Here is a 57671-nt window from a genome sequence, read left to right as displayed (position 1 = left end):
GAACGGGCACCAGCGGAAATTCATGCTTGATGATTTCAGCGATCCGCACCGCCGCCTGCTTGTCATCCACGCAGATCAGAACCGCGCGCGCAGTCCCTGCCCCAGCGGCATGCAGAATTTCGGAACGCGAGCCATCGCCATAATAAACCTTGAAACCGAAGTCGGCGGCATCGCGAACAAAATCCGCGTCCTTGTCGATCAGCGACAGCGTATAGCCACGCGCCAGCAGCGGCTGGCTGACGATCTGGCCGAAGCGCCCGAAGCCGATGATGAGAATGCTGCCCTCCACATTTTCAGGAAGGTCGAGATCGTCCGTATTCGGTTTCGCGGCGGGCATGATGCGGTCATGGGCAATCACCATCAGCGGCGTCAGCACCATGGATATGATGATGGTGGCGGTGAGAATGGCATTGGCTTCAGCGTTCAGAATACCTGCGGCGGCAGCGGCGGAATAAAGAACGAAAGCAAATTCACCGCCCTGCGCCATCAGCACCGCGCGCTCTATAGCCTCGCGCTGGCACGTACCGACAATCCGCGCGACACCATAAATCAGCAGCGCCTTGATCAGCATATAAGCGATGACGCCGCAGACCACGATCTGCCAATTGGCCGCGATGACCGAAAGGTCGATTGCCATGCCGACGCCAAGGAAAAACAGGCCGAGCAGGATGCCGCGAAACGGCTCGATATCCGCTTCCAACTGGTGGCGGAAGGCGGATTCCGACAGAAGCACGCCTGCCAGAAACGCGCCCATTGCCATGGAAAGCCCGCTGACTTGCATGAGCAGCGCCGAACCCAGAACCACCAGCAGCGCCGCCGCCGTCATCACTTCGCGTGCGCCGGAAGATGCGAGCAGCCGGAACAGCGGGTTGAGCAGATAACGTCCCGCAATGATGAGCGCGGCAATTGCCGCAAGCGCAATGCCGATGGATGTGAGCCGCTCGGGTATGGTCACCTCTTCGCCGCCGCTTCCGAGGAACGTTACCAGCACCAGCAGCGGCACGATTGCGAGGTCTTCGAACAGAAGAATCGCAATGATGCGCTGCCCCTTCAGCGTCGACATGCTGTTGCGCTCCTGCAGCATCTGCATGACGATAGCGGTCGAGGTCAACACGAAACCGGTGCCAGCGACAAAGGACGGGATAAGCGGATAGCCGAAGGAAACGCCGATCAACGTCAGGCCCGCCATGCAGGTCAAAACCTGAAAGGCACCGAGACCGAAAATATCCTTGCGCATGGACCACAGCCGGGAGGGCTGCATCTCTAGGCCTATGATGAAGAGGAACATCACCACGCCAAGCTCGGCAATGTGGAGAATGGCCTGCGGATCCGAGAAAGCGCCGATGCCGAAGGGGCCGATCACCAGACCGGCTGCGAGATACCCCAGAACGGAACCCAGCCCGATGCGCTTGAAGATGGGCGCGGCAACGACACCAGCCGCCAGAAGCACGACCACCTGGGCCAGATCATTTGCATTTCCCTCGACGGCCAAGTGTCACCTCTACGCTTCCAGTTTTATTGCCATCCACTAACGCAGTCGCGGCTCCCTGCTCAAGCCTTTTTCCGCCAGTTCCCGCTCATAAGCATTGAACAGTGCGTCACCCTGTTCACCCAGTTCGTGGAGGTAGCGCCAAGTAAAGATGCCGCTATCGTGCCCGTCGTCGAAAGCGATCCGGATGGCATAGTTTCCGGTGGCGACGACCGAGCGGATCGCGACATTGCGCTTGCCCGGCACGGTGGTCTTCTGGCCCGGCCCATGCCCCTGCACTTCCGCCGATGGTGACAGAACCCGCAAAGTTTCGGCGGGCAGATCATAGGTGAGATTTGTGTCGAATGTTACAGAGAGCATTCTGCGGTCTTTCGAGACACGAATCTCCGTTGGCCAGGGATCATTCATCGTTCATTTCCGTTAGCAGATTATATGCCGCGTGCCCGCAGCCTTGTGCCTGAGGGCGCGACATATTAGATATCGTTATCTAAGCCCCAAAGACAGCATAGAATGCAAACGGAGATTTCAGGTTGAACAGCTTCCTCGGACCACTCGCGCAAGCGGAGACCCTGACGGAGAGCACCGCGCCCATGGTTGACCCCTTTGGTCGCGCCATAACCTATCTGCGTGTTTCGGTAACGGACCGCTGCGATTTCCGCTGCACCTATTGCATGTCCGAGCATATGACCTTCCTTCCTAAGAAGGATTTGCTGACGCTGGAAGAGCTTAACCGTCTCTGTTCCGTCTTCATTGCCAAGGGCGTGCGCAAGCTGAGGCTGACAGGCGGCGAGCCGCTGGTTCGCAAGAACATCATGCATCTGGTGCGTGATCTCGGACGTCATGTCTATGCCGGTACGCTGGATGAACTGACGCTGACGACGAACGGCTCACAGCTGGCGGGCCATGCCGCCGAGCTTTACGATTGCGGCGTGCGCCGCATCAATGTGTCGCTAGATACACTGGACTCGGATAAGTTCCGCCAGATCACCCGCTGGGGCGATTTCTCCAAGGTGATGGCAGGCATTGATGCAGCGCTTGCCGCTGGCATCAAGATCAAGATCAACGCGGTTGCGCTGAAGGATTTCAACGAGCATGAAATTCCCAATCTGATGCGCTTCGCGCATGATCGCGGCATGGACCTCACCGTCATCGAGACCATGCCGATGGGCGAGATCGAGGAAGACCGCACCGACCGCTATCTGCCGTTGTCTCAGCTTCGCGCGTCGCTGGAAGAACAGTTCACACTCAGCGATATTCCTTTCAAGACCGGCGGTCCGGCTCGCTATGTGGACGTGAAGGAAACCGGCGGTCGGCTGGGCTTCATCACGCCCATGACGCATAATTTCTGCGAAAGCTGCAATCGCGTCCGCCTCACTTGCACGGGCACGCTTTATATGTGCCTTGGACAGGACGATGCGGCGGATTTGAGAACGGCTCTGCGCGCATCCGAAGACAACGCGCTTCTTTCGCAAGCCATTGAAGATGCCATTCTGCGCAAGCCCAAGGGCCATGACTTCGTCATAGACCGTACACACAAGCGCCCCGCCGTCGCCCGCCACATGAGCGTAACAGGCGGTTAATATCACGCTGCGCTAATTATTCGGTTCCCTTACATTATTTCGATTGAAATCGCACTCCTGCCGTGCAACGGATTTGATGTAGGAGGAGTGAACGGAGTCGTCCTATGTGCGGATTTTCCGCATGGTGACGCCGTTTCTTGAGGTCGGATCATGGCATTGACGGAAAATACGCGCGGCGCGTTGCTGATGACGCTCGCGATGGCGAGCTTTACGGTAAACGACGCTTTCACCAAATCCGTCACGCCCTACATCAATGTCGGCCAGATTCTCTTCGTGCGCGGCCTCATGACCTGCGTGCTGGTCTATTTCATTGCCCGGCATATGGGTGCGTTGCGGCCGCTGAAAACCATGCTGCGCCCCATCATCCTGATGCGTTGCCTGTGTGAAGTCGCGGCATCCATTCTCTATCTCAAAGCCTTGAGCCTTATGGCATTTGCCAATGTCTCGGCCATCATGCAGTCGCTGCCGCTTGCGGTTACGCTGGGTGCCGCACTGTTTCTGCGCGAGCCCGTGGGCTGGCGGCGCTGGACGGCAATTTCCGTCGGCTTTCTCGGTGTCGTCGTCATACTCAGGCCCGGCCCGGATGGCTTCACCATCGCAGCCCTGCTGGCGCTCTGCGCAATGTTCGTAACCGCCGGGCGCGACCTGCTGACCCGCCGCATGTATCCCGACGTTCCCTCCATGGCCGTGACGATGACGACGACGGTGGTGAACACGGTGTTCGGCGCAGCGCTGATCGTACCCTTCGGCGGCTGGCAGCCCATGGACGGCTACGTCTGGTCGCACCTTGCCGCTTCCGCCTTTCTGGTCGTCATCGGGTATCAGGCCGTCATCACCGCCATGCGCAGCGGCGATATCTCCTTCGTTGCGCCGTTCCGCTACACCAGCATGATCTGGGCCTTCTCCATCGGCGTGTTCTTCTTCAATGAGCATCTGGATTACTGGACGCTGGTGGGCACGGCGATCATCGTCGCATCCGGCCTCTACACCTTCTACCGCGAAAGCAGGCGCCACCGCCCGCCCATTGCCAAGCGCGCCACGAGGATACAATGACACGCGCCCGCTTTCTCGATCGTTCCACGCCGCCACATGTGGTGACGCTGGTTCTCGTCGCAGGCGTTGCGGCGCTGTGCATGAACGTGTTTCTGCCATCGCTCGCGGCAATGGCAGTGCATTTCGAAACCGATTATGCGGTCATGCAATTCGCCGTTTCCGGCTATCTTGCCGCAACCGCCATTATCCAGCTCATCATCGGGCCGCTCTCCGATCTTTTCGGACGCAGGCCAGTCATGCTTGGCAGCTTGCTCCTGATGATCGTCGCCACGCTGATCTGCACCTTTGCACCAAACATCACCGTCTTCATGATTGGCCGTGTCTTGCAGGCCGCAATCGCGTCAGGCTTCGTGCTGGCGCGCGCCATCGTTCGGGATATGGTGCCTGCCGAACAGGCCGCCTCCATGATCGGTTACGTCACCATGGGCATGTCGGTCGTTCCCATGGTCGGCCCCACAGTCGGCGGCTTTCTCAACGATCTTGCGGGCTGGCAGGCAAGCTTCACCTTCGTCGGGCTTGCCGGTGCGGGCGTGCTCTTGCTGGCATTCTTCGATCTTGGCGAAACCAACACCCAGAAATCGGCAAGTTTTTCCGAGCAGTTTCGCGCATGGCCGCAACTGCTGCGCTCCACCCGCTTCTGGGGATATGCGTTGACCTGCACCTTCTCGTCTGGCCTGTTCTTCTCCTTCCTCGGGGGCGCGCCCTTTGTCGGCAGCGTGCTTTACGGGCTGACACCCGCCGTTCTCGGCATGCAATTCTTCTTCATGGCCAGCGGTTATATGCTCGGCAATTTCGTGTCCGGTCGCTATTCCAGCCGTATCGGCATTCCAACCATGATGCTTGCTGGAAACCTCATCGCCTTTGCAGGCATCGTCATAGCATTCGTGCTGCCGCATTTCGATCTGAATAGCCATTATGAGTTTTTCGTGCCGCTGGCACTCATCGGCGTTGGAAACGGCGTAACGCTTCCCAGCGCCAATGCAGGCATGGTCAGCGTGCAGCCGCATCTTGCGGGTTCCGCCTCCGGCCTTGGCGGCGCGCTGACGATTGGTGGCGGCGCCATGCTTTCCGTTCTTGCCTCCTCTCTGCTATCGAAGGATGCCGGGACGACATTCCTGCTGCTCGTCATGCTCGCCAATGGCGTGCTGGCAATCGCAACCGCCGCTTTCGCCGGAGCGCAGGAGAAACGCCACGGCGAGCGTCTGCAACGGGGTGAACTGTAAATGACACGCGCGACTGTACTTCCAGGCCTCATATTGGCTGGCGGCCTTTCGCGGCGCATGGGCTCCAACAAGGCGCTGAGCCCGCTCGGTGGCAGGCATCTGCTTTATCATGTCATCGAAAGGCTGGAGCCGCAGGTCTCCACGCTCGCGCTCAACGCGCCGCCCGGCTGGGCCGAGGAATTCGGACTGCCGCTGGTGCCGGATACCAAGAGCGGCCATGCCGGTCCGCTCGCAGGCGTTCTGGCTGGCATGCGCCACGTTGCCACCACCCTGCCCGAGGCCACGCATCTTTTGACCGTTCCCGCCGACAGCCCATTCTTTCCAAATGATCTGGCGTCAAAGCTGCTGGACCACACGGCGGATGATGAAACCATCGTCATCGCGGCCTCCAGAGGGCAGGTTCATCCCGTCTTCGGGCTTTGGCCGATTGCGATTGCCGATGACCTGGAGCACTGGCTGGCGGATGACAACAATCGCCGCATTCGCAGCTTTCTGGCACGCCACCCCACCATCGGTGTTTCCTTCCCGCCGGTGGAGAGCGACACGGCCTCCATCGATCCGTTCTTCAACATCAACACACCGGAAGAGCTTTTCGAAGCGGAAGCCTTCCATAAGAGCCTGACCGCATGACATCCCAAAAAGTATTCGGCATTTCCGGCTGGAAGAACTCCGGCAAAACCGGCCTTGCCGTTCGCATCGTCACTGAACTGACCGCGCGCGGCTACCGGGTCTCCACCATCAAGCATGCCCATCATGATTTCGATATCGACAAGGTGGGCGCCGATAGCTGGCGGCACAGGCAGGCGGGCGCACATGAGGTGACAATCGTTTCAGGCACGCGCTTTGCCATCATGCATGAGCTGCGTGGCGCGCCGGAGCCATCCTTCGAGGAAATTCTGGCCCGCATCGCCCCTTGCGACCTCGTTCTCATCGAGGGCTATAAATACGAGCCGGTTCCGAAGATCGAAGCGAGACGGCTGGAAGCGGCCAAGACGGAGCCGCTGGCACCGAAGGATCCGCACATCGTCGCAATCGCCGCCGATCATGCAATTCCGGATGCCACCCTGCCCGTCTTCGATCTGGATGATACGGCAAGCATCGCCGATTTCATCGAGACGACTGTCGGCCTGACGCGACCAGCAAAATGAAAAAGCCGGGTCCTTCGACCCGGCTTTTCCAACCCTTGATACGCAATACACTATTCAAGGAAAGAGGATGGGTTCACAGGCGTCGCATCCTTGCGGACTTCGAAGTGAACCTGCGGACGCTTGGCGCTGCCGGTCATGCCCGAGGTTGCGATGGTCTGACCGCGCTGCACCTTCTGGCCGCGCTGGACATCCAGATTTGCGGCGTTGCCGTAAACCGTGACCTTGCCGTCGTCGTGACGAACGAGAACCGTGTTGCCAAGCTGCTTCAAACCATTGCCGGCATAGATGACGACACCGTTTTCGGCGGCCTTGATCGGCGTGCCTTCCGGCACGGAGATGTTGATGCCGTCATTGCGGTTGCCGTCGACATTTTCACCGAAGCCGGAGATGACCGCACCGCGGACTGGCCAGCGATATTTGCCGATACCGGTGGATTCTGGCGCAATCGAAGCCACGTCGGACTTCTTCTCGACATCGCTGACGCTTGCTTCCGCAGCAGGAGCCTTCGGCACTTCGGCCTTTGCAACGGCTGGCGTTTCCACCGGCTTTGCAGCGGCAGGCTGTGCCGTCACTTCACGCGGCTTGACCGAAGCCGTCTTGATACCGTCCGTTCCGGCACCCGGAATGGTCAGCGTCTGGCCGATGCGGATGTTACCGTCGGTGATGTTGTTTGCAGCCTTCAGGTCTGCAACCGAAACACCGTTGTCACGCGCGATCTTGGCAAGGCTGTCACCGGACTGCACTTTGTAACCACCGCTCGGAGGCAGCGGCTTTCCGCCGGGAGGCGTCAGCTTGCCGTTTTCAGCCGAAACCTTGTCACGCGCTGCCGTCTGCGTTGGCAGAACGGCGACATTCTGTTCAGGACCACGAGCCGGAGCAGGACCGTTGTTGTTCTTGCTCAGATCGATATTGCCAGACGCTGCACGGGCAGCGTTACGCGACTGGCCAAAGCGTGGAATGACGATGGACTGGCCGGGGCGAGCAGCGGATGCGCTGGAGAGGCCGTTCGCCTCCAGAAGCGCCTTTTCCGGCACGCCGTAACGACGGGAAAGCGTCGCGATGGTTTCGCCCGAATTCAGCGTAACGGAGGAAGCACCTTCCGTGTGCCAGCCATTATTGTCACGCTTTACCGTGCCGGTAGAAAGATTGTCCGCAGCCGCATTGTTCTGGACGCGGGCAGATGCCATGGACGGCGCCTGATTGCTGCTTGCCGCTGGCATTGGCTGCGCCATAGCCTCACGGCGGGTGGCGGGATCACGCGGCGCCGATGGCGACGGAGCCGAAAGCTCGGCCCGCTGAACCGGAGCGGAAGACGATGCCGCACGTGCCGTGGAAGGCTGAACGGAGCCATAACCGCCATTGGACGCGGGGTACGGCTGGTTCATAGCCTGGTTCTGGTTCGCATAGCCGCCCTGCGGAGCCGATGCATAACCGCCACCATTCATATCCCCTTGCGGGACGGGTGCCTGGCCATAAGCGCCTGCACCGTTTCGAGCTGGAATGGATGCGGTTGTCATCTGATCCGGACCACTGGAGAAGAGGCCGCTGAAGCGCGTTGCGTCCGAGCTACATCCCGTCGCGACGCTTGCCAGCATTGCCGCTGCGAACATCTTTGCGATTGATTTTCCGATTTTAGGCGAATGACTCATACGCATGACTCGATCTACACTGACGCAAACGCCGCATCGGAACCGATCCGGCTGAACAACTTTCGCAAGGCCCTCTTCTGATCAGAAACACCATGCGTCGATGGAGATGATTAAAGCGCGTTAGTGTTACCACGCCGTTAAAACGTTAAGCCCTTCGAATGTTTTTTGACGATTCAATAACCATGAGCAGCCCGCAAAAAGCCGCAAATGCTGCGCGGCGCGCAGCAAAAACAATTAAAATCAACAACTTGAAGATGATGAATTGAAATCCGAAAAAGTTGATCGGATTTTCATTTTGCTACAGGTAGCTCGCAATATGCGGTTCCAGCGGCAAATAGGGGGTCTCGAACATCTCTTCCCGTTCGAAACGGCTGCCGGTCTTTGAAAAGCGTGTCATCACGCAACGCCCGTCTTCCAGAATGATCGGCGCAATCATCATTCCACCCGATACGATCTGCTCGGTAAAGAAACGCGGCATGGCCGTGAAAGCGGCAGTAGAAAGAATGCGGTCGAAGGTTCCCTCGCCCACCAGACCGTTCGATCCATCCGCCTGGCGAATCACCACATTGCGAATACTCAGATCGTCCATGCGGTTCTGCGCAGCCTGAACCAGCGTTTTATACCGGTCTACGGAAACCACGCGCTCTGCGCGACGTCCCAGTACAGCCGTCATGAAGCCGCTGCCAGTGCCGATTTCCAGCACGCGCTGGCCGGGCTTCACCTGAAGGCGGGCGATGATCTTCACCGCCATGGCAGCACCTTCCATGAAGGCACCGCATTCGATGGGAATGGTGCGGCTGGAATAGGCATCGGCGGCAAATTGCGCTGGCGCAAAAAGCGAGCGCGGCGTCTGCTCGACCGCCGTCAGAAGGTCGAGATCGGAAATACCTTCGGCCCGCAGCCTCAGCACAAGGGCAGCAAAACCCTCTTTCTCCACCATCGCAGATTTCAATCGTTCACTCCTGCCCCAAGCGCCTTGGCGATGCGATCCTTCACCGAGTGATCCGTCAGGTCAAGCTTCAGCGGCGTCACCGAAATCCTGTTATGCTTTACGGCGTGGATATCCGTGCCTTCCATGAAGGTGCCGAGCCGTTCACCGAAGCGCAGCCAATAATAGGGAAGCCCGCGTCCATCCTGACGCTCTTCCACCGTAAGGCCGAAATCCAGCTTGCCCTGCCCCGTAACGCTCACGCCCTGCACATCCTTAGGTGCGCAGTTGGGGAAGTTCAGATTAAGGAATGTGCCATCCGGCAAATCGATATCGCTGAGCTTGCGGATGAGGTCCGGCGCATAAGCCTCGGCAACCTCCCACGGAATGACGCGCTCGGCATGGCCGGTATAGGCAAAGGCCTGGCTGAGCGCAAAGGAGCGAACACCCTGCAGCGTGCCTTCGATAGCGCCTGCAATCGTGCCCGAATAGGTGACGTCATCGGCCATATTGGCACCAGCATTGACACCCGAAAGCACCAGATCCGGCTTGCCGGGCAGCACTTCGCGAATGCCCATGATAACGCAATCGGTCGGCGTGCCGCGCAGGGCATAATGCTTGTCGGAAATCTTTCGCAGGCGCAGGGGCTCGGAAAGCGTCAGCGAATGGGCGAGCCCACTCTGGTCCGTCTCGGGCGCGACAATCCACACATCGTCGGACAGGGTGCGCGCGATACGCTCCAGCGCCGCCAGCCCCTCGGCATGAATGCCATCGTCATTGGTCAGCAATATGCGCATGGACATCTCCCGATTAAGCTCTTCGTCGCTCGGTCTGGCACTCTGGAAGGCCTAACCCTCTCCACCGTCATCCCGCACCTGATGCGGGATCCAGCGCCTTGCGTCTGCAAGGTCAAAGACTTTTTCGCCGCGCAGACGCGCGGCGACTGGACCCAGGATCAAGTCCGGGGTGACGGCGATTGGATCAAGCCTTCTCGATCCTTTTCAAACCACCCATGTATGGCAGCAACACGTCAGGGACAGTAACCGAGCCGTCCTCGTTCAGATAGTTCTCCAGAACCGCGATCAGGCAGCGCCCGACAGCCGTGCCGGAACCGTTGAGAGTGTGGACGAACTTCGTCGCCTTCTCGCCCTTGCCGCGGTAGCGGGCGTCCATACGGCGTGCCTGGAAATCACCGCAGACGGAGCAGGACGAGATTTCGCGGAAGGTGTTCTGGCCCGGTAGCCATACTTCAAGGTCATAGGTCTTGCGCGCACCAAAGCCCATATCGCCAGTGCAGAGCGTCATGGTGCGGAAGTGCAGGCCAAGGCGCTTCAGCACTTCTTCGGCACAGGCCGTCATCCGCTCATGTTCCTCGATGGAGCTTTCCGCATCCGTGATCGACACCAGTTCGCATTTCCAGAACTGATGCTGGCGCAGCATGCCGCGCGTATCGCGACCGGCAGAGCCCGCCTCCGAACGGAAGGATGGCGTCAGCGCGGTGAAGCGCAGCGGCAGCTTTTCCTGATCGAGAATTTCACCCGATACGAGGTTCGTCAGCGTCACTTCCGCAGTCGGGATCAGCCAGCGGCCATCCGTCGTCTTGAACAGATCTTCCGAAAACTTCGGCAACTGGCCCGTGCCGAACATCGCCTCATCACGCACCATCAGCGGCGAAGAGACTTCAGTGTAACCATGCTCGCTGGTGTGCAGGTCGATCATGAACTGGCCAAGCGCACGCTCGAGACGTGCGAGCTGGCTGGTCAAAACGGTAAAGCGCGAGCCGGAGAGCTTTGCCGCACGGTCGAAATCCATGTAGCCAAGCGCTTCGCCAATTTCGAAGTGCTCCTTGGCTTCATGGTTCCAGCCGGGCTTCTGGCCGACGATGCGGGCAACCACATTGTCCTTCTCATCCTCACCCAGCGGCACATCGTCCAGCGGAATGTTGGGAATACGCGACAGCGCGTCGTTGAGTTCGCTCGTAACCTGGCGATCCTCTTCTTCCAGCTTCGGCATGCTGTCCTTGATGTCGGCAACCTCGGCCTTCAGCTTTTCAGCCAGCTCCGCGTTCTTCTGCGCCATCGCCGCGCCAATTTCCTTGGAGGCAGCGTTGCGGCGGGACTGCATGTCCTGCAGGGTCTGGATGACGGAACGGCGCCTTTCGTCAAGCGCAATCAGGCTTGCGGACTGAGGCTCGACATTGCGCCGTGCAAGGCCTGCGTCGAAAGCTTCAGGGTTTTCGCGTATCCATTTAATATCGTGCATCGTGGTTCCAGACCGAGTTTTAGCGTTTTTGCCTGTTGAAAAACAAAACGCCGGGACGAATGGCCCGGCGTCTGGAGAAATGGCTGGCGGAAACCGTCAGACCTCTTCGGGACCATCAAGCTCCCGGCCTGCGTTTTCGGCAGCGCGCTTCTTCTCCACGAGTCGAGCCATATATATCGAAACCTCGTAGAGAAGGATCGCCGGCAAGGCAAGACCGATCTGGGACATGGGATCGGGCGGCGTGAGAACGGCGGCCACGATGAAGGCAGCAACGATCGCAAATTTCCGCTTCTCGCGCAGCCAGTCGCTGGTCAGCAGACCGACGCGCGCCAGAAGCGTGGTGACGACCGGCAGCTGAAACACTAGACCGAAGGAAAGAACCAGCGTCATGATGAGGCTGAGATATTCCGACACTTTCGGCATCAGCGAAATCGCAACTTCTCCATCCTCGGGCAGCTGCTGCATAGCCAGAAAGAACCACATGACCATGGGCGTGAAGAAGAAATAGACCAGCGCCCCGCCAAGCAGAAACAGCAGCGGAGACGCGATCAGAAACGGCAGAAACGCCGCACGCTCGTTCTTGTAGAGGCCGGGCGCCACGAACTTGTAAAGCTGCGACGCCACCACTGGAAAGGAGATGACCATGGCGCCGAACATCGCGACCTTGATCTGCGTGAAGAAGAATTCCTGCGGCGCGGTGTAGATGAGCGAGGACTTCGCAACATCGAGCCCGGCCCACATCACGGCCCACTTATAGGGAATGACCAGCAGATTGAAGAGATGCTTTGCGACGGCAAAGCAACCCAGAAAGGCCACAAAAAACGCACCGAGCGACCAGATCAGCCGTGTGCGCAGCTCCATGAGGTGTTCGATAAGCGGCTGCGGCTTATCCTCGGTTTCCCCACTCATGCGTCATCCTTCTTGGCCTTGGCCGTCTTTGCTTTTTTCACCGGCGCGGGCGCGGAAGCGACCTCGGTCGCGACATTCACGGCCTTCTTTGCCGGGGTCTTTTTTACCGGAGCGCTGGCCGTTACGGCCACCTTTTCGGAACCGGCAGCCTTCACAGTCCGCGAGCGTGCCGCCCTGGCCGCCACTTCAGTCAGCGCTGGCGTTATCGCAGGCTCCGCCGCCATCTCCGCAATCGATGTCGGCTTCGGCGTCTTTGCATCCGGCTTTGCAGCAATGGTGCGAGGCGCGCGCTTAGGCTTGGCGGCAACCGTTTCGGCTTCCACTTCCTGCGCGGTCTTGGCGACTTTAGGGGCACGCTTCGGCTTTTCCGCAGGCGCAGCCTCAGCAACGACAGCAGATGCTGACGCTGGCGCGGAGGTGGCGGGTGCGGGAGAAACGCCGGGGGGTGGCGTATCCGGCAGCTTCATTTCCGGATCGGAAAGGCTGACGGCAGGTGCATCAACCGGGACGCTGGTGGCCGGGCCTGAAGGCAGGGTTGCCGCCTTTTGCAAATCTGTGCGGATGTCGTTGCCAAGCTGGCGCAATGGATTCATCGCATCGCGCAGCGAATTGGTGGGGTTGAGATTGCGCACGTCCGAAATCGTCTGGCGCACATCGTCCATGTCAGCCTCTTTCAAGGCTTCATCGAACTGAGCGCGGAAATCCCCGGCCATCTTGCGGAAACCGGCCATCGTCTTACCGAAGGCACGGATCATTGGCGGCAAGTCCTTCGGGCCAACGACCACGATCAACACGATCGCGATCACCAGCAACTCGCTCCAGCCGATATCAAACATCACAAAGCTCCCGACACGCGCAAAAACGCGCCCTGATCCTCAAGCCGCGAGGCGAAATCAATTACTTGATCTCGTCAGCCTTATGGTCGACCGTCTTTGCATTGACGGTGGTGTCTGCCGGAGGCGGCGTGTTGTCTTCGTCGGCCATGCCCTTCTTGAAGCTCTTGATGCCCTTCGCAACGTCGCCCATCAATTCCGGAATCTTGCCGCGACCGAAGAGGACGAGCACGATCACCAGAACGATCAGCCAGTGCCACACACTAAAAGAACCCATAACGCAAACTCCCTGAATTTTGCTTTGAATCGATGTAAGACGTTTGCCGGGCTTTTTCAAACAACAAAATGGCTATTCAACAAAGGAAGCGAAGGACAGGCGTCCTGTCGCAACTGTATTGCCACACAACTGCGTGATCATCCCGCCGTCATAATAAAATCAATCATCTGCATCGCCACCACTTGGCGCGAGAAGTCCCAGTTCTTCAAGATCGAGCTGGGTGATCGGGTCTTCATCCTCGGTCAGGTCATCGCTCATGGAAGGGATAGGGATACCGAAATTGGGCGGAATGCGCCCAGAGAGCAAACCGGCCCCCTTCAATTCATCGAGACCCGGCAGATCACGAAGCTCCTCAAGGCCGAAATGGTCGAGAAACTCCACCGTCGTTCCAAGCGTGACGGGCCGCCCCGGCGTCCGGCGGCGTCCGCGAAAGCGCACCCAGCCTGCTTCCATCAGCACATCCAGCGTGCCGCGCGAGGTCTGCACGCCGCGAATATCCTCGATTTCGGCACGCGTGACTGGCTGGTGGTAGGCGATGATAGCAAGCACTTCCAGAGCCGCGCGCGAAAGCTTTCTCGGCTCCTTCTCCTCAGTATGGATGACGAAAGAAAGATCGCCCGCTGTGCGGAACGCCCAGTTCCCGCCCACTTGCACGAGATTGACGCCACGCGTGTTGTAGGCAAGCTTCAGCTTCCACATCAGCGCCGCAACGTCGATGCCCTTCGGGATACGCTCGGCGATAAAGGCCTCGGAAACCGGCTGCGCAGAGGCAAAGACCAGAGCCTCAGCAATGCGTTCGGCCTCTTTCGCAAGGCGCTGCGCAACCGTGCCCTCACCCTCCTGCTCAGTCATTCCGGCGACTTCGCTTTCCATATCCGCATCACTCGGCATCATCGGTCCTTTCGGAAGCGCGGGGCACCCTGCCCGCACCCTTCCGCATGAAAATGGGTTGAAACGCGCCGTCCTGGCGGATTTCCAGCGAGCCTTCGCGCACCAACTCCAGCGAGGCGGCAAAGGCGCTGGCAATGGCCGTGGCGCGCATGGAAGGCTCCGGCACATATTGCAGCAGATAGCTGTCGAGTTCGGTCCACTCACCAATATCGCCCAGCATCGAACTCAGCAACTCGCGCGCCTCGACAAGCGACCAGACCTGCCGTTTCTCGATCGTGACCTGGGTAATCGCCTGTCTTTGGCGAAGGGTCGCGTAGGCGCTCAGGAGATCATAAAGGCTGGCATCGAAAGCGGAGCGGCTGCGGTGGGGAATATGCTCCGGCGCACCGCGGGCGAAGACATCGCGCCCAAGCTGGTTGCGGCCCATCAGCTTCTCGGCAGCATCGCGCATCGCTTCCAGCCGCTTTAGCCGGAAGGCCAGCGTTGCGGCCATTTCCTCGCCGCTCGGCCCCTCATCCTTGCTTTGCTGCGGAATGAGGAGCTTGGATTTGAGAAAGGCAAGCCAGGCCGCCATCACCAGATAATCGGCAGCGAGCTCTATGCGCACACGGCGCGCGCTTTCCACGAATTGCAAATATTGCTCGGCCAGCGCCAGCACTGAAATGCGGGAAAGATCGACCTTCTGGACGCGGGCCAGATGCAGCAAAAGATCGAGCGGGCCTTCGAAGCCCGCCACGTCGATCATCAATGCCGCCTCTCCGGTGGCCCGCTCCGGCGTCACATCCTGCCAGAGTTTGTCCATCGGCGCGCTGCCGCGCGATTTATCTGCTGCCATATCCTCGTCCGCCGGGGCTGCTCTAAAAAGCCCTGCCCGGCTGCGCGTCAGGCAACCGCCAGCATGGCGTTGAATTCTTCTCTCAGAGCCACCTCATCGGCACCATCGGCAGATGGAAAACCTGCCTCGACTGCCTTCGCACGCTCCAGAGACCTGCCGGAAAGAACAGGAACTTCCTTCACGACCTCCAGCATTTCACTCATCACGCCATTGCAATGCAAGACTATATCGCAACCACCAGCAACAATATTGGCCGCGCGTTCACCAAGCGTGCCCTTCAGCGCATTCATGGAGCTATCGTCCGACATCAAAAGCCCGTCGAAACCGATGCGCCCGCGAATGATCTCATCGATGACCTTCGTGGAAGTCGTCGCTGGCCGTTGGGGATCGACCGCGTTGAACACGAGATGCGCGCTCATCGCCATCAGCTCTTTGTTCAGGGCGCGGAAGGGCACGAAATCATGCGCATCGAGTTCATCCAGCGGCACATCCACCACCGGCAGTTCATGATGCGAATCCACCATGCCTCGGCCATGGCCCGGCATATGCTTCATCACCGGCAGCATGCCGCCAGCCTTCAGGCCATCCGCCGCCGCCTGCCCCATTTCGGAAACCAGCTCTGGATCGAAACCATAGGCCCGGTTGCCGATTACATTGCTCGCGCCTTCCACCGGCACATCGAGCACAGGCAGGCAATCGACATTGATACCGAATTTCATCAGGTCGAAGGCGTGAAGGCGCGACATCAACCACGCAGCCCGCAGCCCCTGCTCCCGGTCCCTCAGATAGATTTCCCCAAGCGCCTGCGCATTGGGGTAGGATTGAAGCAGCGGCGGGCGAATACGCTGAACGCGCCCACCCTCCTGATCGATCAGCACCGGCGCATCAGGCCGCCCCACCACGTCCCGCATGGCAGCGACCAGATCCGTAATCTGCTGCGCATCACCGATGTTGCGCCCGAACAGGATGAAGCCCCAGGGACGCTCGGCTTTGTACAGTGCAATCTCGTCCCCGGTCAGTGTCAGGCCGCTACAGCCAAGGATCATAGCTTTCGATTCGGTCATGTTGTGGGTCCTGTGGAAATACTTCGAGGGGAGTACCCCTCATAAAAAAAGCCGGGACGGCAAAACCATCCCGGCTTTTAAAATCACACATCGCAATCAGCGGGCGATGAGGCAGCTGCCGCCAGCGGAGCGGAAGCGTTCGCAGAGTGCTGCGGCTTCGTTCTTGTCGCCAGCCGGGATGCGAACGCGGTAGAATGTGCCCTTGCCAGCAATTTCCGCAGCCTTGATGTCCACGCCACGACCGCCGATGACGGAGGCGAACTTGTTGGACATGTTCTGGTAGGAACGCTGGGCATCCGCCTGGCTCGGCAGAGATGCGATCTGGATGTAGTAACCACCGGCGGAAGACGCGTTGGTCGTCGCTGTCGGAGCAGCAGCCGTTTCCTGTGCTGGCTGAGATGGCGGCGCCGGACGGACATTGCCCTGATTGGTAACGGTCGCAACCACATTGGCAGGCTGGGCCGATGGGCGGGCAGCCGGAAGCGGAGCAGCAGTCTGGTTCTGGGCCTGCGCAGGCGCTGCATGGGCGGCTGGCGGGGGCGTCTGCTGGGCAGGCGCGACCGGAACACGGGACGCGGAGATCACGGCAGGCGCGGCCTCAGCAGGACGACCCGCTGCGGGTGCTGCCAGTTCCTCGACCTTGTCCTGATGTGGAGCCTGTTGTGCGGCAGGAGCCGGAACTTCCTGCGCAACCAGCGTACCATCCGGCTTCACGATCATGGTGCGCACCTTGCGGGGCGAAACATTCGAACCGGAATTGTTGCTGTTGTTTTCCGCCGTCTGCGTCTCGCCATTGCGCGAAAGCAGGCGTGGGTCTTCCGTCTCGCCAACAGGGGTGGACGCAGCACCCTGCATCTGATCGCCCTCGTCTTCCATCGGCAACTGCTCTGGAATGAGCGTGCGCTGGACGACATCGACAGGCTCTTCATTGGTGGAAATCAGCGAAGGCTGCTTCGGATCGGAAGGAGCGCCGCCTGCAACACGGTCGTAGACCGCCTTGTCCTGGTTCGGAACCACGCGTCCACCCGGATTTTCCGGAACGACCTTCGTAGGCTCGTTATCGGCGGAGATGATGACCGGCGCACCGTTGGAACCGGCGCCCGAAGAGCCACCGAACATCAGCGCGTAAGTACCGCCACCGATGAGAACGAGACCGACGGCAGCAGCCATCGGCACGAACCAGCGGCGCGCACCGTTGCCGCGCTCTTCATCCGAATAACGAACCTGTTCGATATCGGTTGGCGCGATGCGGGTCTGCGTGCTGGTGCGGTTTTCAGCCGCTTCCTGCATGCTGCGACGGAAGTCCTGCTCGAGCGCGCGCTCGAATTCATCGACTTCATCCTGCGTCGGCTGCGGCTGGCGGGCAGCGGCTGCACGGGCTTCCGCATTCTTATTGCGATCCAGACCGCCGGACATGGCAGGCGAAAACAGGGTCGCAAGTTCGGTGTCGATATCGAGATCTTCCTCGTGGCGACGCGGCACTGGCTTCGGCTCGAATACGCCGACCGGCAGTTCAGGCACATCCATCTCGGTGATGGCTTCAGGCGCATCTTCGGTCTCACCGATCTGCGACGGATCGAAGGGCAGGCTTTCCAGCGAGGCGACCGGCGCGGCAGGAACAGGAGCCGCTGGACGGCGCTCTTCCTGACGGGGACGCTCGGCAACGGGCTGGGGAACCGGCTGCACTGGCGGCTGAGGACGCGGCGCAATTGGTGCCGCAGCAACGGGCATCGGGTTCGCAACAGTCGGCGTTACGACCGGGCGTGGCTGAACCGGTGCCTGAGCAACGATGGGGGCTTGCGCAACCGGGGCAGGCTTAGCGGCAACCGGGGCCGGCGCAACATCGATATTGGCGATTTCGGAAAGATCGATATCGAAGTCGATATCGTCCAGCGCCAGCTCGAAATCCTCATCCTTGAAGGCGTCGAAATCATCGACGGCAGGCTCGACCTTGGCGGCGGGCGCTTCGAACGCAGGCTCTGCACGAACCGGTGCTGGCATCGGTGCCGGAGCCGCCTTGGCCACGGGCTCGACAACCGGCAGAACCGGAGCGGCAGTCGCCACAGGTTCCATATGCGCGACAGGTGCCGCAGCGCTCACATTCTTGTTGCTGATCTCGTAACGTGCCACGTCATAGATAAGCTCATCCATGACGGACATTTTCTGACCGGCAGGCAGCACAGGCTCGACATGATCGACCGACGCTTCAACCGGCTGAACAGGCGCGGCCACGACTGGTGCGGCAACCGCTTCCGCCTGAACCGGCTTTGGCGCCACAGGCGTTGCACGCGTGGTGCCGAAATTGGCGAGAGGCAGTCGAAGGCTGGAGAATTCCAGCGAAGACCGGCGGATGGATGGCGGCTGCGGCTGGGCGGCCACCGGCGCTTCTTCCGCAACGGACAGTTCCAGTTCGCTGGCAAGATCGATAGCCGCCTCACCGGAGGTCTCCGCCATGCGCTCCCAATCGGGCTGCTGCACATGGGCAACCGGGGCTGGCTCGACGTAATCCTGATATTGAAGGTCGTGATACTGAGGTTCTTGATACTGGGGAGCAGCAGGCTCCTCGTAAGCATGGTGAACAGCCTGCGGCGCAATCGGTTCTGCGGCAACAGGTGCTGGCTCGACCGGCTCCGGCGCAACGTGATGCGCTGGCTCATGAACGTCCGGCACGGCATTGCGATGGTTCACATCGAAAACGGCGGCAACGGAATCCGGGTCATCGCTGAAATCATCGCGCAGATCGGAATATTCGACTGGGGCAGCATGCTCCGGGATCAGGTACTCTTCCCGCTCTACAGGGGCATTATGCTGTTGGGCAACTGGCTCAAGCTCCGGCTCGCGGCGCGAAAAGACCGATTCGACACGCTGCATGAACTCGTTTGCGGGCACCGGCGAGCGCACGTCATTGGCCGCATCCAGCTGGATCGGCTCATGACGAGGCGAATCGTAGATCGCGAATTCGCGAAGAAGCTCATCTTCCAGATTGAATTCGGGTTCCCGGCGCATTCCCGGCGAAGCAGCTTGCTGCGCAGCGGGAGGTGCGACGTGGGAAGGACGATCCTCTTCGGCAACGAGACGTGCCAATTGCGCCAAAGGATCGTTGTCGGCGAATTCTTCTCCCCGGTTATCCCGGTTATACGCGACATTTTTTTCGACCATTACGTGTTCCACCATCTACGCATCACAGCTCTTGCCAGCGTATTGTGAGCAAATAATGGTGAGTATGTCATCGCATCTCGTCAGGCGCATCCGCTCCCAAAAGCGTCAGTCCCGACTTGAGTACATTTGCGACAGCACTCACCAGCCCTAGTCTGGCAACGCTCAATTCTCGGTTTTTATCGTTAACAAAACGTAATTCCGGCTGATCTTTACCTTTGTTCCAGTGTCCGTGGAAGGAACTGGCCAAATCATAAAGATAAAATGCCAAGCGATGCGGCTCGTGATTCTGTGCCGCAGACTCGATCAGACGCGGATATTCCGCCAGTTTAGCAATCAACTGCAACTCATTGACATCACTGATCAAAGCAGACTTCGAAGCGAGGTCGAAAACGGGAGTTTCCAAGCCCGGAAACGCCTCTTTTGCCTGCCGGAATACTGATTTGCAGCGTGCATGCGCATATTGCACATAAAATACCGGATTGTCTTTCGATTGCTCCGTTACTTTTGCAAAATCGAAGTCCAGCGGCTCGGAATTCTTCCGATACAGCATCATGAATCGCACCGGATCGCGCCCGACTTCGTCCACGACGTCCCGCAATGTGACAAAGTCACCGGAGCGCTTGGACATCTTGACCGGCTCACCATCCCGGAACAGCTTGACCAGCTGGCACAGCAAAACCGTGAGTTTAGACTTACCCTCGGAAACGGCGCGTGCAACCGCCTCAAGCCGCTTCACATAGCCGCCGTGGTCGGCACCCAGAACGTAGATCATCTCGCCAAAGCCGCGATCATACTTGTCCTTGAAGTAGGCAACGTCCGCAGCAAAGTAAGTATAGGTGCCGTCCGATTTCATCAGCGGACGGTCCATGTCGTCGCCTACCTCGGTGGAGCGGAATAGCGTCTGCTCGCGGTCTTCCCAATCCTCGGAAACCTCACCCTTCGGCGGCGGCAGCGTGCCCTTATAGACGTGGCCCTTGAAGGTCAGGTCGTTGATAGCCGATAGGATTGGACCCGCATTGCCCGCATGCAGCGTGCGCTCGGAATAGAACACGTCGTGCTTGACGTTCAGCGCTTCGAGATCCTGACGGATCATCGCCATCATCGCGTCGATGGCCTTATCCTTGATGATCGGCAGCCACTGCTCTTCCGGCATGGCGCGCAGCTTGATGCCGAACTCATCTGCCAGCGCCTGGCCGACAGGTACCAGATAATCGCCCGGATAGAGACCCGGCGGAATGGTGCCGACGTCTTCGCCCAAGGCTTCGCGGTAGCGCAGGAAGACGGACTTCGCCAGGACATCGATCTGCGAACCGGCGTCATTGATGTAATATTCCTTGGTCACGTCATAGCCGGCAAAGCCCAGAAGGTTTGCCAGCGTATCGCCAACGACCGCGCCGCGGCAGTGACCGACATGCATGGGGCCCGTCGGGTTTGCCGAGACATATTCGACGTTGATCTTCTTGCCATCGCCCATTTTGGAGCGGCCGAAATCCGTGCCCTCGCTGATCATGCCAGCCAGCAGGCGCTGCCAGTAACCGACGGAGACGCGGATATTGATGAAGCCGGGACCGGCAACATTGACGCTATCCACATCCGCATCCTGCTCAAGCGCTGGAACGATGAGTTCCGCCAGCGCGCGTGGATTGGTGCCAAGTGGCTTTGCCAGCACCATTGCAGCATTGGTGGCAACGTCGCCATGGCTCGGGTCGCGGGGAGATTCCACGGTAATTCGGCCAAAATCGACGGCATCGCGATTGGCTTTCACGAGATCGATGGTCTCGAGAGCGTTTTTGATTCGTGCGTCGAAATCGGCAAAAAGGTTCATCATCATCTACCTGCGCGAAGGGCTTTGGTTCATATCCGGGCTTTGTCCGTGCATGTCCTTGTTCCGAAACCGGCGACCACTTTCGGGAGACATGCTTTGGGCTCCGCGGTTGCCCGCTGCCTATCTCAAATCCGGTGTATGGTCAAACAGCCGCTGGTGCGCCTTCAGTGCATAACTATCTGTCATTCCCGCAAGATAATCGCCCACATGGCGCGCTCTTGCCGCTTCGCTCATGCCCGGAATGCTGTCCACCCAGTAGTGGCTCTGCATCTCCGCTGGCGTTTCCATGTAACGGTGGAAAAGGTCGGTCACGATCTGCGTGGCACCTGCGCGAATGCGCATGATTTCCGGGTGGCGATAAATGTGGCCGAACAGCAGCTTCTTGATCTGCTTGTCGGTTTCAGCCATCTCCGGCGAGAAAGTAGCGACCGTCCGGTCTGCGGCACGAACATCCGCTGCGCTCTTAGGTTTGAGCAGATCGAGATTGTGCTGCGCAACGCCGATAACGTCTTCCACCATGCGTGTAATCTGGCGGCGCATGATCTCATGGGCGAAACGGTCGTCATCGAGATTGGGATATTTTGCCCGCACTTCCGCCATCAGCCCAGAAAGAAAAGGCACCTCCTCCAGCATCTCGAAGGTCAGATAGCCCGCGCGCAGACCGTCATCGATGTCATGCGTATTATAGGCAATGTCGTCCGCAATCGCCGCCACCTGCGCCTCGAGGCTTGCGAAGGTGTCGATTTCAAGGTCCTGAAGCTGACAATAATCCGTGATCGGCAGCGGCACCGGGCCGTGCGTGCCCTGCCCGGCCTTGTCCAGCAGCGGCCCGTTATGCTTCACCAGCCCTTCCAGCGTTTCCCATGTCAGGTTGATACCGTCATATTCCGCGTAACGACGCTCCAGCTTGGTGACGATGCGCAGAGACTGGGCATTGTGATCGAACCCGCCATAGGGCTTCAGAACAGCGTCCAGCGCGTCCTCTCCCGTATGGCCGAATGGAGTGTGGCCGAAATCGTGAACCAGCGCCACGCCTTCCGCCAGATCCTCATCCAGCTTCAGGGCACGCGCCAGCGCCCGCGCAATCTGCGCCACTTCGACTGTATGGGTCAGCCGGGTGCGGTAATGGTCGCCATCCGGGCTGATGAAGACCTGCGTCTTGTGCTTCAGACGGCGAAAGGCGGTGGTGTGGACGATGCGGTCGCGATCACGCTGAAAATCGGATCGCGTAAGGCTGGACGCTTCAGGAAACAGACGCCCGCGCGTCGTCCATGGATCGGCGGCGTACACCGCTCTTTCTCCGCTGCCAAAACCCAATGCACGCTGATCGATAATCATTACTTGTCCTGCCATATGGCCATTGACCTTTTCACTTACCCTTCATACCTATCGCGAAGGTTGCCGCAAAGCTGTTTGGCTCGAGGTAATGCTATAGACGCCTAATTTGACTGGTTTATAATCGGTCTTGCACAGAGCTTTGCTCTCCGGTTCTTGACCCCGGTTGGAGAAACGACATGACCACAGACATCACACTCTCAGAATCCGCCGCAAAACGAATCGCCCAGATCGTGGCATCCGACGCAGGCAAACAGGCTTTGCGCGTGTCCGTCGAAGGCGGCGGCTGTTCCGGCTTTTCCTACAAGTTCGATCTGGACGGCGCCGCAACCGATGACGACACCGTCATCTCGCGCGGCGAAGCGAAGGTGCTGATTGACAGCATGTCGCTGGTCTATATGGCAGGTTCCGAAATCGACTTCGTCGATAACCTGCTCGGCCAGTCCTTCCAGATTAAGAACCCCAACGCCGTGGCAAGCTGCGGCTGCGGAACGAGTTTCTCGATCTAATCCCCACCGCCCATCATTCCTGTGCTTGTCACAGGAATGAGAGAGACGTCTGGCAAGCCCGAAATCTGTAGCTTTCCTCCTCGCATCGGGTAAAAGGTACCTCGATAGAAGGAACCTGCGATGAAGATTGCCACCTGGAACATCAACGGCGTCAAGGCGCGCATCGAGAATCTCTGCGAGTGGCTGAAGGATTCCGATCCCGATATTGCCTGCCTTCAGGAAATCAAATCCGTTGACGAGAATTTCCCGCGGCTGGAAATCGAGGCGCTCGGCTATCATGTGGAAACACACGGCCAGAAGGGCTTCAACGGCGTGGCCCTGCTCTCAAAAATCCGTCCCGACGAGGTCAATCGCGGCCTGCCGGGGGATGAGAGCGATGAGCAGGCCCGCTTCATAGAAGGCGTCTTTTCCGTCGCAGGAGGCGTCATCCGCGTCTGCTCGCTGTATCTGCCAAACGGCAACCCGCCGGACGATCCGGTGAAATATCCCTACAAGCTGGCATGGATGGAGCGGCTCAGCCGTTTCGCGCAGGATCGCCTGTTGCTGGAGGAACCTCTCATTCTTGCCGGTGACTACAACGTCATTCCCGAGCCCTTCGATTGCTACGATCCGCGCGTCTGGGCCGGAGATGCCCTCTTCCTGCCCCAGACCCGCGCCGCCTTCCGCAGGCTGGAAAATCTCGGCCTTACCGATGCCGCCCGCGCGACGACGGATGCTGCCGGTCTCTACACATTCTGGGATTATCAGGCCGGTGCCTGGCAGAAAAACAACGGCATCCGCATCGACCACCTGATGCTGTCCTCGCAGGCCGCAGACAAGCTGCACTCGGTTTCCATAGAGAAACACGTCCGCGCCTGGGAAAAGCCTTCCGACCATGTGCCGGTCTGCGGCTATTTCGATTTTCAGGCAGTTGCCTGAGATAGAACGGATGATAAGGCGGGTCGTGCGACCCGCCTTACCCAACGCTCACGGTGAAGTTCGTCAGAACTCCTCCCACTCCTTCTTCAGCGCGACAGCCGCATTGCCATGATAGCCGCCACCGGCAGCCACTGGCCGTGGATGAGCGGCGGGCGCCGGTCGGTTCGGACCTCTCGCTTTCACGGCAACCACATCTGCCGCCCCAGTCTTGAACCGGGCAACCAGATTGCCGAGGTTGACGGCCTCATCTGCCAGCTTGCTGGTTGCCGCGGTGGATTGTTCCACCATCGCCGCATTTTGCTGGGTGGTCTGGTCCATCTGGTTCACAGCGCCGTTGACCTCACTCAGGCCGGTCGACTGTTCGCGCGAGGCGGTCGCAATCGAATGGACGTGATCGTTGATCTTTCCGACATGGCCTCTGATCGTCTCCAGCGCATCACCCGTTTCCGTAACCAGAGACACGCCGGAACTGACCTCCGTGCGTGAACGGACGATCAAAGTCTTGATGTCCTTCGCTGCGGTGGCGGAGCGTTGCGCCAGCTCCCGCACTTCCTGTGCTACCACCGCGAAGCCCTTGCCGGCCTCGCCCGCACGCGCGGCCTCCACACCAGCATTCAGCGCCAGAAGATTGGTCTGAAATGCAATTTCATCGATGACGTTGATGATGTTGCCGATTTCGTCCGATGCCTGTTCGATGCGCCCCATGGCCGCAATCGCATTCTTCACCACTTGGCTGGATTGCTCCGTGCTGGTTCTGGCCTGCCCCACCATGGCCGAAGCCTCGGCGGAACGATCGGTGGAGCTTTTGACGGCGGAGGTGATTTCTTCGAGTGCCGCCGCAGTCTCTTCCAGTGAAGCAGCCTGCTGTTCCGTGCGCTTGGAAAGATCGTCAGAGGCGATGCGCAATTCTCCCGCTCCGCTCTTGATCATGTCCACCGCGGCACGAACTTCCTTCATCACAGCGCGCAGGCTTTCCATCGTCGCATTCATGTTCTTCTGCAAATCAAGGAACACGCCACGGAATTCGCCATGCATGGACTCGGTCAGATCACCCTCGGCCAGTGCGGCAACCACCCTGTTCGTTTCGGCAATACCGCGATCCACCGAAATGACGAGTTCGTTGACGCCAGCGCAAAGCGGTTGAGATCGGGATTGTCATACTGCTTGCTGATACGCGCGGAGAAATCGCCCGCCGCTGCCGAAGAAACGACATGGGCTATGTTGCTCTGCAAATCCGCATTCTGCTCCTGAAGAGCCGCTTCCTGCGCGTTGAGATCGCGCACCTTGAGCGCGTTCTGCTTGAATACCAGCACGGCCTGCGCCATCTCGCCAATCTCGTCCTTCTGGTCCGCATGCGGCACAGCCGTTGAAAGATCGCCACCGGCGAGCGTCTTCATACAGTCGGTAATGCGGGAAATTGGTGTGGCAATTGCCCTGCGGCCAAAAAAGGCGGACACAATCATCAGAATAACCAGCAGCGTCGAAAGGACTACCGTTATCGTGGAGGCCAACGTTTGAAGCTCACGACGTTCTTTATCCGCAGTATCCGATCTTTCCTTGGTGACGGTTATAATCTCATCGACAAGCGTTGCCAGTTCGCCGCTAATCGCCTTTAAGGCAGGCAAGCCCGCCGATACATCCCCGTTCGATGAACGACCGGCGGCAAGCTTATCGACGCCTGCCAGATACTGCGAGATGAGTTCGGACAGCTTTTGCGCCCGCTCCCGATTTGCAGCGCTCAGCATCTGCGACCTGCCGAGTTCGAGATATTTTACAGCCGATTCATGCCGCTTGTTCACATAATCCTTGGCCTCCGCTATCTCTGAAGGCGAAGTCGCCAGTCGCAATTCGCCGACACCGATTTCGATGCCCCTGAGGGATGCTTTCATGTCCACCATGTTGCGAGCAATTTCAGACTGGACCCGCCCGGCAGATACCGCGCCGTCAACAGCGTGAGAAAGAAACCAGCTCGTGACGGAGGTCGCGACAGCAAGCAGGATGCCCGCTCCAGACATCAAAGCGAGCTTGGTACTAATGCGTGAGATTCGAAGTGCCATTTGGCTAGGCCCTAGCTGACGAGAAAACGACATGCTTGGTGGCGCTACGTCGGCACAATTCATTCGGCCGAAGATGATTACCGGAGACACGAAAGCGATTTAGAATGAAAGCTTATACTTAAAATGTTATTACTAAATAATATGATTATAAAATATTACTTTCCAGCAGTCCTCTTCCAAAAGAACTGCCGGTATAAATTACTCGGACCACAGTGTCCGGCTGTCATTACATCTTGAAAATCAGTCGCCGCCGTCACTTGCAGAAATATTCTGCGCCAGCGAAATCGCAACGCGGCGATCGTCTTCAGCGGCAACGGAGAAGGCCTGTTCCTGAAGATTCTGGATCCAGATGCAGTTGGCGGGAGCGCATTTATCGAGTGCTGCCGTCATGAACGCCAGACCGCGTACCGTCTGGCCTTCCTGAAACAGCAGGTTGCCGAAAATCGACATTGCACCGGCATGACCATGCTTGCGCGCCTGATTCAGCCACTTCTTGGCCTGCTGTGCATCCGCACGCCCACCCTCACCTGCGAGAATCATCTGCGCAAGCTGGAACTGCGCCTCAGCCACACCGAAGGTGGAGGCCACCTGGAAATAGAGCTGGCGCGCCTGGCTGAGATCCATCTTCACCGGGCTGCCGGGAATGCCATGGCGGTAATAATCAGCCAGCGAGAGCAGTGCGTTGACGAAAAAGCCGGTATCTTCGGAGCCGGGCTCCACGCCCTGACTGGCGATTTCGCTGTAAATCTTGAAAGCTTCGAAGTCGTTCTTGGCGACGCCATCGCCATAGGCATACATATTGGCAAGCGCCCAGCGAGAGCCGGTATGGCCCTTTTCGGCGGCGTAACGATAGGCCTCTACGGCGTCTTCCTTCTTGCCATCCTTGTAGGACTTGAAGCCGAACTTGAACAGGTCGAAGGGGCCGGATTCCTTGGTGACACCGGACTTGATATCGAACGCCAATGCCGGCACTGAAAGCGATGCCAACATGAGCCCCAGACACAGCGGTTTCAAAACGTTGATGTCACATTTCAGCATTTCAACGAACTTCTCTCACTCTTCCCGGCGTATCGCGCAGACACACGCATAAGCTTCACACCGGGCTGCGATTTTCGAACACACTGCGTCTTTCCAGCAGCACCTTTCATTGTGCTACCAGCGATCATTTGCGGCGATAGATCCGTAATTTCATGATGACAGATATAAGTACCGTTTCCGGCAACATCACGGCGTTTTACTGCCGTCAGGACTCCACTAAACAATGACTTGCAGCTTAACCCTGCATTTACTTGCTTAGACGCTGAATCCGCACCTGTTTTCACTTCTACCACTTCCGCAGAACCACTTTCGAAGTCTGCATATTCTTCCATTCCCGCGCCCTGAAAAGCATTCAAGCACATGCTTTGTGGCGGGAAATGGACAAATGCACCCACATTCTTACGCTACGTGAAGGTTGCAGAAAATTGTTGCCAAATCGTCACAATATTGCCGATCGGCAACAAAAAACCCGGCTGTGAGAAGCCGGGTTTTTGGAAGTCATCTGATAGTGATCAGAACTTGACTTTGAGCGAGGTGGAGACGGCTGCTACGAGGTCGTTGCCGAAGCTATAGGACGTTCTTTCACCATATGTCTGTCCGTCAATAACAACTTCACCAGAGTTACCGCTGGTAAGAATACCAAGCGCACCGGCAAGGCGGAGCTCAACGTTCTGTGTCGGAGAATATGAAACGCCGGTACCGATTGTCCAAGTATCAGTCTGCGTGCCAAAACCTTGCGAAGTACCACGATCCCAAGTCAGAGTAACTGCACCACTCCATTGATCATTGAATTTATGACCAACACCGCCCATGATCGTCCAGCCGTCGCGATAACCCAAATCAAGCGACGTCGCGACTGCTCCTGGCGTGGCACAAGCTAGACTGCCTCCAGTACGGCACAGGAAGTTTACCTTCGACAACTGGCTCCAATCCGTCCATTTAACGGATCCCAAAGCCAACCAACCCGGAGCAATACCTGTCTGTAATTTTAGCTCAAGCGAGTCCGGCATGTTCTGCGAGCCGTAAACTTCGGTAACCCCCCCAAAAGCGGCGGGAAGCTGGCTTAGATTGAGTGTACCCGTAATATCGTTCAGCTTAACTTCGCTGTTGTAAACCAAGCTGGCGCGAAATGCATATTCTGGGATTTCGTAGGCAACACCGGTACGCCAGCCCCAACCATCAGCCTCCAGATCGAGTCTTCCTTTACCGGTAATTGTTCCTAACCCAGGAAGAGTCGCACCAACCAACCTTTCCTTGAAGCCGGACAGTTCCTGATAGAAGCCACCCCCGATCAATCGCAGTTGACCTTTGCCGACATCGAACTTGTAAGAGCATGTCAGCGCATAGTTGTCGCTGTTAACCTTTGTCTCGATATTTTCATTTCGGCCAGCCCAATTGTCGCCTGGCTTCGTATGGGCGCCCCATGGCTGGGAGTAGTCAGCCATACAGTCTACAGCATCGCCAAAAGCAGCCTTGACACCGATTCTAGGAGACCAAAAGTTTTCACTGTCGTTCCCGGCAGAACCACTGAAGGTGCCATCAAAAGCGTCGGTGTCTCGAACATTCTTCAGCTTGCGCTGAGGCGCAACAAAAGTCGCAGTGGAGTCAGCTGCAAATCTTGAACTATCGAAAAGCAGATCAATATTATAGCCACCGCGCTCGAGGCCACCGGCGAAAGCGGGTGTGATCGATGCGATACCGACAGCAAGGCACACAGCGCCATTTACGATTGAAATAAGCTTTGCCATCTCTCTCCCCAAATCAAGGCAATATGATTTTTCGAACCTGAAACGCTTTGCTGGAAATGACAATGTGCGACATTTCGCAGCCCTGGTCGGCATGGCCTTGAAATTTTTACGTAAAAAACTCATCAAAACCGTCCAATCACGGAAACTTAGGTAAAATTTCTAATCAGTTTGGATTATAGGTTATCCTGAGGAATTATTTTGCGGCAATGACCCATCCTGTGACCGCCTCACAACATCCACAGTTTTCGCTCAGAAAAGTCGATTTTCTGACGTAATTCAGGGAACCGCGCCCGGATTTGGTGCAACCTGCCGTGTTTATGGGCAGGAAACGAATCTCCTGATCCCCGGTAGCCAAATAAAAAAGCGCCCTCCTCGCGGAAGGCGCTTTCTCAGAATGGTATCGGGTTGTGAATTAGCCCGCTTCGTTAACGCGCTGAAGCGCGATCTTGAGGCTCTTGATTTGCACCTCTAGTTCTGCCTTACGCTCGCGGTCGGCAGCAACCACTTCGGGGTCGGCATTGGCAACGAACTTCTCGTTCGAAAGCTTCTTGTCGATGCGCTCCAGTTCGGCTTCGGCCTTGGCGATTGCCTTTTCGAGACGGGCCTTCTCGACTGCAAGATCGATCAGGTTGCCGAGCGGAATGCAGACCGTTGCTTCGCCGATGACGATCTGGGCGGAACCTTTCGGGGCCGTATCGGCAGCGAGAATTTCATCCGCGCGCGCAAGGCGGCGGATTGCTGCGGAATGGCGGTCGAGGCGGGACTCGGTCGTCGGGTTGGCAGCAACGATGACGAGCGGTGCCGTGGCCCCCGGCGGAACGTTCATCTCCGAGCGTGTGGAGCGGATGCCGGAAACGAGATCGATCAGCCAGTTGATTTCCGCAGCGGCGGCCTCATCGCGGAACTCCGGCGTCGGCCAGTCAGCATGGCAGAGCAGGCGGTCACGGCTTTCGCCCTCACCAGCAGTGTGTGCCCACAGCTCTTCCGTCATGAATGGCATGAAGGGATGAAGAAGCTTGTAGATTTCTTCCAGAACGTAAGCCGCGCAGGCCTGCGCTTCCGTTTTCGCCGCTTCATCTTCGCCGCTGAAGACGGGCTTCAGAAGTTCCAGATACCAGTCGCAGAACTGGTTCCACACGAAGCGATAGAGCGTGGCAGAAGCGTCATTGAAGCGATAGGCCTCGATCTGGGCCGTTACGTCCCGTGCCGTGTTGGCAAGTTCGGTCAGGATCCAGCGGTTGATCGTCTGCGTCGCGGTTTCGGGCAAGAAGTGCGGATCACGCTTCACGCCGTTCATTTCGGCAAAGCGGGTGGCGTTCCACAGCTTGGTGCCGAAGTTGCGATAACCGGCGATGCGCGCCGGATCGAGCTTCACGTCACGCCCCTGCGCCGCCATGATGGCGAGCGTGAAACGCAGCGCATCCGCACCATATTCATCGATCAGTTCCAACGGGTCGATGACGTTGCCCTTGGACTTCGACATCTTCTGGCCGTTCTTGTCGCGAACCAGAGCGTGAATATAGACGGTGTGGAACGGCTCGACGGCATGGCCCGCATCGTCCTTCATGAAATGCAGACCCATCTGCATCATGCGAACGACCCAGAACGGAATGATATCGAAGCCGGTAACCAGAACGTTGGTCGGATAATAGCGCGCAAGTTCCGGCGTCTTCTCAGGCCAGCCAAGCGTGGAGAATGGCCACAGAGCGGACGAGAACCAGGTATCGAGAACGTCTTCATCGCGAACGAGAATTTCGCCCGGCTGGAAGTTTTCAAGCTTTTCCTCGACCCAGGCCTTCCACGGACCTTCGTGAGCCAGATAGTGCTGGATAGCCGCCTGAAGCGCATCTTCCTCGGTCTTCTCAACGAAAACCTGTCCATCCGGGCCGTACCATGCCGGGATCTGGTGGCCCCACCACAGCTGGCGCGAAATGCACCATGGCTGGATGTTTTCCATCCACTGGAAGTAAGTGTTTTCCCAGTTCTTCGGCACGAATTTCGTGCGGCCTTCGCGCACGGAGGCAATCGCTGGCTGGGCCAACGTCTTGTTGTCCACCCACCACTGCTCTGTCATGCGCGGCTCGATTGGAACGCCGCCACGGTCGCCATGCGGCACCATGTGCTTGTGCGGCTCGATCTTGTCGAGCAGACCGGCTTCCTCGAAAATTTCCACGATGATCTTGCGGGCGGTGAAACGGTCCTGCCCTTCCAGACGATCCCACGCGCCATGAAGCGCTGCCGGATGATCGAGGCCTTCGAGGAAATCCTCGTTCTCCTTGATCGTGATCGTCGCATCGATATTCATGACGTTGATGGCGCGCAGGCCGCAACGCTTGCCAACTTCGAAGTCGTTGAAATCATGCGCAGGCGTAATCTTTACCGCGCCCGTACCCGTGCTCGGATCGGCATAAGTATCCGCAACGATCGGGATTTTGCGGCCAACGATCGGCAGAATGACGTGCTTGCCGATGATGCCCTGATAACGCTGGTCATCCGGGTGAACGGCGATACCGGTATCACCCAGCATCGTTTCCGGGCGCGTGGTGGCAACGACGATGTAGTCGCGCGTCTCATACTCGGTCGGCTCACCCCGGTCATCCCACGCACATGGGTACTGGTAGGTAACGCCCTTTTCCAGCGGGTAGCGGAAGTGCCAAAGATTGCCCTTCAGCTCCACCTGCTCGACTTCCATATCGGAAATCGCGGTCAGCAGCTTCGGGTCCCAGTTGACGAGACGCTTGTCCTTATAGATCAGGCCCTGCTTGTAGAGCGTGACGAAAACTTCCAGAACGGCTTCGGAAAGACCCTCGTCCATGGTGAAGCGCTCGCGCGACCAGTCGCAGGATGCACCGAGCCGCTTCAGCTGGTTGAAGATCAACCCGCCGGATTCGGCCTTCCATTCCCAAACCTTGTCGATAAAGGCTTCGCGGCCCATCTCGCGACGGCCCGGAAGCTGCTGTTCCATCAGCTTGCGCTCGACAACCATCTGCGTCGCAATACCGGCATGGTCCATGCCCGGCTGCCACAGCACGTCCTTGCCGCGCATGCGCTCGAAGCGGACCATGATGTCCTGCAGCGTGTTGTTCAGCGCGTGGCCCATATGCAGAGAGCCGGTCACGTTCGGCGGCGGGATCACGATTGTAAAGGTTTCCGCGTCCGGTTTCGCGTTTGCGCCAGCGCGAAACGCATCGGCTTCATCCCAAGCCTTGGCGATTTTTGGTTCAACGGATGCGGAATCGTAGGTCTTGTCGAGCATTTCCTGACCTGAAATCTGGAGTTCTATTTTGAATTTTTAAATAAGGATGAGCGGTTGAGAGTCAACAGAAACCGGTCGATAGCAAGCACTTATACTTTACCGCATTCTCACTGGAATTCGAATATCTGCCGGAAAACCCCCGGCGCGATAAGCGATAGCGGGTTGATCGTCAGCCTTGGCGTGGCCGTCGGGCCGGTCAGTTTGAAAGTGATGCCGAGCAGACCGCGATCCCGCCCGTTGCCCAGGAATATGCCGATGAAGGGCAGTTCCCCGAACAAACGATTCAGCCCATAGGCGGGCATGAAGGTGCCCGTCATGTCGATATTGTTGTTCTGGTCTTTCACCACGCCCTGGAAGGTCGCGCCGATCTGCTCGCCGCGCACCACGCCGTTTTCCAGTGCGATCACGCCATTCACATAGACGACACGGGCGAAGCCGCGCTGAAACTTTTCAGAGCTGACATCGATATTGCGGCGAACGGCAGCATTCAGGCTGCGCCCATCCTGCCCGGACGGGGTGGCGACGATATCCTGCAACTTCGCTTCATTGAGAACGGAGAAATTGCGCAGATCGAGCGAGCCGCTCCAGTTGGTGCCGTCAGAGGTCGTCAGCGCAAGGTTTAGAAGACCGCCGCGAATGCGTGTATAGAGATTGGTGAAGCGGGCGAACGACCCCGCGTCGCTGCTTGTCAGATTGACCGTGCCGCCATCGCCCCGGTTGGTGGTCTGCGCCACCACTGCCTGGCCGCGGCTGGAGACGGCCTTGAAATCGATGGTGCGTACCTTGCCGCCGCGCAGGTTTATCGTGGCATTGACGTTGGACATGGTTTCATCGTTGAAGCCATACACCCTGTCGAGATCGGCCTTGATGGTGAAAGACCCCATGTCGCCGCTGTCCCCAGCCCCGCTGGCGCTGGAGGCACCGCCGCCCTGCCCGCTCTCGGAGTTGCGCAGCCGCGCGATAATGGGCCGAAGATCCGCAGATTTACCGCTGACGCTCACGGTATAGCTTTTCTTCGCGGCGGAAAGCGAAACCGCGTAATCATCCTGCGGCGAAAGCTGGAAGCGCGAGAAATTGGCAGAAACCAGCCCACTTTTGTCGAAGGCCAGATCGCCAGCGGCGCCGAAGCCATCGCCTTTAAGCGCGAAATTGCGAATGTTGGAGCGGCTGTCCACAGTCTCCATCTGGAATGTTGCGCCTGCCGGAATGCCCACGCCCTTGCTCCAGCCAATGCCTGGCAGCACGATGGATGCATTGGAAAGATCGAGCTTAACATCCTGCTTCTGGGGATCGGTGCTGTCGATCTGCAACAGGGTCGTTCCACCCAGAACCGTCGAAAGCTCGGGCGCCAGCTTGGCAATCTGGCCAGGCTCCAGAACCGCCTTCAGCGTCAGCTTGCGCGCGGTCTGGCTGGTCTTGCCGACGGGCTGCGTCAGGTCGATATTCATCGCCACATCGTCAATGCGACCCTTGCCCACCAGCTTCAGCGTATCATTGTTCAGCTTCAGGCTGCCATCGACCGAGGTCACCTTGCGGTTGGCAATGGGGTGAGCAAGCGACACATCATTAAGGTCCAGATCCGCAGACCAGACGGGTGGCGGGGGCGACTGGCTGTTCAGCAGACCGACCGTTGCCTTGGCATGCGCTTTCACAGTGCCGGAAAAGTCGCCGGGCTTGAATTCCGTGTCCTTCAGCGCGTTGATCGGCTGGAACGACGCCAGCTCCGCCACCGTGTCCGCAGAACCCGAAACATTCAGATCGAGATCGGCCATCAGCGGCTTGGAATAAACGTTCTTGATGGAGAAACTGCTGTTTTCCAGCGCAAGATTGCGGTTGGAAGGGAAGAAGGATGTCGCCTTGGCAACCTTCACGTCGATCTTTTCGCCCACCAGTTCGAAATGCGCATTGGTATCGCGAAGCGGCGGAATGTCGCCTGCGATGTTCAGCCGCGTATTCTCCACATCGAACTTGATCTGCAATTCATTGCCGTAAAGCTCCAGCGGGCAATCCGGGCCGCACATGCGCCCTGCGGGAATGAAGACGGCAATCGATCCGTTGCGAACGGTTCCGCCGAACAGGTTGGAGATGACCCATGGCCTTGCCTTGCGCGCCATCCAGAACGGCCATAGCTGTTTGACGGCGGTCGTTTCCATCTTGGGAATCTGTCCGCCGAAGCTGATTTCCGGCGAAGCATCGCCGAACTTCACCTTCAGCGATCCCGCCATGTCGCCAAGCGGGCCGGAAACATAGAGCGCCGGAACATCGATCTGATGCGTCGCCTTGTCGTATGTCCCATCGGCTTTGATGTTGAACGTCACCGGTTCTTCGCCACCGGCATCGGCCACCGCAGTCGCCTGCTCCACCCGCAATGCCAGATCGAAGCCCGCGTCGTTATCGCGAATTTGCCCGTGAAGCGGCAGCACCGTTCGTCCGAATGTCAGGCGTGAATTTTCAACGGCAACGACGCGATTGTCGAAATCGTAACGCGCATTGATAATGCCGCCGGACACCGGCTGCACTTCGCCGCCCATGTAAAGTTCGCCATTGCCGACGCCCAGTGAAACCGCCAGCGATGGCTTCTGCTCACTGCCGCCGCGGCTCGCCACGATGTTGACGCCGGTCTTGACGTTCAGGCCCTGATGCATGAGGCCTGCGCTATCGTGCTGCTCCAGAAGCGGGCCGATATCGAAGCCGTCGAGGCGCGCGGTGAAGTTATCGATGCTGCCATTAGTGGCCGTGGCGCCCAGCGCCAGTTCGGCAACCTGCCCGTTGAAGCCGACATTGCCATCCAGCGTGTAACCGCCCTCGCCGTCCGGCACGAGCGAAAGGTCGCTCAGCGTCAGCGTCCGGGGCTTCCCATCGGGGCGCGGCGGCAGCCGGATTGCTATATCGGAAAGGTCGATTTCCTCGGTTCCGCTGCGCTGAAATGTCTGCGACAGCATGTCCAGTTCGGCAAAGGCATTTTCCAGCATCGCAGGAACGCTGGCGACATTGATCTGGGAAAAGTCGAAACCCTGCCCCTTTGGCAGCAGCGCGGTATCGAGCTCCATGCCATTGGCCTCAAGCGCCTGCACAGAGACATGCCCTGCCAGCAGCGATAGCGGGTCCAGCGCCATGCCGATGGAGCGCGCGCGGCTCAAATGCTGGCCGGAATCCTTGTCTATGATGTCCACATCCTGCGCCACCAGCGCCAGACGAAAGCCGGAAGCGAAGCGCACGGCGGTCGAGCCGATCCGGGCTTCGTAGCGCGGCCCAAGCGCCCGTTCCAGCGCCTGCTGCGCCTGCCCCGAAAGCGCGTTATCTACAGAGCCGGTCTCGATGGAAAGAATGATGCCGCCGACAGAGAGGAAGGCAAGAAAGACGAGTGCTGCAAAGAATTTAGTAAAGGCGCGCACCATGGAACGCGGTGCGGGGCAGTGCACTATAATCGGGTCTTCAGCCTGCGCAGACGGCATCGTGTGCAGCGGCACGATGTCTCGCTTACTGAAATTGACCTTTTCACCGCGAATTTCCGCCATTCGTCCGCGCCAGCTCCCCAGACTTGCCGTGTCCTGAACCCGAGTCAGGCCATAATCGGCGTAGCGGTTTCACCCTGCCACCCCGCTAGAATCGCCACAAGACTGGACGAAGTTATCATTCGGTATATATCGAATATGTGTCCCCATGCTCAACAATCCCGGCAAAAGAAAGGTGAAACATGGCAGAACTGACGATTGGCGAAAACGCCCCGGATTTCCGTCTTCCCAGAAACGGTGGCGGCGATGTCGCTCTCTCCGATCTGAAAGGCAAAAAAGTCGTTCTCTATTTCTACCCGAAGGATGACACTTCAGGCTGCACGGCAGAGGCAATCGACTTCAGCGCGCTCGGCGCGCAGTTCGAAGAAGCAAACACCGTCGTCATCGGCATCTCGCCCGATTCGGTAAAGAGCCACGACAAGTTTGCCGCCAAGCATTCCCTCACCGTCATGCTGGCCGCCGATGAGGAGAAGTCGGCTGCAGAGGCCTATGGCGTCTGGAAGGAAAAGAGCATGTACGGCAAAAAGTATATGGGCGTGGAACGCACGACCTTTCTCGTCTCTCCAGAGGGCAAAGTCGCCAAAATCTGGAACAAGGTGAAAGTGGCCGGTCACGCACAGGAAGTTCTCGAAGAAGCAAAGTCTCTCTGACGACAGCATCGCTTCGCGGCGGCGCACCGGAGAAACGTGCGCCCCGCTCGCTGCCTGAAGCAGACATTTTTATACCGCGATAACTTCAGCCAGCCAGACGCGAAGCTCAGCGTAAAAACTTCGTTAACCATAACGCTTTACCTTCTTTAGCGAGTTACGAAACGCTGGAGCTGGAATTGACGGAAGCGAGGAAAAACCTGGCATTTGGCAAAAAACGCCAGCAGCACGTTCTTATTCTCGCCAGTGGCGAGAAAATCCGTCACATAACGATCCGCCCCTGGATCGTCATTTCCACCCTCTTTCTGGTCATCGCGGGCACGCTCGGCTTCATCGGCTCCACTGCCTATCTCGTCTTCCGGGACGATATGCTTGGCGCGATGATTGCCCGGCAAACGCGCATGCAGAAGGACTATGAGGATCGTATCGCAGCACTGCGCTCGCAGGTCGATCAGGTCACATCCCGCCAGCTTCTGGATCAACAAGCCGTTGAGAAGAAAGTGGAAAAGCTGCTGGCGCAGCAGAATGCCCTCTCCTCCCGTCATGGCCGCGCCAGCGATCTGCTGAACGAGGCCGAAGCGCCTGCCGCAACCGATGCGCCCATCCCCACGCCGCGTGCCAACGCCTTTGCGCCGGAAAAGCGGGCGAGCCTTTCTGACGGAATTTCCGCGATTGACCGCGTGCTCCAGCGCCCGGCCAAGGATGCGACGCTCAAAGGCAGCCTTGCCTATGGCGCGGATAGGGAGCCCGTTTCCGGGCGCGCCCTCACCCGCATGCTCGCATCCCTCAACCGCATCGAATCAGAGCAGATCGGGCGAATCGCTTCGCTCACTACCGGCGCCAACAGCAAGGCGGACGCGATGGCGGATATCATTCGCAGCACGGGTCTGAAGATTGACGACAAGGCGGATGATGCGGTTGGCGGCCCTTATGTCGAAGCCGCAAGCAACCCTTTTCAGGCACAGCTGGCAAATCTCGACAGCGCGCTGGACCGCCTCGAAACCGTGCGTGGTGCCGTAGAGCGGCTGCCGCTCGGCAACCCTGCACCGGGCCGGGACATTACCAGCCGCTTCGGCAATCGCATGGACCCCTTTCTCGGACGCCTCGCCCTCCATACCGGCATAGATTTCCGCGCGGAAACCGGCGCGAATGTTCGCTCCACCGGCGCTGGCACCGTATCTTTCGCAGGCTATTCAGGCGGTTACGGCAACATGGTCGAGATCGATCACGGCAAAGGCGTCACCACGCGCTATGGCCACCTGTCGCAAATCTCGGTCCGCACCGGTGAGAAGATCGAACTCGGAGAAACCGTCGGCAAGGCGGGCAGTACGGGCCGCTCCACCGGGCCACACGTACATTACGAAGTGCGCCTGAATGACGAGCCCGTCGATCCAATGCGCTTTCTCGTCGCAGGCACGGAATTGAAGACTTATCTTCAATAAGACTGTCGCTTGCGCGCATTCATTTGCCGCGCAGAAGATCACCTAAGGTGAAGATAAAGCGTGCCATTTCGGGACAAATCCCTGTTTCCTTGACTTTTCGGCGATTTAGGCCTATGTCGCGGCCACGATCTGCGGTAACACCGCCTACGTCTATCGCGTGTTCTTTCGAACCAGAACGGAAACAGTTTTTCCTTTGACAACATTCTCTGATCTTGGCCTGAGCCAAAAAGTTCTATCCGCTATTGCTGATGCCGGCTACACCACGCCGACGCCTATTCAGGCGGGTGCCATTCCGCCAGCGCTGGAACGACGCGATATTTGTGGCATTGCACAGACGGGCACGGGCAAAACCGCCTCCTTCGTGCTGCCGATGCTGACGCTGCTGGAAAAGGGCCGCGCCCGCGCAAGAATGCCGCGCACGCTGATCCTTGAGCCTACGCGCGAACTCGCCGCACAGGTCGCGGAAAACTTCGAGAAATACGGCAAGAATCACAAGCTCAACGTTGCGCTTCTGATTGGTGGCGTCTCCTTCGAGGAGCAGGATCGCAAGCTTGAGCGTGGCGCAGATGTTCTGATCTGCACCCCCGGCCGCCTGCTCGACCATTGCGAGCGCGGCAAGCTCCTGATGACCGGCGTCGAGATTTTCGTCATCGATGAAGCCGACCGTATGCTGGATATGGGCTTTATCCCGGATATCGAACGCATCGCCAAGATGATCCCTTTCACGCGCCAGACCCTGTTCTTCTCGGCCACCATGCCGCCGGAAATCCAGAAGCTGGCAGACCGCTTCCTGCAGAACCCGACCCGCGTCGAAACGGCCAAGCCGTCTTCCACTGCAAAGACGGTAACGCAGCGCATCGTGGCAACGCATGACAAGGACTATGAGAAGCGCGCCGTATTGCGCGATCTCATCAAGGCTCAGACCGACCTGAAGAACGCGATCATCTTCTGCAATCGCAAGAAGGACGTCGCGGATCTCTATCGCTCGCTGGAGCGTCATGGCTTCTCAGTCGGCGCACTGCATGGCGATATGGACCAGACCTCGCGGACGAAAACCCTTGCCGGATTCAAGGAGAACCAGATTACCCTTCTGGTCGCTTCAGACGTCGCCGCACGCGGTCTCGATATTCCCGATGTCAGCCACGTCTTCAATTTCGATGTACCGATCCATGCGGAAGACTATGTTCACCGCATCGGCCGTACCGGTCGTGCAGGCCGCTCCGGCGCTGCCTTCACCCTCGTCAATCGCCGCGATACGAAGTATCTCGATGCCATCGAGAAGCTGATCAACGAAAAGATCGAATGGCTGAATGGCGATCTTTCCGAGCTTCCGGCACCGATGGAAAGCTTTGCCAGCGACCGTCCGCGTCGCGGCAAGGAAAAGGACAAGGAACGTGGCCGTGGCCGCGATAGAAACCGCCGTGATGCTCCTCAGCAGACCGAAGCGGAAACCCCAATTGTAAAACCTGCTGACAACGCACCGGTTGCAGCGAATGGAGGCGACAAGTTGAAGGCAGAGCGTAGGCACGAAAAGGCTCCTCGCAATTTCGAACGGAGCCATGGCGCTTCCCACGCCAACGACGACAACCGTGATCGTCGCCGCCACTATCGCGACCATGACGATGGCCCGACACCTGTCGGCTTCGGCGACGACATTCCGGCCTTCATGCTGATCGTCGCAAACGCCAAGGCCTGATGGCACAGCCAGGCATTGATTTTCCAGGGGTAGGCTGCGGTCTCGTCATCAGGCGGGACGGCAAGCTGCTGCTTTACAAGCGCGTAAAGTCGCCGGAAGCCGGCCACTGGAGCATCGTCGGCGGCAAGGTCGACCATATGGAACACGCGGTCGAGGCCGCGCGCCGCGAAGCGGAAGAAGAAACCGGCCTCACCATCGGTGACGTCCGTTTTCACTGCATCAGCGAACAGATCATACCCGAAGACGGCCAGCACTGGCTGTCACTGATCTATATTACAGACGACGCCGAGGGCACTCCGCAACTGACGGAGCCGGACAAGCTGTCCGATATGGGCTGGTTCGATCTGGAAAACCTTCCCTCCCCACTTTCCCTTTTCGCCAAGGATGCCTTTGCCCACTTGAAGGGGTAATCGGTGTCGACCGGCATCCGGCTAATCGGCTGCTAGCCAGAAACGCACCTTGAACGTTTCCTTGGAAACGCTCCGGCATCCGAAGCAATATTTCAATGACTTAGAGAAGTCGCGCCACTGTGAGGCGCGCATTGCGCCTTGCCTGAAGCTGCGCTCCAAAGCGCGTGCAGAGCTGAGCGCGCAGCAAAAAAACCGCTTCGGCAAGCCGAAGCGGTTCGAGTGCTGAAACAAGTTCAATATAGTAGACCCATATACGCTTCGGCAATGCAGACCATTCACAACCTGCATTCCCCTAAAACAGTAATATAAAGACATTACTGAAAATTAATGTCAACGCGCATTCACCAATGCTTTGCCGACACCTTGATGAGCAAAGCTCACATTTGGAAATACAACAAAAATACATAAATATAGCTACAATATAAATCATATCTATTCTGTAAAAACGCGTTTACTTGCGGTGATTAATGGCCCTGCGCCCCGCATCTTACTAATACCGCAGCGAATTGAGGCTGTAAGCACAGCGCTTAAATCTACTACTGTGTAGTTTTATGCATAAATCACATAATGACATGCGCTTTAAGTCGGAGTTGTATTGGAATAATTGTATTTAATATATATTTAAGACAATCATGTCCAGGATATTATTGATGTGCTTTTTGCGCCACGAACCGTCGCAAAGCGAGAATTATAACCTCCGGCATGGCCGGGAGCGGAAAGCATCGAGCCGAATCAGGGCCACCGCTCCCCGAATCTGGCAAAACTTTGCGATGGAATGCATTTTCCTCTGCATCGCCCCTTTTGCATCGCGCCCGGCATCGCTAAACATCAAACAAACGAAGAGGATAAAGCTGCCACATGTATTCCATTCGCCTGCTCAGTTTCGCTCTAAGCCTCAGCCTGGCCGGTGCAGCAAGCGCAGCGACGATTGGCGTGGTGGCCCCGCAGAATGGCGCTTATGCACCGCTCGGCCTGCAAATCAGACAGGGCGTGAAGGCCGCAGCCGCAAAAGTCGGCCTTGATGTCATCGAAATCCACGAGAGCTGCGAGGAAGGCAGCGGCGGCGCGATTGCGGATGGCTTGATCGCATCGAAGGTCAGTGTGGTCGTGGGCTTTCTCTGCACGGAAACCCTGGCCGATGCTTTGCCCACGCTCAAGAATGCGGCAATCCCTGCCATCACGCTTTCCAGCCGTGCGCCGATATTGATGGAAGATGCGTTGAAGCGCGGCTGGCCGCTCTTCCGCATGGCCCCCTCCGAAAGCGATGAGTCCGGCGCCATTGCCGATATCATTTTGCGTGACTGGAAGGGCATGTCCTTCGGTCTGGTGGATGACGGCACGATCTACAGCCGCGAACTGGTCGATCGCATCCGCTCCCGGCTGGAGGAAGCGGGCCTGAAACCCACCTTCAACGATACGATGCGCCCCTCGCAGGAGCAGCAGGTCACCCTCGTGCGCCGCCTCAGCCGCACGGGCGTTACGGATATCTTCGTTGCCGCAGAGCGGAATGATGTCTCCATCATCGCCCGGGATGCCGCGTCGGAAAAACTGCCACTCACCATCATGTCCGGCGATACGATGAGAGCCGCCAACAACCCCGTGCCATTGCAGCCGGGCGTTCTGGCCGTCACTTTGCCCGATTACGCGACGCTTCCCCCGGCTGCCGAAGCATCGAAGGAGCTGCGCGCAGCGAATATCGAACCGGAAGGCTATGTGCTTCCGGCCTATGCCGCGACCCAGCTTTCCGCGAAACTGCTAGAAGTCGCGCAGGAAAAGGGCAAGCCCGCACCGGAAGTGGCCATCAACACTCCATTTGAAACCGTCCTCGGGCAAATCGTCTTCAACGACCGCCACGAATTGCAGACCAACCCTTATCAGCTGCAACGCTGGACTGGCACCAGCTTTGCTCCCGCAGATAAAGCGCAGAAATAAGCCGTCCTTCTCTACGAGAAATTTCCAATCTAATCGATTGGACAGTTGAGGAAAGCAGCAGCCAATCTTGTTGCCCCTAATAACCAATGTTAAGAGCCTGTCTGAAAACTCGGACGGGTCGATCCGGTGATGCTTTTTGCGCTCTGCTGCGTCGAAAATCTTGTCGATATCAACGGATATCGCCTACGATCTTCTTCTTGCAGAACACAAAAATCATTCCCCGGCTCTCCGCCGCCGAGTTTCCAAACAGACTCTAAGCCCAGCATCGCCTTGCCTAACAGGAGCTTTTGCAGATGTCCCTTCCCGTCCGGATCGCCCCATCCATTCTTGCCGCCAATTTCGCGAAGCTTGGCCAGGAGGTCGCGGATGTCACGGCGGCGGGCGCGGACTGGATTCATCTGGATGTGATGGATGGCCATTTCGTTCCGAACATCTCCTTCGGCCCGGATGTCATCAAGGCACTGCGCCCGCACAGCATGGCCTTTTTCGATTGCCATCTGATGATCGCGCCTGCCGATCCCTATCTTGAGGCTTTCGCCAAGGCTGGCTGCGATGGCATCACCGTTCATGCGGAAGCCGGTCCGCACCTGCACCGCTCGCTGCAAACCATTCGCTCGCTCGGCAAGAAAGTCGGCGTCACGCTCAATCCGGCGACGCCGCTTTCCGTGCTGGAAAACGTTCTGGATGACGTCGATCTCATTCTCATCATGAGCGTCAATCCCGGCTTCGGCGGCCAGAAGTTCATTCCGGCCATGCTGGACAAGATCCGCGCGGCGAAGTCCCTTATCGGTGATAGACCCATCGAACTGGAAGTGGACGGCGGCATCACCATCGAAACCGCTGGCAGCGCCATTGCCGCCGGTGCCAATGTGCTCGTTGCAGGCTCCGCCGTCTTCAAGGGCGATGGCGCGGAAGATTACCGCAAGACCGTCAGCGCCGTTCGTGCAGCCGCCGAAAGCGGTCGCGCCTGAGGCGGCCATTTACCAGTTTGGCGCTGATATCCACAATCCGTTGAGATTGCCGGAACACTTTGCTAAACGGACACCAAATTTCTCCATCAAGAAGGCCTTTGCCATGATCCCTCGTTATTCCCGCCCGGAAATGGTCGCTATCTGGTCGCCGGAAACCAAGTTCCGCATCTGGTTCGAAATCGAGGCGCATGCCTGCGATGCGCTGGCGGAAATCGGCGTCATTCCGAAGGAAGCTGCAAAGACCATCTGGGAAAAGGGCGGCGCAGCCGAGTTCGACGTTGCACGCATCGATGAGATCGAGGCCGTCACCAAGCATGATGTCATTGCCTTCCTCACGCATCTGGCAGAATTCGTCGGCCCGGACTCGCGCTTCATCCATCAGGGCATGACATCGTCGGACGTTCTCGATACCACGCTGAACATTCAGCTGGTGCGCGCCGCAGATCTTCTGATTGCGGATATGGACCGCGTTCTCAATGCGCTAAAGACACGCGCTTTCGAGCACAAGAACACGGTGCGCATCGGTCGCAGCCACGGCATCCATGCCGAGCCGACAACGATGGGCCTGACTTTCGCGCGCTTCTATGCCGAGATGGATCGCAACCGCGCCCGCCTTGTCGCGGCCCGCACAGAAATCGCAACAGGCGCCATCTCCGGCGCAATTGGCACCTTCGCCAATATCGACCCATCGGTCGAAGAGCATGTCTGCAAAGCGCTTGGTCTGGCACCGGAGCCGGTTTCCACACAGGTCATCCCGCGTGACCGTCACGCCATGTTCTTCGCAACGCTCGGCGTCATCGCCTCGTCCATCGAAAACGTCGCCATCGAAATCCGCCACATGCAGCGCACGGAAGTTCTGGAAGCCGAAGAGTTCTTCTCTCCGGGCCAGAAGGGCTCTTCCGCCATGCCGCACAAGCGCAACCCGGTTCTGACGGAAAACCTCACCGGCCTTGCACGCCTCGTGCGCATGTCCGTCGTCCCGGCCATGGAAAACGTCGCGCTGTGGCACGAGCGCGATATCAGCCACTCCTCCGTGGAACGCGCCATCGGCCCGGATACCACCGTCACGCTGGACTTCGCCCTGAACCGTCTGGCAGGCGTCATCGAAAAGCTGGTCATCTACCCGGACAACATGTTGAAGAACATGAACAAATTCCGCGGCCTCGTTCATTCCCAGCGCGTTCTCCTGGCGCTGACGCAGGCTGGAGTCTCCCGCGAAGACAGCTATCGCCTCGTCCAGCGCAATGCGATGAAGGTTTGGGAGGAAGGCAAGGACTTCCTTGAGGAACTGCTGGGCGATGAAGAAGTCCGCGCGGCACTGCCAGAGGAAACCATCCGCGAAAAATTCGACCTTGGTTATCACACCAAGCATGTCGATACGATTTTCACGCGGGTTTTCGGTCAGGCTTGAAACCTAACAGCAGACCCCTCACCAAGAAAACCTAGGACTTCGCTTCGCGAAGATCGAGGTTTTCTATCCTCTCCCACAGGGGGAGAGGAAAAGGCGCAAGCGGCGCGGCACACGCCTTATCTCTCCCCTTGTGGGAGAGAAAGTGATTTCAACATCTTAGCCAAAGGCTAAGTGTTAGAAATCGCAAGTGAGGGGTTCGGGTCTTGCCGCAACACCTTGATTCCCCCCACCACCACACCAAGATAAGCGGCATGAAAGCGTCAGAAGCAGAAATCCTCATCGTTCCCGGTTACACCAATTCCGGCCCCGACCACTGGCAGAGCCGCTGGCAGGAGAAGCTCTCCACAGCGCGCCGCGTGGAGCAGGCGGAGTGGTCCAAGCCGGTCAAGGAAGATTGGGTTCAGCGTCTTGTGGAGGAGGTGAATGCCTCCACGAAGCCTGTTGTGCTCGTTGCCCATTCGCTGGGTGTGCCGACCGTCATCCACGCCCTGCCGCAAATTGCCAGCAAGGTGGCGGGTGCCATGTTCGTCGCCCCGCCGGATGTCGCCAATTCGGAAATCCGCCCGAAGCACCTCATGACTTTCGGCCCGTATCCGCGCGATCCGCTGCCCTTCCCGACCATAACCATCGCCAGCCGCAATGATCCCTTCGGTTCGTATGAACACGCCGATGACATTGCCGCAGCATGGGGTTCGCTACTCATCGACGCTGGCATGTCCGGCCACATCAACAGCGAGTCGGGCCACGGTCCCTGGCCGGAAGGAACCATGGTTTTCGCACAGTTCCTGAGCCGGCTTCAGCCGCCTCCCGGATTTAGCGATTGAAGGCGAAATATTAAGGCTTTCGCTAACCACGACCACCGCTTGCAGTGAATAAATTTCCGCACGTCTCTTTAAACGTGTGGCCAAACCTGTAACAATGCCCAATAAATTTGTAGGGGGCATTGGTGTGCCGCCGGATTTTTCAATGCATGATATGGCAGGATCGCGTGACCAAAGACGTGTTGCCAAAAGACTTTTTAAATGCCCTTCCTGTTCCTGCGCTCCTCATGGGGCCGGACGGCAGCATAGCCTTTGTGCCTGACGAGCTGGGTTTTCCGCAGCTTTTCGCCCACCCGGAAAACATAGCAGACCTCGTTCCGGAGTCGGAGCGCAACGCGCTTGAGGCATTTCTGAAGGACATCGCGCAGACCGCGCCGAAGTCTATCGAACTGCGCCTCGGCGCACCCTTCTGCGATGATTGCTACGCCATTCTCAGCATCGGCCACTGCCCCAACCTGCCCGATCTCTATCTTGCCCAGTTTACCGATATCACCGGGCAGCGCGAACGCGAGAAGGAAATCGCTCTGCGCGAAAGCCGGTGGAACAGCGCCCTCGTCAGCTCGCTTTCCGGCGTCTGGGATAATGATCTCGTAAAGGGCGAGCTCTACGGTTCTGAAACATGGCGCGCCATTCGCGGCATGACGGTTCAGGACCAGATCGAAAGCGACCGCGAGAAGTGGCTCGCCACGCTTCACCCGGATGATCGCGATCACACGCTTCACTGCATCGAGCGGCAGAATGCGGGCGACCCTGCTTATTCCGTCTTCCAGTATCGCGAGCGGCATAAGGATGGCCAGTGGGTATGGATAGAATGTCGCGGCGCCTGCATAGAGCGCGATGAAAACGGCAAGCCGCTACGCATCGTCGGCACGGATACGGATATCTCCCAGCGCAAGGCCACAGAGCATGATCTGGAACGCGTGTCGCGCCACTTCAAGCTGGCGCTGGACGCATCGCAGGTCGGCGTCTTCGAAGTAGACTTCGAAACCCGTGTCACCACCTGGGATGAGCGGATGTACGAGATTTTCGGCATCGAGCAGAACACGCCGATCATCGTCGGCGGTCTGTGGGAAACGCTCGTTCACCCCGACGATCTGGAACGGGTGTCGGCAAACGCATGGAACCAGATCAACACGCTCCAGCCCTTCAGTGACGATTACCGCATCGTCCTTCCAGATGGCGGCATTCGCCATATCCGGGCGCGCTCGCTGCCCTTCATAGACATCGATGGTCGTCACAAGATGATCGGCGTGAACTGGGATGTCACGCATGATGTTCTGCTTCGCAACGAGTTGGAGCGTGCCAAAACGCTGGCCGAAGCGCGCAACGCGGAGCTGGAGGCGGCAAAAGACCGTATCGAGCACAACGCACTGCACGATTACCTGACGGACTTGCCGAACCGCCGCTATCTCGACGAAAAGCTGGGCAGGCTGATGCGGGATCGCGAGGAGGGCGATCCGGGCATAGGCGTTCTCCATATCGATCTGGATCGCTTCAAGCAGATCAACGATACGCTCGGTCACCGTACCGGTGACATGATGCTGAAACATGTTGCCGAGCTTCTGACCCGCAGCCTGAAACCCGGCGAATTCGTCGCGCGTATCGGCGGGGATGAGTTCGTGCTTCTCTCGCCATTCACCGGCAGCATGCGCAAACTGGCAATGATGGCCGACCGGCTGATCCGGGATTTGCGCAAGCCGGTCATGCATGAAGGCCACGAATGCCGCTTCGGCGCCAGCATCGGCATTGCCTGCGGCATTGGCCAGCAGATCGATTACAAGCAGATCCTGCTCAACGCCGATATCGCTCTCTATAATGCCAAGAAGCGTGGGCGAAACCGCTATGAGTTCTTCTCCGCGGATAAGCAGGACTGGCTGGTCAATACCAAGCGCATTTCTGATGAAATCCTGATCGCGCTCGAGCGTGACGAGTTCGTGCCCTATTACCAGTTCCAGTTCGATGCGCTCACACTGGATATTACCGGCGTCGAGACGCTGGTACGCTGGCAGCATCCGGTCGAAGGCATCCTCACCCCGGACCGGTTTCTGGCGGTGGCGGAGGATCTGGATGCCGTGGCCACCATCGATGCCACCATTCTGGAAAAGGCGCTGCGGGATTTCCGCTCATGGCGCGCGCAGGGCATCGCGGTGCCGAAGGTTTCGGTCAACGTTTCCGCCCGCCGCCTGCATGATCCATCGCTGTTGAAGACCTTGGACGGGCTGGAAATCGAGCCCGGCACACTGTCCTTCGAACTGCTGGAATCGATTTTTCTGGATGACAGCAACGAGGTTGCCATCGCCAATCTTCAGAAGCTGCGTGATCTTGGCATCGATATCGAGATCGATGATTTCGGCACCGGCCATGCCTCCATCATCAGCCTTCTCAAAGTAAATCCCAACACTTTGAAAGTAGATCGGGAGCTGGTTCGCCTCGCGCCGCAGTCGACGGAACAACGAAAGCTCCTGAGCTCGATCATCGATATCGGCCATTCGCTGGGCATCAAAGTTGTGGCGGAAGGCGTGGAGACGGCGGAACACATCAGGATCTTGCAGGCCGTCGCGTGCGACTCCCTGCAAGGCTTTGCGTTATGCCGTCCGCTGCCGCGGGACAAGGTTCCGGCCTTTGTCGAGTCGCAGGCGTGGAGGGCCGCTGCCCTCACCCCGCCCCTTCGGGCCAAAGCGCCGAAACTGACCGTTCTGAAGTGCGAGTTCAGGACGCCATCTTGGTTCCGTAGCTGGACAGACCGTTGCGAAGGTCGTCCGCCGCACAGCGCAGAAGCTCGCTCATCCGCTCGTGAATGCTGGCATCCAGAACCGCAATCCCGGCCTTGGCGAAATCATCGTGCAGCTTGTTGAAAACCGCATCGGGAGTATTGTGTTCCACGGACGTAGACACCACTTCATTGGCGTAGGAATTGGCATCGTCCTTGTTCATCAAGGCCGCTGCCCACAGGCCAATCAGCTTGTTGCGCATGGCCTGCACGCGGAAGGTGGCTTCCTCGTCGTGAAAATAAATGTTTTCTAATGCTTTACCACGTTCTTTGAGAGTAACCATTTTTAAGCCCCTGTTTTACTCTAACATTATTTGCGTCCTCTTGAATGGGACAGTTTTCTTATAAAATAAAACTGTTGAAAAAGCGTAACTTCACTTCAGCCCCATCGAAGAAGCCAAAAACAAATGGGAGAATTGAGAACAAGCCAGCGCAGCCGCATTGTGGAATTGCTTCTTTTCCGTTATGGGACCGCTTCAAGAACCGAAACGACCGCCAAAAGCATCGGCGCTAAAATAAGAGATCTGTCATTATGAATCGTCGCCGCCGTATTTACGAAGGCAAGGCCAAGATCCTTTATGAGGGTCCAGAGCCAGGAACTCTCATCCAGTTCTTCAAGGACGATGCCACCGCCTTCAACAAGAAGAAACACGAAGTCATCGATGGCAAGGGCGTTCTGAACAACCGAATTTCGGAATATGTCTTCACCCATCTGAACAAGATCGGCATTCCCACCCACTTCATCCGCCGCCTGAACATGCGCGAGCAGTTGATCAAGGAAGTGGAGATGATCCCGCTCGAAGTCGTCGTGCGCAATGTCGCCGCCGGCTCGCTGTCCAAGCGCCTTGGCATTGACGAGGGCGTGGTGCTGCCGCGCTCGATCATCGAGTTCTATTACAAGTCGGATGCGCTGGAAGACCCGATGGTTTCCGAAGAGCACATCACCGCTTTCGGCTGGGCCAACCCTGCCGAGCTGGACGACATCATGGCGCTCGCCATCCGCGTCAACGATTTCCTCTCCGGTCTTTTCCTCGGCGTCGGCATTCAGCTGGTCGATTTCAAGATCGAGTGCGGTCGCCTGTTCGAAGGCGATATGATGCGCATCATCCTGGCCGATGAAATCTCGCCGGATAGCTGCCGCCTCTGGGATATCGAGACGCAGGAAAAGATGGACAAGGACCGTTTCCGCCGCGATATGGGTGGGCTTGTAGAGGCCTATTCGGAAGTCGCGCGTCGTCTCGGCATCATCAATGAAAATGAACCGATCCGCGGCACCGGCCCGGTTCTCGTCAAGTGAAATCAGGAGAGTTTCAGGTGATCAAGGCACGGGTGACTGTTACGCTGAAGAACGGCGTTCTCGATCCGCAGGGTAAGGCAATCGAAGGCGCGCTCGGTAGCCTCGGTTTCGATGGCGTCGGCCAGGTCCGTCAGGGCAAGGTGTTCGACCTCGAACTCAATGCTAGCGACAAGGCAAAGGCTGAAGCCGACCTGAAGGCGATGTGCGAAAAGCTTCTCGCCAACACCGTCATCGAAAACTACTCCATCGCCATCCTCTAAGATCGGGAGCCATGCGCCCATGAAATCCGCAGTCGTCCAGCTTCCTGGCCTCAATCGCGACCGTGACATGATCGCGGCGTTGACGAAGATTTCCGGTCAGGCGCCCGTTACCATCTGGCAGACGGAAACGCAGATCCCGGATGTCGATCTGATCGTCATTCCCGGCGGCTTTTCTTACGGCGATTACCTTCGCTGTGGCGCTATCGCCGCCCGCATGCCCGTCATGCAGGCCATCCGCGAAAAGGCGGAAGCTGGCGTCAAGGTCATCGGCGTCTGCAACGGCTTCCAGATTCTGGTCGAAGCTGGCATGCTGCCCGGCGCGCTGATGCGCAACACCTCGCTCAAATTCGTCTGCCGCGAAGTGAAGCTCGAAGTCGTCAACAACGACACCGAATTCACCCGCGCCTACGACAAGGGCCAGATCATCCGTTCGCCGGTTGCTCACCATGACGGCAACTACTTCGTTGAAGCGGATGAACTGAAAGCACTGGAAGATAACGGTCAGGTCGTGTTCCGCTACGCCGAAGGCACCAACCCGAACGGTTCGCTGAACGATATCGCTGGTGTCGTCAACGCCAAGGGCAACGTGCTTGGCATGATGCCGCACCCGGAAAACCTCATCGAAGCTGCCCATGGCGGCAAGGATGGCCGCGGCATATTCGCCTCCGCTCTCGGCGTCATCGCAGCGTAAATATTTAACGAAGCCGGGTTACACCGGCTTTGTTGTATCTCGTACCAGTGGATTGAAGCGATGAACCGCCTGCCCCTTCGCAATGTTCTCAATATCGCAGGCCTCGGCCTCATCGCACTCTCTCTCGCCGCCTGCCAGTCCGAGAAAAAAACCGCAGCCAGCGCAACATCCCAGGCGGCACTGCCGGTCATGGAGCGCATCGCGCTTGGCGCAAATGCCTGCTGGTTCAAGTCGGGTGATCCCGCCTTCAAGGCCTACCGCCTTGCGCCAGAGCTGAACTCCTTCTCCGGTCGCCCCCGCATTCTCGTCGTTCCGCGCAACAGCCCGGAATCGAGGCCTCTGCTCGTCGTCCACGCCGAAGGCAACCCGGCAAAGCTCGATGCTTTCGGCCCGATGATGAACGACAGCCACGCCGCCCGCATCGCAACCGACGTGAAGCGCTGGGCCAATGGCGGCAAGGGCTGCTCGTAAGCACCAATAAAACTCGCCGCGCCGGTTGGGACAGGCACGGCGAGCTTCTTCAGCAAAGCCGATCAGGCCTTGCCAATCGCTTCAAAATGACCGTCTCAACGCTGACAGAAGGTAAGCCTTCTCCAATTCCGCAGTCGTCTCACAGCGCGATAATCCTATGTCGTGCAACTGCTCAGGCGTGAGTTCGCGAAGAGACAATCTCGACCGACGCTTCTCGAACCATGTCGCAAATGGCGATATGAGGCGGCCCATCAGGGTGCGAGGCTTTACGGCGGGAAATGGCTGTGCTTCCACCATGTCGCCCGCATCGCGAAAAACGCGTTCCCGCTCATATCCATCGGGATAGATTGTATCGATTGTTACGAGATACTCATTCAACTTGCGCATATTGCACCTGTCCGCCTTTCCGCGGCCTTCAATGTTTCGCAACAATGAATACATTTGACTCCGAAATAGATACAATGCATAAATTGTCACCATGACAAATTGGCTTCCCGATCTATCCGATGGCTCCGGCCCCATTTACGTGCGCCTTGCCGACCGCATTGAAACCGCGATTGCTGACGGCACCTTTGCCGCTGGCACAAAATTGCCGCCGCAGCGAAATTTGGCTTTCGATCTAGGGGTGACAATCGGCACGATCAGCCGCGCCTATTCGCTGATCCACGAGCGCGGGCTGGTCAGCGGCGAAGTGGGGCGAGGAACCTACGTCAACGACCGCAAGTCCGAGAGTGCCAGACCGAAAGCCGTGGACGGACCTTTCGGTGGCACTCGCGTTACCTCCGAGACAGCCGGTCATATCCTGCTGAATGGCACCGCGGCCCCGAATGTCGGGCAGCAACCCACCATCAACAGGCACATTGCCGACATTATGAGGGAGCACCCGCAGGAAATTGCCGATTACACGCGCGGCAACCCTCCCGGCTGGGCCGAGGCTGGCGTAAAATGGCTGTCCTACGGAGAATGGCTGCCCAAGCCGGAAGAAGTCGTTGCCACTCTCGGCGCACATGCCGCCGTCATGAGTGTCATCACCGCGATGACGACACCGGGAGACCGGATCGTTTTCGAACCCGTGACCTATTCTCAGGTCAGTCGAGCCGCAGCACTCAGCGGCCGCCGCGTAACGCTGGTCGAAATCGATGGACATGGAATAGTCCCGGATGATTTCGAACGGGTTTGCGCGCAACAGCACCCGAAGATGATCTTCCTCATGTCATCGGCACAAAACCCGACCTGCGCAACCCTTCCGCTGGAACGCCGCAAAGCCATTGCCGATATCGCACGGCGCTATAATGTCTGGATCATCGAAGACACGCTATATGGCGCGATGCGCAATGATGGCATTCCCCTTGTGGCCGAATTCGCCCCAGACCACAGCTTCGTCGTCGGCGGCCTTTCGAAATCCGTCGGTGCCGGTCTGCGTGGCGGCTGGGTCGCCTGCCCTGCCCACTTTGTCGGGCGCGTTCGCATCGCCCACAAGATGCTGACCGGCGGCATGCCGTTTCTTATGGCAGAGCTTTCCGCCCGCCTCGTCAATAGCGGCGATGCAGCGGAAATCCGAAAGGATTGCATCACGGAAATCCGCGCGCGCGAAGCCATTTTGAGAGCAGCGCTCAACGGGCTGGAATTCAACTCCGAACCCGAAATTGCCTTCGCCTGGATCAAGCTGCCAGAGCCGTGGCTATCCGGCACTTTCCGTAATGCGGCCATGAACGAAAATGTTTTCGTGGATGATGAGGACGAGTTTAAGGCTGCGCGCACGGACAAGGTTTTTCACCGCGTAAGGATCAGTTTCTCGCTTCCCAAAACGCGCGATGAACTGCAGCACGGACTAGGCGTCATCAGACGTCTGCTGGACAACGGCGCTTCGGCCTATGACAGTATCGAATGACTGTGATCACGCTGAACCTCTCTCGAAATGCCGGAAAAGGTGCCAGTTTTTTGTCTTCCTATTAGCACTTCACAAAAAAGCACCAATCGAAACACAGAGTGGCAAGTAGCAGCTGCCTGCATTATGTGAGCTTTTGTGAGGGGAATAAGGGCGCGGGATGCGCTCGACGCCGAAGAACGAACGGAAGATAGTGTATGGATTCAAGACGACAGCCTTTTTCGCAGCGTATTCGCACCTCTTTGATTGCGAAGATTTTCGTCGTCTGTTTCGTCAGCGTCCACATTCCACTCATCACGCTCATCACATTTCTGGCGCTCGGTTTCGAGCCCAGCGCCATGTCCGTCTTCGCGCTCGTTCTGGGCGCCACCCTGCTCGGCACCGGCGTTTGCCTGTATGCGCTGTGGCGCTTCATCCGCCCGCTCAATCATCTGGCAGGTGCTTTGAAAAAATACCCGGAAGACAAAGGCGTCTTCAAGCTTCGCGCCCCCGGCAATGACGAGATCGGCGTGGTCACCGAATCCGCCAAGTCCACCCTCATTCAGGTTGAAGAACTCACCAAGCAGCTCAAGCGTCAGGCCACGACCGACTTCCTCACGGGCCTCGGCAACCGCCGCTCGCTCACGGAACAGGTCCCAGCGCTGCAAGCGCAATCCGTCCGCGCGCGAGAGCCGCTGTCCCTCATCCTCTTCGACCTCGATAATTTCAAGAAGATCAACGACGAATACGGCCACGAGGTGGGTGACAATGTGCTGATGGTCGTCGGCGAAGTGGTCAAGGATCAAATCCGCCCTTACGATCTGGCCGCCCGCATCGGCGGCGAGGAATTCTGCCTCGTCCTTCCCCGCACCGATGGCGTCTCCGCGCTCAGCATTGCCGAGCGCCTGCGCCTTGCCTTCCAGTCCAGCTATGTGGAACCCCTGCCCCATGGCCGCATCACCTGCAGCTTCGGCGTGGTGGAAGCCCAACCCTCCGAACGGCTTCAGCAACTGCTTTCCAGAGCCGATACTGCCCTGTACCAAGCCAAGGGCGCTGGCAGAAACACCGTCATCGGACCGAAACAGGATAAGGACCACCGGGAAATCTAGGCTGGATCTGCGCCTTCGAACCCTGTTTAAGACCCGGAAAACAGCGAAAGCCCCAAGCCAGGATCGAGCCGTTTGCCATTGAGCCGGGCGGAAATCCCCCGGCAGAGCCTTTCCGTTCAAAAAGAAATCGCTCTAAACCTTGGAGATCGCGGCCTTGATAGTAGATGTGCTTGCAATTTGCGCATTCTTGAAGCTATTAGCCAAAGCCATCAGCAATTTTTACCAGATGGTAGACACCCAATGTCCCTTCCCGATAAAGCCTTTCCCGTTTCCTGGGATCAGTTTCACCGTGATGCCCGCGCGCTGGCCTGGCGCCTTGCCGGCCTGAACCAGGAGTTCAAGGCCATCGTCTGCATCACGCGCGGCGGCCTCGTGCCCGCAGCCATCATTTCCCGCGAACTCAACATCCGCCTCATCGACACCGTCTGCATCGCCACGCGCCACGACTACGTCAACCAGGGCGACACCATTCTTCTCAAGGCAATCTCCCCGGAATTGCTCGAAAAGGACGGCGAAGGCATCCTCGTGGTGGACGACCTGACCGACACCGGCAAGACCGCACTCGAAGTGCGCGAAATGCTGCCCAAGGCCCACTTCGCCTGCGTCTACGCCAAACCCACCGGCGTCCCCACCATCGACACCTTCGTCACCGAAGTCAGCCAGGACACCTGGATCTACTTCCCCTGGGACATGGGCTTCACCTATCAGGAACCGATTGCGAAGGGTGCGCCGGGCTGATCCAGATCGACCTGATAAGATACCAAAAGGCTGCGCTTAGCGCGGCCTTTTCTGTTTTATCGTCACAGTTAAACGGAATCGTAATCAGCTTTTCTTTTGAAGCGACGCGTCTCTCGCATCGAGGAGGCTAGACCGTACCGATACAACCGAATATCTATTATTTTCAGCTCATCACTTCACAACCAATAGTAAATAGCAATGAATCTTTATGATCGTATTTACGGATGCCTTCTAGGAGGCGCGTGTGGGGACGCGCTTGGCGGACCCGTAGAGTTCCTTTCAAAGGAACGTATCCACGCGGAATACGGCGCTGACGGCATTACGGAATTGCATGAGTACGATGGCGTTGTAGGTGCGATCACAGACGACACACAAATGACGCTCTTTACAGTGGAAGGTCTCATCAGAGCTGGAGTTCGCTTCGACACCAAAGGCATATGTCACATTCCTTCAGTCGTGAACCACGCCTATCGCCGCTGGCTACAAACCCAGGAAGCTGATTTCTCAACCTCGGCAAATAACGATGACATAGACGGATGGCTTGTTTCAAACGAACGCCTGTGGGCTAGACGGGCACCAGGAGCAACCTGCCTTTCGGCTCTTCGCACAAAAATGCCTTTTGGAGACAAGGCGCAAAATAACAGTAAGGGATGCGGTACGGTCATGCGTGACGCACCGTTTGGATTCCTTTCTAAGTCGGGCACATCCTATACTTTTGACCTAGCCGCACAGACGGCAGCAACAACACATGGTCACCCTTCTGCACAATACGCTTCTGGCGCGTTGGCGAGCATCATCAACTTCATCGCGGACGGTCACACCCTTATTGATGCCGTAAAAAACACCATGCCACTTCTCGAAAGGGATGGGGCGGAAGAAGTTAAGAGCTCTATTAAGAATGCTTTGAAGTTGAGTAAAATGACGAACTGGCAACTCCGCCTTCCTGAACTTGGAGAAGGGTGGGTAGCTGAGGAAGCTCTGGGAATTTCAGTTTTATGCGCGTTGGCGGGGAAGACGCCTTATGAAGCCATCGTCGCGGCAGTCAATCACAGCGGAGATTCTGATTCCACTGGAGCCATTACCGGTAACATCGTCGGCGCGCTTCACGGAGCTTCGAACCTGCCAGAGATATGGGCGACAAAGGTGGAGTTGCGAGATGTCATTCAGACGCTTGCAGAAGATTTCACTGCGGTTCTGAGTGGCAAAGTCGACATCTTGGCGTCGCGTTATCCCGGCTGGTAGTATCATGGGATGGTACCCTTGCAGAGAATAAGTGGGTAGGTTCAAGCCTCCCACTACATTTTGTGGAAAGAGCGCATATCGTGGGATCGGCACATAACTGTTGTGGAAACTTCAGCCTTTCTGTGGTGTACGGGCAACACCGATTTTTTCATCAAAACCGGCATTTTTCTGCCCTACGTAACGAAAGCATACGTAAGGGAAGGCTGAATAATTTCTGACAAGTCACTGAATTTTATGGCGGGTTTTTCTTTCCCCGTTTTCCACAAGCAATCCACACCATATCTTGTGGTTAATATTCGGTTGCAAACTAGGCCTTGACGGAATCAGCAGGTTTTCTAAAAGTAACCCTCATGTTGCGGCAGCAACGGAATCGGGTGCTTCACCTTCGGTTCTTTTTAAGTCTCAGTTCACGCGTTTGCCTGCGTTCCGACCATGAGGGGGTGGAGCGCTAACGGCTGTCTGTGGGCTGAATTTGTTGCCGAAATATGATGCGGGATCTGGCGGCAACAAACTGTTAATACTATATATAGTATGCTTGCAGCCGTAATCACCACGAGATAAGGGAACAACATCCAAGGATGTTTGTTACCCACACATCGCAAAACAACCGGCTGCGCGTAACGAGGCGCGAAGCTGGAACGTATTTCTGCGCCCAGCTCACGGGCGCCCAAGACGAGGACAAAACGATGCGCATCGAACGCCGCTTTACGAAGCCCGGCCAGTCGCCTTACGCGGAAATCGACTTCCGCAAGGCAGTCAGCGAAATCAAGAATCCGGACGGCTCCATCGTGTTCCGCCTCGCGGATATCGATGTCCCGGCGCAGTTTAGCCAGGTTGCGACCGACGTTCTGGCGCAGAAATATTTCCGTAAGGCAGGCGTTCCGAAGGTTCTGAAAAAGGTTGAAGAGAACGACGTTCCGTCCTTCCTGTGGCGCTCCGTTGCCGATACGGCTGCTATGAAGGATATCCCGGAAGGTGAGCGTTACGGTTCCGAAATCGATGCGCGTCAGGTGTTCGACCGTCTCGCTGGCACCTGGACCTATTGGGGCTGGAAGGGCAAGTATTTCTCGTCCGAAGAAGATGCGCTGGCCTTCCGCGATGAGCTTGCCTACATGCTGGCCACCCAGCGCGTTGCGCCGAATTCCCCTCAGTGGTTCAACACCGGCCTGCACTGGGCCTATGGCATCGATGGCCCCGGCCAGGGCCACTTCTATGTAGACCCTTTCACCGGCAAGCTGACCAAGTCCAAGTCCGCTTACGAGCATCCGCAGCCGCATGCCTGCTTCATCCAGTCCGTCGAAGACGACCTCGTCAACGAAGGCGGCATCATGGATCTGTGGGTGCGTGAAGCGCGCCTGTTCAAATACGGCTCCGGCACCGGCTCCAACTTCTCTTATCTTCGCGGCGAAGGCGAAAAGCTGTCCGGCGGCGGCAAGTCCTCCGGCCTCATGAGCTTCCTCAAGATCGGTGACCGCGCAGCGGGCGCCATCAAGTCCGGCGGCACCACGCGCCGCGCGGCCAAGATGGTCGTCGTCGATGCCGACCACCCGGATATTGAAGCTTACATCGACTGGAAGGTGAACGAAGAGCAGAAGGTTGCCGCTCTCGTCACCGGCTCCAAGATCGTCGCCAAGCACCTGAAGGCCATCATGAAGGCCTGCGTCAATTGCGAAGCCGATAACGGCGATTGCTTCGACCCTGCCAAGAACCCTGCCCTCAAGCGCGAAATCCGCGCTGCCAAGAAGGATCAGGTTCCGGAAAACTACGTCAAGCGTGTCATCCAGTTCGCCCAGCAGGGCTACAAGGATATCGAATTCAAGACCTACGACACGGATTGGGATTCGGAAGCTTACCTCACGGTGTCCGGCCAGAACTCCAACAACTCCGTGTCACTGAAGGATGACTTCCTGCGCGCAGTTGAAAATGACGGCGACTGGAACCTGACCGCACGCCGCGATGGCCGCGTCATGAAGACGCTGAAGGCCCGCGACCTGTGGGAAAAGATTTCGCATGCCGCATGGGCATCTGCCGATCCGGGCCTGCACTTCAACACCACCATGAACGACTGGCACACCTCGCCAGCCGCTGGCCCCATCCGCGCATCCAACCCCTGCTCGGAATACATGTTCCTGGATGACACGGCCTGCAACCTTGCTTCGCTGAACCTCATCCAGTTCAAGGACGCCGCCACCAAGAACATCAACATTGCCGATTACGAGCATGCCGTCCGCCTGTGGACGATGGTTCTCGAAGTCTCGGTCATGATGGCGCAGTTCCCATCCCGCCAGATTGCGGAACTCTCTTACGAGTACCGCACGCTCGGCCTCGGCTACGCCAATATCGGCGGCCTGCTGATGTCCTCCGGCATTCCTTATGACAGCGATGAAGGCCGTGC

46 protein-coding genes and 2 pseudogenes (2 of these 48 cut by a window edge) are annotated in these 57671 nt (G+C 57.9%); 25 read left to right on the top strand and 23 right to left on the bottom strand.

Features of this window, described 5'->3' with window-relative positions; genetic code table 11:
- Positions 1-1492, bottom strand: the 5' portion of a protein-coding gene (locus CFBP5473_RS06985; RefSeq protein WP_027673384.1) for a monovalent cation:proton antiporter-2 (CPA2) family protein. Its footprint begins 326 nt before the window's first position; only the first 1492 of its 1818 coding nucleotides appear in the window; the start codon lies at positions 1490-1492; its stop codon lies beyond the left edge, outside the window.
- Between the two features lie 36 nt (positions 1493-1528).
- Positions 1529-1897: a gamma-butyrobetaine hydroxylase family protein gene (locus CFBP5473_RS06980; protein ID WP_027673385.1), complete on the bottom strand. Its 369-nt coding sequence runs from the start codon at positions 1895-1897 to the stop codon at positions 1529-1531.
- A gap of 182 nt (positions 1898-2079) precedes the next feature.
- On the opposite strand from CFBP5473_RS06980, the gene moaA reads away from it, so the two are divergent.
- The 5 genes from moaA (at position 2080) to mobB (ending at position 6493) form a co-directional block, all read left to right on the top strand.
- Positions 2080-3069: a GTP 3',8-cyclase MoaA gene (gene moaA / locus CFBP5473_RS06975; protein ID WP_234881790.1), complete on the top strand. Its 990-nt coding sequence runs from the start codon at positions 2080-2082 to the stop codon at positions 3067-3069.
- Between the two features lie 150 nt (positions 3070-3219).
- Positions 3220-4122 (top strand): DMT family transporter, encoded by a 903-nt coding sequence (locus CFBP5473_RS06970; protein ID WP_027673387.1) that lies wholly within the window; start codon positions 3220-3222, stop codon positions 4120-4122.
- Positions 4119-5345, top strand: a complete 1227-nt coding sequence (locus CFBP5473_RS06965) for a multidrug effflux MFS transporter (RefSeq protein ID WP_027673388.1) — start codon at positions 4119-4121, stop codon at positions 5343-5345. The genes CFBP5473_RS06970 and CFBP5473_RS06965 overlap by 4 nt, the downstream gene beginning before the upstream one ends.
- On the top strand, positions 5346-5975 hold the full coding sequence (gene mobA / locus CFBP5473_RS06960; protein ID WP_027673389.1) for a molybdenum cofactor guanylyltransferase MobA: 630 nt from the start codon (positions 5346-5348) through the stop codon (positions 5973-5975).
- A complete protein-coding gene (gene mobB, locus CFBP5473_RS06955; RefSeq protein WP_027673390.1) occupies positions 5972-6493 on the top strand; it encodes a molybdopterin-guanine dinucleotide biosynthesis protein B in 522 nt (173 codons plus the stop codon). The genes mobA and mobB overlap by 4 nt, the downstream gene beginning before the upstream one ends.
- A gap of 50 nt (positions 6494-6543) precedes the next feature.
- On the opposite strand, the gene CFBP5473_RS06950 is transcribed toward mobB, so the two are convergent.
- The 13 genes from CFBP5473_RS06950 to CFBP5473_RS06890 form a co-directional block, all read right to left on the bottom strand.
- Complete coding sequence (locus CFBP5473_RS06950; protein WP_027673391.1) at positions 6544-8103, bottom strand: peptidoglycan DD-metalloendopeptidase family protein; 1560 nt, start codon at positions 8101-8103, stop codon at positions 6544-6546.
- A 337-nt stretch (positions 8104-8440) separates the two neighbouring features.
- Positions 8441-9082, bottom strand: coding sequence for a protein-L-isoaspartate(D-aspartate) O-methyltransferase (locus tag CFBP5473_RS06945; protein ID WP_106389297.1), 642 nt, complete (start codon positions 9080-9082; stop codon positions 8441-8443).
- Positions 9083-9090: 8 nt separating this feature from the next.
- Positions 9091-9867: a 5'/3'-nucleotidase SurE gene (gene surE / locus CFBP5473_RS06940; protein WP_027673393.1), complete on the bottom strand. Its 777-nt coding sequence runs from the start codon at positions 9865-9867 to the stop codon at positions 9091-9093.
- Positions 9868-10051: 184 nt separating this feature from the next.
- Entirely contained in the window at positions 10052-11332 is a 1281-nt protein-coding gene (gene serS / locus CFBP5473_RS06935) for a serine--tRNA ligase (protein WP_027673394.1), read from the bottom strand.
- A gap of 96 nt (positions 11333-11428) precedes the next feature.
- Positions 11429-12241 (bottom strand): twin-arginine translocase subunit TatC, encoded by an 813-nt coding sequence (gene tatC, locus CFBP5473_RS06930; RefSeq protein WP_027673395.1) that lies wholly within the window; start codon positions 12239-12241, stop codon positions 11429-11431.
- Positions 12238-13077 carry a Sec-independent protein translocase protein TatB gene (gene tatB / locus CFBP5473_RS06925; protein WP_027673396.1) on the bottom strand — a complete coding sequence of 280 codons (840 nt, stop codon included), beginning with the start codon at positions 13075-13077 and terminating at the stop codon, positions 12238-12240. The genes tatC and tatB overlap by 4 nt, the downstream gene beginning before the upstream one ends.
- Positions 13078-13138: 61 nt before the next feature.
- Positions 13139-13351 (bottom strand): twin-arginine translocase TatA/TatE family subunit, encoded by a 213-nt coding sequence (locus CFBP5473_RS06920; protein ID WP_027673397.1) that lies wholly within the window; start codon positions 13349-13351, stop codon positions 13139-13141.
- 159 nt (positions 13352-13510) lie between these two features.
- Positions 13511-14203, bottom strand: a complete 693-nt coding sequence (gene scpB, locus CFBP5473_RS06915; RefSeq protein WP_234881801.1) for an SMC-Scp complex subunit ScpB — start codon at positions 14201-14203, stop codon at positions 13511-13513.
- A 28-nt stretch (positions 14204-14231) separates the two neighbouring features.
- Entirely contained in the window at positions 14232-15077 is an 846-nt protein-coding gene (locus CFBP5473_RS06910; protein WP_027673399.1) for a segregation and condensation protein A, read from the bottom strand.
- A gap of 47 nt (positions 15078-15124) precedes the next feature.
- Positions 15125-16141 (bottom strand): beta-N-acetylhexosaminidase, encoded by a 1017-nt coding sequence (gene nagZ / locus CFBP5473_RS06905; RefSeq protein ID WP_027673400.1) that lies wholly within the window; start codon positions 16139-16141, stop codon positions 15125-15127.
- Positions 16142-16237: 96 nt separating this feature from the next.
- Positions 16238-19300 carry an SPOR domain-containing protein gene (locus tag CFBP5473_RS06900; protein WP_027673401.1) on the bottom strand — a complete coding sequence of 1021 codons (3063 nt, stop codon included), beginning with the start codon at positions 19298-19300 and terminating at the stop codon, positions 16238-16240.
- A gap of 67 nt (positions 19301-19367) precedes the next feature.
- Complete coding sequence (argS, locus tag CFBP5473_RS06895) at positions 19368-21125, bottom strand: arginine--tRNA ligase (RefSeq protein ID WP_027673402.1); 1758 nt, start codon at positions 21123-21125, stop codon at positions 19368-19370.
- 120 nt (positions 21126-21245) lie between these two features.
- Positions 21246-22463, bottom strand: coding sequence for a deoxyguanosinetriphosphate triphosphohydrolase (locus CFBP5473_RS06890; protein WP_027673403.1), 1218 nt, complete (start codon positions 22461-22463; stop codon positions 21246-21248).
- 176 nt (positions 22464-22639) lie between these two features.
- Here CFBP5473_RS06890 and erpA point away from each other — a divergent pair, with 176 nt between their 5' ends.
- A complete protein-coding gene (gene erpA, locus CFBP5473_RS06885) occupies positions 22640-22969 on the top strand; it encodes an iron-sulfur cluster insertion protein ErpA (RefSeq protein ID WP_027673404.1) in 330 nt (109 codons plus the stop codon).
- Positions 22970-23089: 120 nt separating this feature from the next.
- Positions 23090-23887, top strand: coding sequence for an exodeoxyribonuclease III (gene xth / locus CFBP5473_RS06880; protein ID WP_027673405.1), 798 nt, complete (start codon positions 23090-23092; stop codon positions 23885-23887).
- A 63-nt stretch (positions 23888-23950) separates the two neighbouring features.
- Here xth and CFBP5473_RS25570 read toward each other — a convergent pair.
- From CFBP5473_RS25570 to CFBP5473_RS06845, 6 genes and pseudogenes are all read right to left on the bottom strand, one after another.
- Positions 23951-25944 (bottom strand): annotated as a pseudogene (locus tag CFBP5473_RS25570) (methyl-accepting chemotaxis protein).
- Positions 25945-26184: 240 nt separating this feature from the next.
- The gene (gene exoR / locus CFBP5473_RS06865) at positions 26185-26982 is read right to left on the bottom strand and encodes an exopolysaccharide production regulator ExoR (protein ID WP_027673406.1); all 798 of its coding nucleotides are present in this window, start codon (positions 26980-26982) and stop codon (positions 26185-26187) included.
- Positions 26976-27314, bottom strand: a complete 339-nt coding sequence (locus CFBP5473_RS06860; RefSeq protein WP_234881788.1) for a hypothetical protein — start codon at positions 27312-27314, stop codon at positions 26976-26978. The genes exoR and CFBP5473_RS06860 overlap by 7 nt, the downstream gene beginning before the upstream one ends.
- A 180-nt stretch (positions 27315-27494) precedes the next feature.
- Entirely contained in the window at positions 27495-28730 is a 1236-nt protein-coding gene (locus CFBP5473_RS06855) for an OmpP1/FadL family transporter (protein WP_027673407.1), read from the bottom strand.
- Between the two features lie 412 nt (positions 28731-29142).
- Positions 29143-31986: a valine--tRNA ligase gene (locus CFBP5473_RS06850; protein ID WP_027673408.1), complete on the bottom strand. Its 2844-nt coding sequence runs from the start codon at positions 31984-31986 to the stop codon at positions 29143-29145.
- A 107-nt stretch (positions 31987-32093) separates the two neighbouring features.
- Positions 32094-35504, bottom strand: coding sequence for a YhdP family protein (locus CFBP5473_RS06845; protein ID WP_027673409.1), 3411 nt, complete (start codon positions 35502-35504; stop codon positions 32094-32096).
- Between the two features lie 179 nt (positions 35505-35683).
- Between CFBP5473_RS06845 and bcp the strand changes: the two genes are divergently transcribed.
- The 9 genes from bcp (at position 35684) to CFBP5473_RS06800 (ending at position 47686) form a co-directional block, all read left to right on the top strand.
- Complete coding sequence (gene bcp, locus CFBP5473_RS06840; RefSeq protein ID WP_027673410.1) at positions 35684-36151, top strand: thioredoxin-dependent thiol peroxidase; 468 nt, start codon at positions 35684-35686, stop codon at positions 36149-36151.
- Between the two features lie 176 nt (positions 36152-36327).
- Positions 36328-37590 (top strand): peptidoglycan DD-metalloendopeptidase family protein, encoded by a 1263-nt coding sequence (locus tag CFBP5473_RS06835; protein WP_027673411.1) that lies wholly within the window; start codon positions 36328-36330, stop codon positions 37588-37590.
- A gap of 193 nt (positions 37591-37783) precedes the next feature.
- On the top strand, positions 37784-39286 hold the full coding sequence (locus tag CFBP5473_RS06830; protein ID WP_027673412.1) for a DEAD/DEAH box helicase: 1503 nt from the start codon (positions 37784-37786) through the stop codon (positions 39284-39286).
- Positions 39286-39696, top strand: a complete 411-nt coding sequence (locus tag CFBP5473_RS06825) for an NUDIX domain-containing protein (RefSeq protein ID WP_027673413.1) — start codon at positions 39286-39288, stop codon at positions 39694-39696. Before CFBP5473_RS06830 ends, CFBP5473_RS06825 begins: the two co-directional genes overlap by 1 nt.
- Before the next feature lie 858 nt (positions 39697-40554).
- Positions 40555-41628 (top strand): branched-chain amino acid ABC transporter substrate-binding protein, encoded by a 1074-nt coding sequence (locus CFBP5473_RS06820; protein WP_027673414.1) that lies wholly within the window; start codon positions 40555-40557, stop codon positions 41626-41628.
- A gap of 293 nt (positions 41629-41921) precedes the next feature.
- Positions 41922-42599 carry a ribulose-phosphate 3-epimerase gene (gene rpe, locus CFBP5473_RS06815; protein WP_027673415.1) on the top strand — a complete coding sequence of 226 codons (678 nt, stop codon included), beginning with the start codon at positions 41922-41924 and terminating at the stop codon, positions 42597-42599.
- Positions 42600-42702: 103 nt separating this feature from the next.
- The gene (gene purB / locus CFBP5473_RS06810; protein ID WP_027673416.1) at positions 42703-44010 is read left to right on the top strand and encodes an adenylosuccinate lyase; all 1308 of its coding nucleotides are present in this window, start codon (positions 42703-42705) and stop codon (positions 44008-44010) included.
- A 251-nt stretch (positions 44011-44261) separates the two neighbouring features.
- On the top strand, positions 44262-44834 hold the full coding sequence (locus CFBP5473_RS06805; protein WP_027673417.1) for an alpha/beta hydrolase: 573 nt from the start codon (positions 44262-44264) through the stop codon (positions 44832-44834).
- A gap of 146 nt (positions 44835-44980) precedes the next feature.
- Positions 44981-47686 (top strand): sensor domain-containing protein, encoded by a 2706-nt coding sequence (locus tag CFBP5473_RS06800; RefSeq protein WP_051441114.1) that lies wholly within the window; start codon positions 44981-44983, stop codon positions 47684-47686.
- Here the strand turns inward: CFBP5473_RS06800 and CFBP5473_RS25330 are convergent.
- Positions 47652-47885, bottom strand: a pseudogene (locus CFBP5473_RS25330) (ATPase inhibitor subunit zeta); the annotation flags it as partial. The gene CFBP5473_RS06800 and the pseudogene CFBP5473_RS25330 overlap by 35 nt on opposite strands.
- Positions 47886-48133: 248 nt before the next feature.
- Here CFBP5473_RS25330 and purC point away from each other — a divergent pair.
- The 4 genes from purC to CFBP5473_RS06775 are packed head-to-tail and all read left to right on the top strand — an operon-like array spanning position 48134 to position 50320.
- The gene (gene purC / locus CFBP5473_RS06790) at positions 48134-48898 is read left to right on the top strand and encodes a phosphoribosylaminoimidazolesuccinocarboxamide synthase (RefSeq protein ID WP_027673419.1); all 765 of its coding nucleotides are present in this window, start codon (positions 48134-48136) and stop codon (positions 48896-48898) included.
- Positions 48899-48915: 17 nt separating this feature from the next.
- On the top strand, positions 48916-49158 hold the full coding sequence (gene purS, locus CFBP5473_RS06785) for a phosphoribosylformylglycinamidine synthase subunit PurS (protein WP_027673420.1): 243 nt from the start codon (positions 48916-48918) through the stop codon (positions 49156-49158).
- 19 nt (positions 49159-49177) lie between these two features.
- Positions 49178-49849 (top strand): phosphoribosylformylglycinamidine synthase subunit PurQ, encoded by a 672-nt coding sequence (gene purQ, locus CFBP5473_RS06780; RefSeq protein WP_027673421.1) that lies wholly within the window; start codon positions 49178-49180, stop codon positions 49847-49849.
- Between the two features lie 60 nt (positions 49850-49909).
- Positions 49910-50320, top strand: coding sequence for a hypothetical protein (locus CFBP5473_RS06775; protein ID WP_037170600.1), 411 nt, complete (start codon positions 49910-49912; stop codon positions 50318-50320).
- A gap of 81 nt (positions 50321-50401) precedes the next feature.
- Here the strand turns inward: CFBP5473_RS06775 and CFBP5473_RS06770 are convergent, their stop codons facing one another.
- Entirely contained in the window at positions 50402-50707 is a 306-nt protein-coding gene (locus tag CFBP5473_RS06770; protein WP_027673423.1) for a DUF1127 domain-containing protein, read from the bottom strand.
- Between the two features lie 91 nt (positions 50708-50798).
- Between CFBP5473_RS06770 and CFBP5473_RS06765 the strand changes: the two genes are divergently transcribed.
- The 5 genes from CFBP5473_RS06765 to CFBP5473_RS06745 form a co-directional block, all read left to right on the top strand.
- The gene (locus CFBP5473_RS06765) at positions 50799-52211 is read left to right on the top strand and encodes an aminotransferase-like domain-containing protein (protein ID WP_027673424.1); all 1413 of its coding nucleotides are present in this window, start codon (positions 50799-50801) and stop codon (positions 52209-52211) included.
- A gap of 194 nt (positions 52212-52405) precedes the next feature.
- Entirely contained in the window at positions 52406-53296 is an 891-nt protein-coding gene (locus CFBP5473_RS06760) for a GGDEF domain-containing protein (RefSeq protein WP_051441115.1), read from the top strand.
- A 240-nt stretch (positions 53297-53536) separates the two neighbouring features.
- Complete coding sequence (gene gpt / locus CFBP5473_RS06755) at positions 53537-54034, top strand: xanthine phosphoribosyltransferase (protein WP_027673425.1); 498 nt, start codon at positions 53537-53539, stop codon at positions 54032-54034.
- A gap of 198 nt (positions 54035-54232) precedes the next feature.
- Positions 54233-55276, top strand: coding sequence for an ADP-ribosylglycohydrolase family protein (locus CFBP5473_RS06750; protein WP_037170601.1), 1044 nt, complete (start codon positions 54233-54235; stop codon positions 55274-55276).
- A 686-nt stretch (positions 55277-55962) separates the two neighbouring features.
- Positions 55963-57671, top strand: the start of a protein-coding gene (locus tag CFBP5473_RS06745; RefSeq protein WP_027673426.1) for a vitamin B12-dependent ribonucleotide reductase. 2101 nt of this gene lie beyond the right edge of the window; 1709 of the gene's 3810 nt are visible here — the first part of the coding sequence; it begins with the start codon at positions 55963-55965; the stop codon falls past the right edge of the window.

The organism is Agrobacterium larrymoorei (assembly GCF_005145045.1).
GTDB lineage: Bacteria > Pseudomonadota > Alphaproteobacteria > Rhizobiales > Rhizobiaceae > Agrobacterium > Agrobacterium larrymoorei.
Note: the sequence above shows the minus strand (reverse complement) of the source record. Positions and strands in the feature narration are given on the sequence as shown.

What these genes read in the sequence shown, in the direction of transcription:
- CFBP5473_RS06775 (WP_037170600.1), top strand. Translation starts at nt 49,910, where the DNA reads ATGAACCGCCTGCCCCTTCGCAATGTTCTCAATATCGCAGGCCTCGGC.
- CFBP5473_RS06850 (WP_027673408.1), bottom strand. Translation starts at nt 31,986, where the DNA reads ATGCTCGACAAGACCTACGATTCCGCATCCGTTGAACCAAAAATCGCC.
- CFBP5473_RS06860 (WP_234881788.1), bottom strand. Translation starts at nt 27,314, where the DNA reads ATGGAAGAATATGCAGACTTCGAAAGTGGTTCTGCGGAAGTGGTAGAA.
- bcp (WP_027673410.1), top strand. Translation starts at nt 35,684, where the DNA reads ATGGCAGAACTGACGATTGGCGAAAACGCCCCGGATTTCCGTCTTCCC.
- rpe (WP_027673415.1), top strand. Translation starts at nt 41,922, where the DNA reads ATGTCCCTTCCCGTCCGGATCGCCCCATCCATTCTTGCCGCCAATTTC.
- purC (WP_027673419.1), top strand. Translation starts at nt 48,134, where the DNA reads ATGAATCGTCGCCGCCGTATTTACGAAGGCAAGGCCAAGATCCTTTAT.
- CFBP5473_RS06945 (WP_106389297.1), bottom strand. Translation starts at nt 9,082, where the DNA reads ATGGTGGAGAAAGAGGGTTTTGCTGCCCTTGTGCTGAGGCTGCGGGCC.
- moaA (WP_234881790.1), top strand. Translation starts at nt 2,080, where the DNA reads ATGGTTGACCCCTTTGGTCGCGCCATAACCTATCTGCGTGTTTCGGTA.
- mobB (WP_027673390.1), top strand. Translation starts at nt 5,972, where the DNA reads ATGACATCCCAAAAAGTATTCGGCATTTCCGGCTGGAAGAACTCCGGC.
- scpB (WP_234881801.1), bottom strand. Translation starts at nt 14,203, where the DNA reads ATGACTGAGCAGGAGGGTGAGGGCACGGTTGCGCAGCGCCTTGCGAAA.
- CFBP5473_RS06820 (WP_027673414.1), top strand. Translation starts at nt 40,555, where the DNA reads ATGTATTCCATTCGCCTGCTCAGTTTCGCTCTAAGCCTCAGCCTGGCC.
- serS (WP_027673394.1), bottom strand. Translation starts at nt 11,332, where the DNA reads ATGCACGATATTAAATGGATACGCGAAAACCCTGAAGCTTTCGACGCA.
- purB (WP_027673416.1), top strand. Translation starts at nt 42,703, where the DNA reads ATGATCCCTCGTTATTCCCGCCCGGAAATGGTCGCTATCTGGTCGCCG.
- tatB (WP_027673396.1), bottom strand. Translation starts at nt 13,077, where the DNA reads ATGTTTGATATCGGCTGGAGCGAGTTGCTGGTGATCGCGATCGTGTTG.
- gpt (WP_027673425.1), top strand. Translation starts at nt 53,537, where the DNA reads ATGTCCCTTCCCGATAAAGCCTTTCCCGTTTCCTGGGATCAGTTTCAC.
- xth (WP_027673405.1), top strand. Translation starts at nt 23,090, where the DNA reads ATGAAGATTGCCACCTGGAACATCAACGGCGTCAAGGCGCGCATCGAG.
- CFBP5473_RS06750 (WP_037170601.1), top strand. Translation starts at nt 54,233, where the DNA reads ATGAATCTTTATGATCGTATTTACGGATGCCTTCTAGGAGGCGCGTGT.
- CFBP5473_RS06970 (WP_027673387.1), top strand. Translation starts at nt 3,220, where the DNA reads ATGGCATTGACGGAAAATACGCGCGGCGCGTTGCTGATGACGCTCGCG.
- argS (WP_027673402.1), bottom strand. Translation starts at nt 21,125, where the DNA reads ATGAACCTTTTTGCCGATTTCGACGCACGAATCAAAAACGCTCTCGAG.
- CFBP5473_RS06765 (WP_027673424.1), top strand. Translation starts at nt 50,799, where the DNA reads ATGACAAATTGGCTTCCCGATCTATCCGATGGCTCCGGCCCCATTTAC.
- erpA (WP_027673404.1), top strand. Translation starts at nt 22,640, where the DNA reads ATGACCACAGACATCACACTCTCAGAATCCGCCGCAAAACGAATCGCC.
- CFBP5473_RS06825 (WP_027673413.1), top strand. Translation starts at nt 39,286, where the DNA reads ATGGCACAGCCAGGCATTGATTTTCCAGGGGTAGGCTGCGGTCTCGTC.
- CFBP5473_RS06760 (WP_051441115.1), top strand. Translation starts at nt 52,406, where the DNA reads ATGGATTCAAGACGACAGCCTTTTTCGCAGCGTATTCGCACCTCTTTG.
- CFBP5473_RS06890 (WP_027673403.1), bottom strand. Translation starts at nt 22,463, where the DNA reads ATGATTATCGATCAGCGTGCATTGGGTTTTGGCAGCGGAGAAAGAGCG.
- CFBP5473_RS06855 (WP_027673407.1), bottom strand. Translation starts at nt 28,730, where the DNA reads ATGGCAAAGCTTATTTCAATCGTAAATGGCGCTGTGTGCCTTGCTGTC.
- tatC (WP_027673395.1), bottom strand. Translation starts at nt 12,241, where the DNA reads ATGAGTGGGGAAACCGAGGATAAGCCGCAGCCGCTTATCGAACACCTC.
- CFBP5473_RS06910 (WP_027673399.1), bottom strand. Translation starts at nt 15,077, where the DNA reads ATGGCAGCAGATAAATCGCGCGGCAGCGCGCCGATGGACAAACTCTGG.
- CFBP5473_RS06920 (WP_027673397.1), bottom strand. Translation starts at nt 13,351, where the DNA reads ATGGGTTCTTTTAGTGTGTGGCACTGGCTGATCGTTCTGGTGATCGTG.
- purQ (WP_027673421.1), top strand. Translation starts at nt 49,178, where the DNA reads ATGAAATCCGCAGTCGTCCAGCTTCCTGGCCTCAATCGCGACCGTGAC.
- mobA (WP_027673389.1), top strand. Translation starts at nt 5,346, where the DNA reads ATGACACGCGCGACTGTACTTCCAGGCCTCATATTGGCTGGCGGCCTT.
- CFBP5473_RS06980 (WP_027673385.1), bottom strand. Translation starts at nt 1,897, where the DNA reads ATGAATGATCCCTGGCCAACGGAGATTCGTGTCTCGAAAGACCGCAGA.
- CFBP5473_RS06845 (WP_027673409.1), bottom strand. Translation starts at nt 35,504, where the DNA reads ATGGCGGAAATTCGCGGTGAAAAGGTCAATTTCAGTAAGCGAGACATC.
- exoR (WP_027673406.1), bottom strand. Translation starts at nt 26,982, where the DNA reads ATGCTGAAATGTGACATCAACGTTTTGAAACCGCTGTGTCTGGGGCTC.
- CFBP5473_RS06800 (WP_051441114.1), top strand. Translation starts at nt 44,981, where the DNA reads ATGATATGGCAGGATCGCGTGACCAAAGACGTGTTGCCAAAAGACTTT.
- nagZ (WP_027673400.1), bottom strand. Translation starts at nt 16,141, where the DNA reads ATGACCGAATCGAAAGCTATGATCCTTGGCTGTAGCGGCCTGACACTG.
- CFBP5473_RS06805 (WP_027673417.1), top strand. Translation starts at nt 44,262, where the DNA reads ATGAAAGCGTCAGAAGCAGAAATCCTCATCGTTCCCGGTTACACCAAT.
- CFBP5473_RS06950 (WP_027673391.1), bottom strand. Translation starts at nt 8,103, where the DNA reads ATGTTCGCAGCGGCAATGCTGGCAAGCGTCGCGACGGGATGTAGCTCG.
- CFBP5473_RS06900 (WP_027673401.1), bottom strand. Translation starts at nt 19,300, where the DNA reads ATGGTCGAAAAAAATGTCGCGTATAACCGGGATAACCGGGGAGAAGAA.
- CFBP5473_RS06965 (WP_027673388.1), top strand. Translation starts at nt 4,119, where the DNA reads ATGACACGCGCCCGCTTTCTCGATCGTTCCACGCCGCCACATGTGGTG.
- surE (WP_027673393.1), bottom strand. Translation starts at nt 9,867, where the DNA reads ATGCGCATATTGCTGACCAATGACGATGGCATTCATGCCGAGGGGCTG.
- CFBP5473_RS06770 (WP_027673423.1), bottom strand. Translation starts at nt 50,707, where the DNA reads ATGCGCAAGTTGAATGAGTATCTCGTAACAATCGATACAATCTATCCC.